Genomic DNA, 57671 nt, shown 5'->3' on the forward strand with positions numbered 1-57671 from the left:
CCCGATAAATGCGATTTTCATGATCGAATCCTCAGCGCAGGTTGATGGTGGTGTTCACGCCGTCGTTGACGCTGTCGTCATCGAACCAGCGCGCCGTGACCGTTTTGGTCTGCGTGTAGAACTGCACCACTTGCTTGCCGTACGGGCCGAGGTCGCCGAGTTTCGAACCGCGTGAACCGGTGAAGCTGAAGAACGGCACCGGCACTGGAATCGGGATGTTGATGCCGACCTGACCGACGTCGATTTCAGTCTGGAATTTACGCGCCGCCGCACCGCTCTGGGTGAACAGGCCGGTGCCGTTACCGAACGGATTGGCGTTGACCAGCGCAATCGCCTGATCAAGCGTGTCGACTTCCAGCACCACCAGCACCGGGCCGAAGATTTCCTGGGTGTAGATCTGCATGTCGGTGGTCACGCCCGAGAACAGGGTCGGGCCGACAAAATTGCCTTGTTCATAACCCGGCACGCTGATGTCACGACCGTCCAGTTCAAGCTTGGCGCCTTCCTTGATGCCGCTTTCGATCAGTTCGAGAATCCGCGCTTTAGCCTTTTTCGAAATCACCGGACCGACATCGGTGCCCGGCTCGCTGCCGGCGTTGACCTTGAGCTTCTGCGCCAGCGCTTTCAGATCCGGCAGCCATTGTTTCGCCGCACCGACCAGCACCACTACCGAAGTGGCCATGCAGCGCTGCCCGGCGGCACCGAAACCGGCACCGACCAAGGCATTCAGCGCTTGCTCGCGATTGGCATCGGGCAGCACCACGGCATGGTTTTTCGCGCCCATCATCGACTGCACGCGTTTGCCATGCTTGCCGGCCAGGTCATACACGTGGGTGCCGACAGCGGTCGAGCCGACGAAAGACACGGCTTTGATGTCCTTGTGCGTGCACAGGCCGTCGACCACATCCTTGCCGCCGTGAACCACGTTGAGCACGCCCGCCGGAACGCCGGCCTCGATCGCCAGCTCCACCAGCAGCATGGTCGACAGCGGATCCTGCTCCGAGGGCTTGAGCACGAAGGTGTTGCCGCAGGCGATTGCCATCGGGAACATCCACAGCGGAATCATCGCCGGGAAGTTGAACGGCGTGATGCCGGCGCAGACGCCGATCGGCTGGCGCAGGGTGTAAGTGTCGACGCCGCCGGCGACGTTCTCGGCGAACTCGCCCATTTGCAGGGTGCCGATCGAGCACGCGTGCTCGACCACTTCCAGACCACGGAAAATATCGCCCTCGGCGTCGGCAATGGTCTTGCCCTGCTCGGCGCTGAGGACCACGGCGATGCGTTTGGAATGCTCACGAATCAGCGCTTGCAGCTTGAGCATGATGCGCATCCGCGCGCCGATCGGGGTCAGTTTCCAGGTCTGGAAAGCACGCTGGGCGGCGCTGACAGCGGCATCGACCTCAGCGGCGGTGGCGAACGGAACCTTGGCCAGCACTTGCTGGGTGGCCGGGTTGACGATGTCGTGCCACTCGGTGGTCTGCGATTCGATCCATTCGCCGTCGATCAGCAGCTTGACCTTTTGCAGGGTGGTGTCGTTGGGCGTAAGCGATGCGTTCATGCTGGTCTCCAGAACTTGTTTTTATCGTAGGAGCCAAGGCGAAAGGTTCGCCTTGAGATGAGGCGTGTGTCCAGAATGGTTGTCGGACTGTTTTTGGAGTATAGATGTGCAAACTTCTAATAAGAACGCACATATAAGCCCGTCCATCATGCAAAAAAACATCACCTCGCTAGGCTCGCTGAACTGGGACGACCTGAAGTTTTTCCTCGAAGTCGCCCGCACCCGCAAGGCCAGCACCGCCGCCAAACGCCTGGCCGTCGACTACACCACGGTGTCGCGGCGGATCAGTTCGCTGGAAGCGGCGCTCGGCACATTGCTGTTCGAAAAATCCCGCACCAGCGGCTTCGTCTTGACCACCGAAGGCCAGCGCTTGCTCGGTTATGCCGAGTCGATCGAAAGCACGCTGCACATGGCCTGCGAGCAAGTCTCAGGCTCTGGCGTTGCCCTGTCCGGGCACGTGCGCATGGGCTGCACCGAAGGCTTCGGCAGTTTCTTCATCACCCCGCAACTGAGCCATTTCGTCGACGCCTACCCGGCAATCTCGGTGGACATCCTGCCGCTGCCGCACTTCATCAGCCTGTCCAAGCGCGAGGCCGACATCGTCATTGCCCTCGAGCGGCCGGAGCACGGGCCGTACGTCTGCTGCAAACTCTGCGACTACCGCTTGCAGCTGTACGCAACCCAGGACTATCTGGACAAACACCCACCGATCCACCGCCCGGCCGACTTGAGCAAGCATCAATTCATCAGTTATGTGGATGACCTGGCGTTCAGCTCGGAGCTGCTCTACCTGGCCAACGTGCTGCCCGGCGCCAGCGCAAACTTGCGCAGCACCAGCGTGATCGCACAATACGTCGCCGCACAGCAGGGGCGCTCGCTGGCGATCCTGCCGTGCTTCCTCGCCGCACAGGACCCGCGATTGCTGCCGGTGCTGCCGGAGGAAATCGACATCACCCGTCAGTTCTGGATGTACTGCCGGGAGGATTTGCGCAAGTTGAAGCGGATTACGTTGTTGTGGGATTACATTCGCGAAGTGACGGAGCGCAATCAGGCGTTGTTGATGGGGGAAACGCGGGAGATGCGCTTTGCCGATTAATCGGCGCTGACCACAATCGACACCCGGCGGTTTTCCGTGCGCCCCGCTGCGGTGTCGTTGGAGGCCACGGGTTCGCTGCTGCCGAGGCCTTGCAGCTGGATGTTCTCCTGCTTCATGCCGACCGTGCCGAGGACGTTGGCGACGCTCTTGGCCCGACGCAGGGACAGTTGCTGATTGTAAGTTTCCTTACCCGACGCATCGGTATGGCCATCCACGCGCACCCGCTCGATACCCACGCCGAGCAGCGCCTTGCCGATGCGTTCGACGATTTCCGTACTGGGTGCGTTCAGGCTTTCGACGTCACTGCCAAACAGCACTTTGCCCGACAGGCCGAATTCCCAGCCGTCGTCGGTCAACTCGAAACCCTGCTGTTTGAGCACGGCGACCTGCGCCGGTGTCAGGCCTTTCTGAGGGGCGCTCTGGCAACCGCTCAGGGTCAGCGCGGCGATCACCAGCAATGCGGAAAACAGTCGAACGGGAAGTGTGAACACGGGCATCAGCTCCTGGTGTGAACGGTATCGACCGGGCGCTCCGACCCGGCCGTGAATTGCGCGCCGCGCGACAGGCGCTTGGCCTGATACATCGCGGCGTCGGCTGCGTTGAGTAAAGTCCCCGGCGTGGCGCCATGATCGGGGTAAACGGCGATGCCGATACTGAGCGACGTCACCACACTGGTATCGCCGGGCAGGGTGATCGGCACGTCCATGCTGGCGAGGATCTTGTCAGCGATGAGCTCTGCGTCTTCCACGGTGTGCAGCGGCGCGAGCAACACAGCGAACTCGTCGCCGCCCAGCCGCGCGACCAGATCATCCTCGCGCAATTGCGCTCGTACTCGATTGGCGATCGCCACCAGCACTGCGTCGCCCGAGGCGTGGCCGAAGTTATCGTTGATACCTTTGAAGCGGTCGCTGTCGAGAAACAGCACGGCGACCCGCTCATCGTGTTTTTTGCCGTTGCGCAAGGCGCGCATCAAGCGGCCTTCGAAAAACGCGCGGTTGGGCAAACCGGTGAGGCTGTCGTGGGTCGCTTGGTGGGCGAGGGTTTGGTTTTCGTTCTGCAGGTGGGTTTGCCACGACTCGAGTTCGCCGAGCAAGGCATTGAAGTCGTTGCCCAGATTATCCAGTTCGGCGATTTGCGCCGGCGGCACGCGCCGATCCAGCGCTCGCTCACTGCGGGCGGCGTGGGCGACGGCGGCGAGGCTGTGCAACGGGCCGATGATCGCGCGCAACTGCCGCCGCGCCAGATAGAGCGCGACCCAGGCGCTGATCGCGGTGCACAGCACAATCCCGGCCAGGCCGCTGAGCAGGAAGCGCATCAGGCTGCCGCCGTGACCGATGAGCAGGACCCGACCGATTTCGCGATCCTGATGTTCGATCGGCAGGCTGACCGGTTTCTCCAGAATGGCGCGGGTGATCTGCATTTCCAGCTCGGAGAACAAGCCGGTCTCGGCGCGCTGCCATTGCGCAATCAATTGGCCTTGCGCATCCAGCACTCGGGCATCCGCCACCTCTTCGGTGGCGGCGATGATCGCCAACGCCTCGGTTGCCGCCGCTTTGTCGTTGAACACCACGGCCGCTTCGACGGTGTAGCTGATCGAACGGGCGATCAAGTGCAGGTTGTGATCGGCATACACCCGCAGCGCCAGCACGCCCAGCAAGGTCAGCGAGACACTGGCCATCGCCACCGCTACCAGCGCGACGATCAAATGCCCACGGCCGATGACCGAGCCCAAGGTCGGGCGAGCCTTCCAGCTGAACAGCTTCATGGCGCCGCCGCTTTGCGACGGGACAACTGCAGCACGCTGGGATGAATGCGTACCCCGCTGCGAGCCACTGAATCGAGATTGACCTCGAACGACACCTGCTCATCGCCGACGCGCAGGCAGAACAGACTGCCGACAGTGCATTGATCGTCCGCTTCGCTGATGCTCAGCACTGGATGCCCGATCAATGATGCGAACAGGCGGCTGCGTTCATCGGCGGTGAGCTTGCCGATGTACACCGCATCGCATTCGCTGACGATGCCCGGGTTGTCCGCCAGCAGACGACGCACCGCCACCGGCCGACCAGTGGCTTGTGTGGTCCCTTTGACCAGGTCATCGGTGTATTCGGTGGGACCGATGATGCACAAGCGCAACTGCGCCGGTTCCACTGGCCAGCGTGCATAACTGAGGATGCCAAGAACCACTTGCGTGACCGCTTTGGCCCGTTGCTCGGCCGGCCCGGTTTGCGCTTGTGCGATGGCGCTGCCCGCCAACAACCAGAGCAAAACGATCAGCAGGGCGCGCTGGCAGGCAACCACACGCTCTGTCGTCCGGACGGCCACCTTCATGCAGGGATTCTCTAGGAGCGTAACGAAATGATGCCGCAACGATAGCACAGCGCCAGAACGCCAGCGAGGCGCCGGCCTCTGACCGGTTGGTCAGTAATCGTTGCCGGTCATTCAGCGCTTCATCCCTGAGGCTCGGTGCCCTCCTCCAGTTCCAGCAACAGCCCGCTCAGACGCTTGACCTTGCGCTGCACCGCTTCCTCAAACACGCCGGCACGCGGCTCGATCAAGGTGAACCAGTGCCGGGCGCGAGTGATGCCGGTGTAGATCAGTTCTTTGGTCAGCACGGGGTTCAACGCATCCGGCAGGATCAGCGCCGTATGGGCGAACTCCGAGCCCTGGGACTTGTGCACCGTCATGGCGTACACGGTTTCGACATCATTGAGTCGACTCGGCAACACGAAGCGCACGCCGCCCTGACCATCGTTACGCGGGAAGGCCACGCGCAGAACGGTTTTGCCGATCTCTGCGCCTTCACGCTCGGGCAGTTTCAGGGCGATGCCGATGTCGCCGTTCATCAGGCCCAGACCATAGTCGTTACGAGTCATCAGCACGGGCCGACCTTCATACCACTGCTGATCGCTCTCGATCAGACGCGCCTTGAGCAACGCAGCGGTGATGCGCTGGTTCAGACCTTCAACGCCCCACGGCCCTTTGCGCACCGCGCACAGCAACTGGAACGTATCGAACGCCTGCAAGACTTCCCGCGCCCAATCGGTCCAGGCCGCATGCTCAAGTGGCCGCGTAGACGGTGGGCGCTGATCGCGCAGTATGCTCAGGTAATGGCGATAGCCTTGCGGGCCGTTGCCGTGACCTTCGAGCAAGAGGCGTTCGAGCTTCTGATCATGTTCGCCTTTGAGCGGCAGCGAATACACGTCGGCGTAACCGCCTGCGGAGAGCAGTTGTCGCGCCTCGTCGGCCAATTGCTGATTGACCCGACGCGCGAGCTGACCGATGCCACTGCCCTCGCCGAAGCGGCGCGAGTGCCGCAGCATCACCACTTGCTGCGCCAGCGGATGGGTACCGTCGCGGTCTTCATGCAGGCCGCTGCCCTGCAACGACTCGCCACTGACTGACTCCAGCCATTGTCGGGTCTGCGGGCTGTACCAACCGCCCTCGGCATCACGACACAGATCGCCCAACACCGCACCGGCCTCGACCGAGGCCAACTGATCCTTGTCGCCCAACAGTACCAGCCGCGCATGGGCCGGCATGGCGTCGAGCAAGTTAGCCATCATTTCCAGGTCGATCATCGAGGCTTCGTCGACCACCAGAACATCCAGCGGTAATCGATTACCGGCATGGTGACGGAAATGCCGGGTACCCGGTCGACTGCCGAGCAAACGGTGCACGGTGGTCACATCGCAGGGGATCGCCGCGCGCACCGCTTCGGCGACTTGCAATGATTGCACTTGCTGACTGATCGACTCGGTCAAGCGCGCGGCGGCCTTGCCGGTCGGTGCCGCCAGACGAATGCGCAGCGGATGACCAGCCTCGACAGCCGGTGCCTGCAGCAACGCGAGCAAGCGCACCACCGTGGTGGTTTTACCGGTACCCGGGCCGCCGGTGATGATGCTGAAGGCGCTGCGCGTGGCGATGGCGCAAGCGAGTTTCTGCCAGTCGATGACAGCTGCAGATTTCGCGCCGCCGAACAATTCATTGAGGCGCTGCGGCAGATCATCTGGCGTCGGCTCCGATTGCATCAAGCGTTGGCGCAACGCTGCATCGATGCGGCGTTCGTAGGTCCAGTAACGTCGCAGGTACAGGCGTTTCGAGGACAGCACCAATGGACGTGTCTGCGCTGTTTCACTCGGGTCAGCAGCCAGGGCCACCAATGGACTGCTTGCCAGCACTTTGCACCAATGGGCTCCGTCGAGCGTTTCGAGCAGTTGCGAGGGCAGCAGCAACACCCCGCCCTGCACGTCGCCTTCAGGGGGCAAGGACAGCGCAAAATCCGGCGCCTTGAGGGTTTCGAACAGATCCAGACACACGTGACCATGGCCGAGCTGGTGGCTGGTCAGCGCAGCCGCCAGCAGCACCAGCGGATCGGTCTCGGGATCGAGCTCATGCAAGAACGCGACAAAGGCGCGGTCCAGCGCCCGCAGCCAGCCGCGCTCGACCCAACGGCTCAGCAACAACAGCAAATCATCGGCGCGGGTCAGCGGCGAGAGTTTCGACAGGCTGTCCGCTTCCAGTGGTGTCGGCAGCAGATCGGCGAATGTGCGGCTCATAGCAGGACTCCCTGTTCCCAGGCGGGTTCGGACTTGGGTTCGGGCTTGCCCTGAAACATCCGGTCGAGGCGTTCGATCAGTTCCCGTGGCGGACGCACGAAGTACACGCCACGACTTTCGGCACGCGTACCGCGCAGAAACAGATACAGCGCCCCGCCGATGTGGCGGTCGTAATCGTAATCCGTCAGCCGCGCCTTCAACTGGCGATGCAGTGCCAACAGATAAAGTACGTATTGCAGGTCGTAACGGTTGTCGAGAATCGACTGTTCCATGGCCTGCACGGTGTAAGCCTGATCATCGACGCCGAGCCAATTGGATTTGTAATCGGCGACGTAATAGCGGCCGTCGTGCTCGAAGGTCAGGTCGATAAAGCCCTTGAACATGCCGTTGAGTTGCACCGGTTCTGCCGCAACTCGGGCGACGCCGTTGTGGGTATGCTGACGCACCTGTTCGTCGAGCTTGAGCACATCGACCTTGTGGCTGGCGAACCAGAACTCCATCTCGACGCGGTATTGCTTCAGCTGCTCAAGAACCACCGGCGGTTGCCCGCCAGCGATCGGCAACGGCGACTTGAGCAAATGCTGCAGCCAGTCAGTCAGGGTGGTGATCCAGCCTTGCCAGCCGCGCAGGTTGCAGCGCCGAGCAAGCGCATCCTCCAGCGCTTCGCGGGTCACCGCAAAACCTTCAGCACCTGCCCATTCCAGCAAGCCGTGCAAAAACGTGCCGGGATTCGGTCCGCGAGGAAAACGGTGGATATCGGCGCCACCGCTGATGATTTCGCGGGGCGCGTCGGGGTCGAGGCGCTCGTCGTCGAAGAGCTTTTGCGCCTGCGGACTGTCCGGTGCTTCATCGCTGCCGATGCTCATTATGTCGCTGATGCGCAGGGCGCTGTACGATGCGATCCACCAGTTTTCACTGGCTTTGCGTTTAGGCCGTAGCGTCGCTCGTAGCACTGCTTCATTGCGCGGCGGCTGGTAATGCTCATCAGTGGGCTGAGGCATTTCGCCGATGCCAATCGCCGCGCAGTCTTGCTGCAGATCCTGCAGCCAGCGATTCAATTCGCTGGACTCGCCCAAAGCGGCGCCGCCACCCAGCAGGTAACCCAGCGCAGAAAGGTGCAGCACAGAGCTGTTGTTATTGCCGCGTTTGAGATCAGTGACGCCCAACCAACAGGCATGTTGCGCACGGGTCAACGCGACATACAGAAGACGCAGATCTTCGGCCAGACGCTCATCGTCAGCCAGCGCGATCAACTCGGCGGTCGGCTTGAGGCTGATCTGCGCCTTGCCCGCAGCGTCGTGGTAATGCAGCGGCAAACGGCTGCCATCCACCGGTTTCGCCGAGCAAATGAATGGCAGGAACACCAGCGGATATTCCAGGCCCTTGGATTTGTGGATGGTCACAACCTTGACCAGTTGTTCGTCGCTTTCCAGACGCAGGATCTGCTCTTCACCGGCCTGACCGGACAGTGCCAGCAACTCGGCCAGATGGCGGATCAACGCTTGTTCACCGTCCAGTTCAGCAGCGGCTTGCTGCATCAGTTCCGAGAGGTGCAAAAGGTTGGTCAGCACGCGCTCGCCGTCACTGCGCTGCATCAGGGTCTGCGGCAAATGGAAATCGTGAAGCAGGCGCCGCAACATCGGCAGCACGCCCTGTTTGCGCCAGAGTTCGCGATAGCCGCGGAACTGCATGACCCGGGCTTCCCAGACCATTTCGTCCTGGTTCAGGCGCTCCAGCTCGATCAGCGGCAGATTCAGAGTAGTGCAGGCCAGGGCAGCCTTCAGCGAACGCTCGACATCAGGCTCGGCACAAGCCTTCAGCCACGCCAGCAGGTCGTGCGCCTCTTGCGCGGCGAACACCGAATCCTTGTCCGACAGATAAACACTGCGCACACCTCTGGCGGCGAGTTCGGCGCGTACGGCTTGGGCTTCCTTACCGTCGCGGACGAGGATCGCGGTGTCCGAAGGACGCAAACCTTTGAAGTCATCTCCCTGAACAAAACCAGCGCTGCCGGTTTGCCCACCATTGAGCAGTGTGGTGATTTGACTGGCGCAGGCGGCGGCCATTTGCTGGCGATACACTGCGCCGGACAGCGGCTGATCGCTAGGCAATAGCCAGACATTCAGTGCCGCGACGTCTTGCCCGGCAATCCGCAGCGTTTCCTTGCGTCCCTGAGATTCAACAGGCAGAAACGGTACCGGGTTTTCGCCGGTTTTCTCGCGAAACAAAAACGCGCCGCGTCCCTGTTCTCGGGACTCGGCGCGTTCGAATACATGATTGACCGCTGTGACCATGCCGTGGCTGGAGCGGAAGTTGGTGCCGAGCGTATGCAAGCGGCCGGTAGTGGCCTGACGTGCGCGCAGGTAGGTGTAGATGTCTGCACCGCGAAAGGCGTAGATCGCCTGCTTGGGGTCGCCGATCAGGAACAGGCCGGTGTCAGGGTGATTGTCTTCGATGCGGTAAATGCTCTCGAAGATGCGGTATTGCACCGGATCGGTATCCTGGAATTCGTCGATCAGTGCCACCGGAAACTGCTCGCGGATCAACGTCGCCAGACGCTCGCCGCCCTCCGATTGCAGCGCTGCATCCAGACGCAGCAGCATGTCGTCGAATCCCATTTCCGCGCGGCGACGCTTCTCTTCTTCGAAGCGTGCACCGACCCACTTGGCAGCGTGTTGCAGAACAGCGGCATCGGGGGTCGGCAAGGCATCAAGACTCGACTTGAGTCCGGACATGGCGTCCAGCCCGGGATGACTCGGGGCCTGGCCTTTCCAGGCTTCGGCCATGCCATCGGGTGTCAGACGGGTGAAGCCGGTGCCAATGTCCAGTTGCTCAAGCGCCTCGTCTTCGGCCCAGGTCTTGAGTTTCTCGAACCAGGGTTCGAAATAACGCGCCTGCATCTTGCGGCCATCGACGGTTTTGCTGGCCACGCCCTCATGGCAGAGAGCAAGCAGCTCGTCTGCCCAGTCACGCCAAGGCATCTTCAGTTCGACCAATGCCGCCCGCCGCTCCAGCAAACATTCGGTGATCAGCTCCGCAGGCACCTTGCCTTCATCGGTGTCACGCTCGCTGGCGAACAAGCCCCGGACCCGAGGCAACAACGCTGCGGGGCCACCCCAATTGCTGCGCACCCAGTTCAGCGCATCGCCCTGCATCGGGTAGCAGAACAGCCGCCAGTAATCGCGCAGCACCTCGCCGAGCAAATCGCTGTGATCGGTTTCCAGCGATTGCGTGAACAGGCTGCCGCTATCGAACGCATGCTCGCGCAGCATGCGCTGACACCAGCTGTGAATGGTCGAAACCGCGGCTTCGTCCATCCACTGCGCGGCGATATCGAGACGGTTGGCGCATCCGGACCATTGCTGCGGATCGAACTGATCGCGCAGCTCGGCGATCAGTCCGTCAGGAGCGGGAATCTCGTCGCGGAAGAAACGCGCCGCCTCGGCCAAGCGGGTTCGAATCCGTTCACGCAGCTCTTTGGTGGCAGCATCGGTGAACGTCACAACGAGGATTTGCGGCGGCAGCAATTCGCGCGCAAAACCCCTGGTCTCGCCGCCATGGCCGAGAATCAGCCGCAGATAAAGAGCCGAAATCGTGAAAGTCTTGCCGGTGCCCGCGCTCGCTTCGATCAGCTGGCTGCCGCGCAACGGAAAAGCCAGAGCCAACGGTGTCTTGGTACTCATGCGCGCGCACCTTCGCTGGACAAGGAACGCCATGACGCTTCGAATAACGGGCGATACAAGGTATCGCACCAGCCAGTGAAGGTTTCGTCTGCCAACAGTGCATCGAAATCGGGATATTGCCGGAGCAGTGCCGGGCTTTCACGCCGTTCGCCCTCGCTGGTCTGGCCGTCACCTTCATAGGCTTTTCGCGCAGCGGCTTCGGCTTTGACCGGGTCAGTTTGCGACAACCAGGCGAATGCGGTTTTTATCGCAATCGGCAAGGGTTGGCGCATTCCGGATTGCCAGGCGAGAAGCAGGTCACCGAGCAAACGCAGCGCGCGGTCTCGCTCCATTGGCTCCAGCAACAGTGTGTCGTCACTGGCGACCAATGCCGTCGTCAACGCGTGCTCGCTGGCGCAGGCGACCAGATGGGTGACCCACGGTTTGGTCAGCCGGTGCCACTTGCGCGTTTTGATCGAGCCGATGCTGTTGGGAATGGTGGTGACTGACAGCAGTCCGCCATCGGCGCGTTGATGCAGGCTTGCGAGCCAGCCCTCCAGCCGCATACCTTGCAAGTCGAGACTGACCGGGATCGCACTGGTCAACGGCGTCGGCCATAACGTCAGCAACTGTTGATAACGCTGCAGAAGATCCGGCAGCGGTTCGATCAGTTCACGCTGTAGGCATTCGCCAAAACCGGCCATAGGCAGCAGGCCACTGTTTTGCAGGCGCAGCGCCCGGGCTTGCAGCGCCTGATTGATATTGTCCGGCTGGCTCAGTGCGGCTTCCAGCAAGCTGTCACTTAGCGTGTAGCGCTGCAATGCGTCCAGCACGAAAGGTTCTTCATCGGCCAACGGCGCTTGAGCGGCTTCGAAGTAGACCTTGAGACGCTGGGTGAAAAAATGCCGAACCGGGTTACGCAGAAAGTCCTGGAGCAATGCCAGCGTCAGCGGTTCCTCTTGAACATATGGCGCGAGTAAGGGTGCTTCACTTTGCTGCGTTTTCTCTTGATGCAACACCTGCCACTCGCTGGCGTAGCTAAACAGTTGCTCGCCTTCGTGGAAATAGCGGGCACTGAAAGGTTGCAGGGGGTGTTCTTCGGTCAGCGCGTCCAACAGATCCTGGCTTGGATCGATTGAACGCCAGCCGCTGGCGAGGTGATCGCGCAACTGGCCGATGAGCACCGAGGCAGGTCGATCGCTATTGTCACGGATGCTGCGACCGACCCAACTGATATAGAGCTGAGAGCGTGCGGACAACAGCGCTTCGAGTAGCAGGTAGCGGTCATCTTCACGCCGTGAGCGGTCGCCAGGTCGGTAATCGCTGCCCATCAGGTCGAAATCCAGAGGCGGTTGGGCACGCGGATAGTCGCCGTCGTTCATGCCCAGCAGACAAACCAGTTTGAAAGGAATGGCACGCATCGGCATCAAGGTGCAGAAATTCACCGCACCGGCGAGGAATCGTTGCGATAAACGCCCTTGATCCAGCCCGGCGAGCCAGGCTTCGCGTACGACAGTCAGCGGCAATTCATCAATCAGACCTACCGTCTCACAGGTCTCCAGCCATGTTTCGCGAAGCTCTTCCAGTTGAGTCAGCAGGTAATCGTCGTGCTCATTGCTGGCCTGGAAAAACACCTGCATCAGTGCCTGCAAGCGCAGCCCCCACTCTTTCGGCTGAGCCGGTTGTGTGAGTTGCTGGTGAGCGATTTCCAAGGCATCCAGCAGAGCAACCAGTGGCCCGATCAGAGCGGCATCAAGCCCACCAATTTCATCATAAGGTTCGATACCTGCACACGCCTCGGCGCTGCCGACGGCGTAACCCAGCAGCATTCTGCGTAGACCGAAATGCCAGCTGTTCTGCTCCAGCTCCTCCGGCAGACCGAGACCGGCCCGTTGCTCGGCACTCATGCCCCAACGCACGCCGGCGCCTTCGATCCAGCGATGCAAAGTTGGCAGGTCGCGCTCCTCTACGCCAAAGCGAGCACGCAGGGCCGGCACATCGAGCAGGTCGAGAATCTCGCTGACCGGGAAACGGCTGTCCGGGAGTTTGAGCAGGTGCTCGACTGCGATTAGTAACGGATCGCGGCCACGCTGGCCCTGATCCGCCAAAGTGAACGGAATGAAGCGCGGGTCAAATCGATCGAGCTGACCGAAAACCGCGCGGATATGCGGCGCATAGCTGTCGATATCCGGGACCATGACGATTACGTCCCGCGGGCGCAAGTCCGGGTCGGCGCTGAAACGCGCCAAGAGTTGATCGTGCAGAATCTCGACTTCACGCTGAGCACTGTGGGCGATGTGAAAACGTATTGAATGATCTTGCGCCAGGTCGACATCAGGCCAGAGTTCGCGTGTCTCGTTGAGTGGACGCAATTCGAGGATGTCGTCCTGAAGCTGGTTAAGCATGTTGTGCGGCTGGGCTTCGCTGAACAGGTCGATGCGGCCGTCACGAAAGGCTGCGCGGTAGCTGTTGGGATCGTCGTAGCTGTCGAGCAGGTTGATATAGTCGCGACCTTGCTTGCCCCACGCTGCCAATAACGGGTGCGCGTGCTGATGCAGCGTCTCGGCATCAAGCACGACAGGCATTCCATTTTTGCGCTGCTGCCGCTTGTATTGATGCCGCAGCAGATCCTTGTCGGCGACGATGTCCGCCCAGTGATGACGGCAAGGATTGTGTACGCAAAGCAGTACCTGGCTGAAACGCGCCAGACCTGCGAGCGCTTCAAGTACCTGCGCGGGCAATGAAGAAATACCAAAAACGATCACACGCGGTGGCAGCGCAGCCGGTGCCTTGTCGAGTATGTTGATGCGCTCCATGAAGCGTTGATGGACGCCTGCACGACTCTGCGCCATGCCTTGTTCGCCGACGTCATCCAGCAGCGCCCGCCACAACTCCGCCTGCCAGCAACTGGTCGGTGGCAGAGGCTTGATTTCACCTCGCACATTGCGCAATGGGTGGCGGCCTTCCGCCCAATCCTCCAGCCAATCAGCCCTGTACACCTGATATTGGTCAAACAGGTCGGCCAGACGCTCTGACAATTGGTAGCGCTTGCGCAGATCGCTGTCGTGGGTGAGGAAGCGTTGCAGCGGCTCGAAATGTGGGCGATCGATTACCTGTGGCAAGAGGCGCATCAGGCGCCAGGTCAACGGAGCTTTATCGAGCAGGGATTTCGCTGGAATTTCATCTCTTCCCAGCACCATGCGATACAGCTGCCACATGAAACTGCCGGGCAGTTGAACGTCGATCGCCGCAGCGATTCCGCAACCGCCAAGGTCGTCGTCTTCGGGATCCTCGGCCAATGCCAGTTTGAGCCACTGGGCGATGCCGTTGCTTTGCACCAAAGCGATTTCGTTCTCCAAGGGTGCCAATGGGTAACGCCGCATGATGCTGACCACAAGGCTGCGCAGCTCGTCGAGACTGTTGCTCTGAACCACCATGAATGCAGCGTTGAGGGACTGGGCGTCCGACATATGGATTCCTTGAAAGATCGCTTAAGCCGAGGCAGAACCTTAGCATTGTCGGCCGGATGTGACAGCCGGACGAGGTCTGCAAAGGCTGTAAGAACTTTCTCGCAGGCAAAACAAAACCCCAACTGCTTTCGCAATTGGGGTTTCGGAATTTAATCTTGACGATGACCTACTCTCACATGGGGAAACCCCACACTACCATCGGCGATGCATCGTTTCACTGCTGAGTTCGGGATGGGATCAGGTGGTTCCAACGCTCTATGGTCGTCAAGAAATTCGGGTACTGAATCGTGACCAGATGGCCTCGTTTCAGCAAATTGGGTATGTGACAGCTAGGTGTTTGTGCGCTTCGAACTTTCGGTTCGTTTCGTCTTCACACACCGCAATCTGGCGCCTTCTCAGGTCAGCAAATTGCTTGGGTGTTATATGGTCAAGCCTCACGGGCAATTAGTATTGGTTAGCTCAACGCCTCACAGCGCTTACACACCCAACCTATCAACGTCGTAGTCTTCGACGGCCCTTCAGGGAACTCAAGGTTCCAGTGAGATCTCATCTTGAGGCAAGTTTCCCGCTTAGATGCTTTCAGCGGTTATCTTTCCCGAACATAGCTACCCGGCAATGCCACTGGCGTGACAACCGGAACACCAGAGGTTCGTCCACTCCGGTCCTCTCGTACTAGGAGCAGCCCCTCTCAAATCTCAAACGTCCACGGCAGATAGGGACCGAACTGTCTCACGACGTTCTAAACCCAGCTCGCGTACCACTTTAAATGGCGAACAGCCATACCCTTGGGACCGGCTTCAGCCCCAGGATGTGATGAGCCGACATCGAGGTGCCAAACACCGCCGTCGATATGAACTCTTGGGCGGTATCAGCCTGTTATCCCCGGAGTACCTTTTATCCGTTGAGCGATGGCCCTTCCATACAGAACCACCGGATCACTAAGACCTACTTTCGTACCTGCTCGACGTGTCTGTCTCGCAGTCAAGCGCGCTTTTGCCTTTATACTCTACGACCGATTTCCGACCGGTCTGAGCGCACCTTCGTACTCCTCCGTTACTCTTTAGGAGGAGACCGCCCCAGTCAAACTACCCACCATACACTGTCCTCGATCCGGATAACGGACCTGAGTTAGAACCTCAAAGTTGCCAGGGTGGTATTTCAAGGATGGCTCCACGCGAACTGGCGTCCACGCTTCAAAGCCTCCCACCTATCCTACACAAGCAAATTCAAAGTCCAGTGCAAAGCTATAGTAAAGGTTCACGGGGTCTTTCCGTCTAGCCGCGGATACACTGCATCTTCACAGCGATTTCAATTTCACTGAGTCTCGGGTGGAGACAGCGCCGCCATCGTTACGCCATTCGTGCAGGTCGGAACTTACCCGACAAGGAATTTCGCTACCTTAGGACCGTTATAGTTACGGCCGCCGTTTACCGGGGCTTCGATCAAGAGCTTCGCGTTAGCTAACCCCATCAATTAACCTTCCGGCACCGGGCAGGCGTCACACCCTATACGTCCACTTTCGTGTTTGCAGAGTGCTGTGTTTTTAATAAACAGTCGCAGCGGCCTGGTATCTTCGACCGGCATGAGCTTACGGAGCAAGTCCTTCACCCTCACCGGCGCACCTTCTCCCGAAGTTACGGTGCCATTTTGCCTAGTTCCTTCACCCGAGTTCTCTCAAGCGCCTTGGTATTCTCTACCCAACCACCTGTGTCGGTTTGGGGTACGGTTCCTGGTTACCTGAAGCTTAGAAGCTTTTCTTGGAAGCATGGCATCAACCACTTCGTCACCCAAAGGGTAACTCGTCATCAGCTCTCGGCCTTAAGATCCCGGATTTACCTAAGATCTCAGCCTACCACCTTAAACTTGGACAACCAACGCCAAGCTGGCCTAGCCTTCTCCGTCCCTCCATCGCAATAACCAGAAGTACAGGAATATTAACCTGTTTTCCATCGACTACGCTTTTCAGCCTCGCCTTAGGGACCGACTAACCCTGCGTCGATTAACGTTGCGCAGGAAACCTTGGTCTTTCGGCGTGGGTGTTTTTCACACCCATTGTCGTTACTCATGTCAGCATTCGCACTTCTGATACCTCCAGCAAGCTTCTCAACTCACCTTCACAGGCTTACAGAACGCTCCTCTACCGCATCATCCGAAGATGATACCCGTAGCTTCGGTGTATGGTTTGAGCCCCGTTACATCTTCCGCGCAGGCCGACTCGACTAGTGAGCTATTACGCTTTCTTTAAAGGGTGGCTGCTTCTAAGCCAACCTCCTAGCTGTCTAAGCCTTCCCACATCGTTTCCCACTTAACCATAACTTTGGGACCTTAGCTGACGGTCTGGGTTGTTTCCCTTTTCACGACGGACGTTAGCACCCGCCGTGTGTCTCCCATGCTCGGCACTTGTAGGTATTCGGAGTTTGCATCGGTTTGGTAAGTCGGGATGACCCCCTAGCCGAAACAGTGCTCTACCCCCTACAGTGATACATGAGGCGCTACCTAAATAGCTTTCGAGGAGAACCAGCTATCTCCGAGCTTGATTAGCCTTTCACTCCGATCCACAGGTCATCCGCTAACTTTTCAACGGTAGTCGGTTCGGTCCTCCAGTCAGTGTTACCTAACCTTCAACCTGCCCATGGATAGATCGCCCGGTTTCGGGTCTATTCCCAGCGACTAGACGCCCTATTAAGACTCGCTTTCGCTACGCCTCCCCTATTCGGTTAAGCTCGCCACTGAAAATAAGTCGCTGACCCATTATACAAAAGGTACGCAGTCACAGAACAAAGTCTGCTCCCACTGCTTGTACGCATACGGTTTCAGGATCTATTTCACTCCCCTCTCCGGGGTTCTTTTCGCCTTTCCCTCACGGTACTAGTTCACTATCGGTCAGTCAGTAGTATTTAGCCTTGGAGGATGGTCCCCCCATATTCAGACAAAGTTTCTCGTGCTCCGTCCTACTCGATTTCATGACTAAGAGATTTTCGCGTACAGGGCTATCACCCACTATGGCCGCACTTTCCAGAGCGTTCCGCTAATCTCAAAGCCACTTAAGGGCTAGTCCCCGTTCGCTCGCCACTACTAAGGGAATCTCGGTTGATTTCTTTTCCTCAGGGTACTTAGATGTTTCAGTTCCCCTGGTTCGCCTCTTGCACCTATGTATTCAGTACAAGATAACCATCTTATGATGGCTGGGTTCCCCCATTCAGACATCTCCGGATCAAAGTCTGTTTGCCGACTCCCCGAAGCTTTTCGCAGGCTACCACGTCTTTCATCGCCTCTGACTGCCAAGGCATCCACCGTATGCGCTTCTTCACTTGACCATATAACCCCAAGCAATCTGGTTATACTGTGAAGACGACATTCGCCGAAAATTCGAATTTCTCAACTAAGAGAACTCACAAATTTTACCTTAGCCTGATCCGTTACCAGTGAAAGTAACGTTCAGTCTATCTTTCTATCACATACCCAAATTTTTAAAGAACGATCTAATCAAAAGACTAGAAATCAATATTCAACGCGAATATTCATTTCTAAACTCTCAAACTTCGAAGCAGTTTATGGTGGAGCCAAGCGGGATCGAACCGCTGACCTCCTGCGTGCAAGGCAGGCGCTCTCCCAGCTGAGCTATGGCCCCATAACAAAATTGGTGGGTCTGGGCAGATTCGAACTGCCGACCTCACCCTTATCAGGGGTGCGCTCTAACCAACTGAGCTACAGACCCAATTTCGAGCTTGTAACTGTTAGCTCAGAGCTATCAGCTTGGAGCTTAAAGCTGCTTCTATCGTCTTCTTCAATGAATCAAGCAATTCGTGTGGGAGCTCATGCAGCAGCTGATGTCGTCGATTAAGGAGGTGATCCAGCCGCAGGTTCCCCTACGGCTACCTTGTTACGACTTCACCCCAGTCATGAATCACACCGTGGTAACCGTCCTCCCGAAGGTTAGACTAGCTACTTCTGGTGCAACCCACTCCCATGGTGTGACGGGCGGTGTGTACAAGGCCCGGGAACGTATTCACCGCGACATTCTGATTCGCGATTACTAGCGATTCCGACTTCACGCAGTCGAGTTGCAGACTGCGATCCGGACTACGATCGGTTTTATGGGATTAGCTCCACCTCGCGGCTTGGCAACCCTTTGTACCGACCATTGTAGCACGTGTGTAGCCCAGGCCGTAAGGGCCATGATGACTTGACGTCATCCCCACCTTCCTCCGGTTTGTCACCGGCAGTCTCCTTAGAGTGCCCACCTTAACGTGCTGGTAACTAAGGACAAGGGTTGCGCTCGTTACGGGACTTAACCCAACATCTCACGACACGAGCTGACGACAGCCATGCAGCACCTGTCTCAATGTTCCCGAAGGCACCAATCCATCTCTGGAAAGTTCATTGGATGTCAAGGCCTGGTAAGGTTCTTCGCGTTGCTTCGAATTAAACCACATGCTCCACCGCTTGTGCGGGCCCCCGTCAATTCATTTGAGTTTTAACCTTGCGGCCGTACTCCCCAGGCGGTCAACTTAATGCGTTAGCTGCGCCACTAAGAGCTCAAGGCTCCCAACGGCTAGTTGACATCGTTTACGGCGTGGACTACCAGGGTATCTAATCCTGTTTGCTCCCCACGCTTTCGCACCTCAGTGTCAGTATCAGTCCAGGTGGTCGCCTTCGCCACTGGTGTTCCTTCCTATATCTACGCATTTCACCGCTACACAGGAAATTCCACCACCCTCTACCATACTCTAGCTTGCCAGTTTTGGATGCAGTTCCCAGGTTGAGCCCGGGGATTTCACATCCAACTTAACAAACCACCTACGCGCGCTTTACGCCCAGTAATTCCGATTAACGCTTGCACCCTCTGTATTACCGCGGCTGCTGGCACAGAGTTAGCCGGTGCTTATTCTGTCGGTAACGTCAAAATTGCAGAGTATTAATCTACAACCCTTCCTCCCAACTTAAAGTGCTTTACAATCCGAAGACCTTCTTCACACACGCGGCATGGCTGGATCAGGCTTTCGCCCATTGTCCAATATTCCCCACTGCTGCCTCCCGTAGGAGTCTGGACCGTGTCTCAGTTCCAGTGTGACTGATCATCCTCTCAGACCAGTTACGGATCGTCGCCTTGGTGAGCCATTACCTCACCAACTAGCTAATCCGACCTAGGCTCATCTGATAGCGCAAGGCCCGAAGGTCCCCTGCTTTCTCCCGTAGGACGTATGCGGTATTAGCGTTCCTTTCGAAACGTTGTCCCCCACTACCAGGCAGATTCCTAGGCATTACTCACCCGTCCGCCGCTGAATCCAGGAGCAAGCTCCTTTCATCCGCTCGACTTGCATGTGTTAGGCCTGCCGCCAGCGTTCAATCTGAGCCATGATCAAACTCTTCAGTTCAAACATCTTTGGGTTTTTAAGAAACCCTAAACTTGGCTCAGCAATCGTTGGTTACATCTTTGATTTCTCGCGGAGTAACTTGTGATGCTGATAATCTTGTTGACTATCAGTCTGACTGCACAAGCACCCACACGAATTGCTTGATTCAGTTGTTAAAGAGCGGTTGGTTAAGATCTTTCGTCTCAACCGAGGCGCGCATTCTACAGCAGCCTCATTTGCTGTCAAGTGATTATTTTCAGAAGTTTTCGAAGAATTCTTCAACAACTTCAACCACTTGCGCTTCCGATCTCTCGTTAGCGGGAGGCGAATTCTACAGCGTTAATCGCTGCTGTCAACACCTCTTTTTCTCCGCTTTCGACCGAGAAGATCGAACCGTTAAAAGAGCTACACATCACTGCTCTTTCAACTCCTTCCAGGCTTCGATGATCTGAAGCAAGCCGCTGTCGAAAACTGCGCAACTCTTTGAATTTCAAGGAGTTTTCCGTTTCGACTGCGCCGGAAGTGGGGCGAATTATAGACCTCTGGAATCTGCCGTCAACACCTATTTTCATATTTCTGTCATATCGGTCAAAAAGCCCCGAAAACGCGAAGGCCGACCTGAAAGGTCGGCCTCCTGCACATCCAGCTACTTATAAGCTAGGGAATGCGAACTGCGAAGCTTCATGGCTCGCACGTTGCGGCCAGCGCTGGGTGATTGCCTTGCGACGAGTATAGAAGCGCACGCCGTCCGGACCATACGCATGCAGGTCGCCAAACAGCGAACGCTTCCAGCCGCCGAAGCTGTGATAAGCCACCGGCACCGGCAGCGGAACGTTGACGCCGACCATACCGACTTCGATCTCGTCACAGAACAGCCGCGCCGCTTCGCCGTCACGGGTGAAGATGCAGGTGCCGTTGCCGTATTCGTGATCATTGATCAGTTGCATCGCCTCTTCCAGGCTGTTCACCCGCACCACGCACAGCACCGGCCCGAAGATCTCTTCTTTATAGATGCGCATCTCAGGGGTGACGTTGTCGAACAGACAGCCACCAAGGAAGAAGCCTTCTTCATGCCCGGCAACGCTCAAACCACGACCATCGACCACCAGGGTCGCGCCCGCCGCCACACCGTCGTCCACATAACCGCTGACCTTGTCACGCGCCTGACCGGTAACCAACGGCCCCATGTCCAGACCGCACGAGGTACCCGCGCCGATTTTCAGCGCTTTGATCTGTGGAACCAGTTTCGCCACCAGCGCGTCCGCGACCTGGTCGCCAACACACACGGCCACCGAGATGGCCATGCAGCGTTCGCCGCAGGAACCGTAGGCCGCGCCCATCAGTGCACTGACCGCATTGTCCAGATCGGCATCCGGCATCAACACCGCGTGGTTCTTCGCGCCGCCCAGTGCCTGAACGCGTTTGCCGCGCTTGGTGCCTTCGGCGTAGATGTATTCGGCAATCGGTGTCGAACCGACGAAGCTCAGCGCTTTGACTTCCGGCGCTTCGATCAACGCGTCCACCGCCGTCTTGTCACCATGAACCACACTCATCACGCCTTTCGGCAATCCTGCTTCCAGCAGCAACTGAGCGATCAGCAGCGTCGAGCTTGGATCGCGCTCGGATGGCTTGAGGATGAAGCAGTTGCCGCAGACGATCGCCAGCGGGTACATCCACAGCGGGACCATGGCCGGGAAGTTGAACGGAGTGATACCGGCAACAATCCCCAACGGCTGGAAGTCTGACCAGGCATCGATGTTCGGGCCGACGTTACGGCTGTATTCGCCCTTGAGGATTTCCGGGGCGGCGCAGGCGAACTCGACGTTCTCGATACCGCGCTTCAATTCACCGGCGGCGTCTTCCAGGGTCTTGCCGTGCTCTTCGCTGATCAGTTGCGAGATGCGCGCCTCGTTCTGCTCAAGCAGTTGCTTGAAACGGAACATCACTTGGGCGCGTTTTGCCGGCGGCGTGTTGCGCCAGGCCGGGAACGCGGCCTTGGCGGCATCGATGGCTTTCTGAATGGTGGCCTGGCTGGCCAATGGCAGTTTATGGATCGCCTGGCCGGTAGACGGGTTGAACACATCCACCGCGCGACCGTTCTCGGTCACCAGTTCGCCATTGATCAAATGCGGGATAACGCTCATCGAACACTCCTGAATTCTGGTCAGCAGGCGCCGCAAGAGGCGCCTGTTGTTTCGTACATATATAGAAGGAAAAATCAGTCGAGCTTGTTCAGCACTTCGCCGACCGCGTCGAACAGACGATCGAGGTCTTGCGGCTTGCTGTTGAAGGTTGGGCCAAACTGCAGGGTGTCGCCGCCGAAGCGCACGTAGAACCCGGCTTTCCACAGGGCCATGCCCGCTTCGAACGGACGCACGATGGCGTCGCCGTCACGCCCGGCAATCTGGATCGCGCCGGCCAGGCCGTAGTTACGGATGTCGATGACGTTCTTCGAGCCTTTCAGGCCGTGCAACGCGTTCTCGAAATGCGGCGCAATTTCGGCGACGCTCTGCACCAGGTTTTCCTTTTGCAGCAGATCGAGTGCCGCAAGACCGGCGGCGCAGGCCACCGGGTGCGCCGAATAGGTGTAGCCGTGGGGGAATTCCACGGCATATTCCGGCGTCGGCTGGTTCATGAAGGTCTGGTAGATCTCGGAGCTGGCAATCACCGCGCCCATCGGAATCGCGCCGTTGGTGACTTGCTTGGCGATGCACATCAGGTCCGGTGTTACGCCGAAGCTCTCGGCGCCGAACATCGAACCGGTGCGACCGAATCCGGTGATCACTTCGTCAAACACCAGCAGGATGTTGTGCTGATCGCAGATCTCGCGCAGACGCTTGAGGTAACCCTGCGGCGGAACCAATACCCCGGCAGAGCCGGCCATCGGCTCAACGAACACCGCAGCGATGTTGGAAGCGTCGTGCAGTTCGATCAACTTCAGCAGTTCATCGGCCAAAGCAATACCGCCCTGCTCCGGCATGCCACGGGAAAACGCGTTGCTCGCCAGCAGTGTGTGCGGCAGGTGATCGACATCCATCATCGCCTGACCAAACAGTTTGCGGTTGCCGTTGACGCCACCGAGGCTGGTGCCGGCGATGTTCACACCGTGGTAACCACGGGCGCGGCCGATCATCTTGGTCTTGGTCGCCTGGCCTTTTAGGCGCCAGTAGGCACGGACCATTTTCACCGCGGTATCGGCGCATTCGGAACCGGAGTCGGTGAAGAACACGTGGTTCAGGTTGCCCGGGGTCAGTTCGGTGATTTTCTCTGCCAGCTGGAACGACAATGGATGGCCGTACTGGAAGCCCGGCGAGTAATCGAGGGTGCCCAGTTGTTTCGAAACGGCTTCCTGAATTTCCTTGCGGGTGTGCCCGGCGCCGCAGGTCCACAGACCGGACAGCGAGTCGTAGATCTTGCGGCCCTTGTCGTCGAACAGCCAGCTGCCTTCAGCGCCGACGATCAGACGCGGGTCGCGCTGAAAGTTGCGGTTGGCGGTGTACGGCATCCAGTGCGCGTCCAGCTTCAGTTGGCTGGCCAGTGGCGACGGCGCGTTTTCAGGCATGTTCATCGGGCAAAACCTCGCAGGGCATAAGCGTCAGGGAGATGGAAAGCGTTGTTGCAGCTAAATTGCCACGGCGATAAAGTCGGTGAAATCCAACTCTTCTAACCTTCAGTTAGATCATTGCTAAACAAAGAGAACAAGAAATGAGCAGCCGCCGCGCCGATCCATTGGCCCAGGTCAGTGATTTTGATATTCGCCTGCTGCGGATTTTTCGCAGCGTCGTGGAGTGTGGCGGCTTCTCCGCAGCGGAAACCGTGCTCGGCATCGGGCGCTCGGCGATTAGCCAGCAGATGAGCGATCTGGAACAGCGCCTCGGCTTGCGCTTGTGTCAGCGTGGCCGGGCCGGGTTTTCGCTGACCGAGGAAGGTCGTGAGGTGTATCAGTCGGCACTACAGCTGTTGAGTGCATTGGAGAGTTTTCGCACCGAGGTCAACGGTCTGCACCAACACCTGCGCGGCGAGTTGATCATCGGCCTCACCGACAACCTCGTCACCCTGCCGCACATGCGCATCACCCACGCCCTCGCGCAGTTAAAAGAACGCGGGCCGGATGTGCAGATCCAGATTCGCATGATTGCACCAAACGAAGTTGAACAAGGTGTGCTCGACGGGCGCCTGCACGTTGGCGTGGTGCCGCAGGCCAGCGCTTTGTCGGGACTGGAATATCAGCCGTTGTACAGCGAGCGTTCGCTGCTGTATTGCGCGGTGGGTCATCCGCTGTTTTATGTCGACGACAAGCAACTCGATGATCAACGCCTCGACAGTCAGGACGCGATTGCGCCGACCTTCCGTTTGCCGGCAGAGATTCAGGCGCACTACCAGGCGCTCAACTGCACCGCCAGTGCCTCTGACCGTGAGGGCATGGCATTTCTGATTCTGACCGGACGCTACATCGGTTACCTGCCGGATCACTACGCCAATCTTTGGGTACAGCAGGGGCGCTTGCGTGCGCTCAAGGCCGGCACGCGTTTTTACGATTTGAGTCTGGCATCGGTCACGCGCAAGGGGCGGCGCCCTCATTTGGTGCTGGAAAGTTTCCTGGAGAGTCTGGCCGCGACGCGATAGATAAGCGCGCAGAGCCCAGCCCGGCTGGGCCTCATCGACAGAATCGAGGAATAACCTGAGCAAGTGGACAGGTTTTTGCAGAGAAGGGGTAACTCTCCTTCAAGAAGCCAAAGCGATGCAGCCAGATTCCGATTCATCCAGTGAACTGATCTACGGCCTCAACGACCGCCCCAAACCACTCGCCGCCATTCTCGCCGCGCTGCAACACGTGCTCGCGAGTTTCGTCGGCATCATCACCCCGCCACTGGTGATCGGTTCCGCGCTCGGGCTGACCGCGCATCTACCGTACCTGATCAGCATGGCGCTGATGGTCTCGGGCGTCGGCACCTTTATCCAGGCGCGGCGACCGTTCGGCATTGGCGCGGGGATGATCTGTCTGCAAGGCACCAGTTTCGCGTTTCTCGGTGCGGTGCTGTCGGCCGGGTTTCTGGTCAAGCAGCGCGGCGGCAGCCCGGAAGATATTCTGGCGATGATTTTCGGCGTGTGCTTTTTCGGCGCAATCGTGCAGATCGTGCTCAGCCGTTTCATCGGTCAGTTGCGCCGAGTGGTGACACCGCTGGTGACCGGCATCGTCATCACGCTGATCGGCATCAGCCTGATCAAGGTCGGCATCACAGATCTGGGTGGCGGCTTCAACGCGCCGGACTTCGGCGCGCCGGGTAATCTGGCCTTGGGCGTGTTCGTGCTGCTGACAATCATTCTGCTCAACCGCTCGAATACGCCGTGGGTGCGGCTGTCGGCGATCATCATCGGACTTGTGCTCGGCAGCCTCGCGGCGTGGTTCAGCGGGAAACTGGTGCCACAGCCGTTGCCTGACTTGCCGCTGGTGAGTTTTCCTACGCCGTTCAAGTTCGGATTCACCTTCGACTGGACCGCTTTCCTGCCGGTCGCGTTGATTTATCTGATCAGCACCATCGAAACCGTCGGCGACCTCACCGCCAATTGCATGCTTGCCCGCCAACCGATCAGCGGCCCTTCTTATATAAGCCGCTTGCGCGGTGGCGTGCTCGGTGACGGCGTGAGTTGCATGATCGCGGCGACTTTCAGCGCTTTCCCCAACACAACGTTCGCGCAGAACAACGGCGTGATCCAATTGACCGGCGTTGCCAGCCGCTACGTCGGCCTGTACATCGGCGCGATCCTGTTCTGCCTCGGCCTGTTCCCGATGATCGGCGCGGTGCTGCAACAGATCCCCAAACCAGTGCTCGGCGGTGCAACGCTGGTGATGTTCGGCGCGGTGGCGGCGGCGGGCGTGCGCATTCTCGCGCAGTCGCCGCTGGACCGACGCAGCATGTTGATCATCGCCACTTCGTTCGGCGTCGGCCTCGGCATCGCCGCGCAACCGAACCTGCTGCACCTGCTGCCGAAACTGGTGCAGAACCTGTTCGACTCGGCGATCACCAGCGGCGGGCTGACGGCAATCTTCCTGTGTCTGTTGTTGCCGGAAGGCAAAACCACAGCGGCAAAAAGTCCCGCGTCGTTGAACAAGATCGAACAGGCGTAACTGTTTTTCCGCGCAAGGACTTGTCGGATGCCTGTGGGTGCGCTATCAACGCAACTGGTTGCACCCACAGACAATCCCGGAAGTGCCTATGACCTTTGAAGTCCCAGCCCACGGCGGCAAACCCGCCAGCCGCATTCGTCAGAAGAACGAAGAGACCATTCTCAAAGCCGCCGAAGACGAGTTCGCCCGTCACGGGTTCAAAGGCACCAGCATGAACACCATCGCGCAGAATGCCGGGCTGCCCAAGGCCAATCTGCATTACTACTTCACCAACAAGCTCGGTTTGTATGTGGCGGTGCTGAGCAACATCATCGAGTTGTGGGACAGCACCTTCAACACCCTCACTGCCGAGGATGACCCGGCCGAAGCGCTGACCCGCTACATCCGCGCGAAGATGGAATTCTCCCGGCGCCAGCCACAGGCCTCGCGGATCTTCGCCATGGAAGTGATCAGCGGCGGCGAATGCCTGAGCGAATATTTCAATCAGGACTACCGCGCCTGGTTCACCGGGCGCGCGGCGGTGTTTCAGGCGTGGATCGATGCAGGCAAAATGGACCCGGTCGATCCGGTGCATCTGATTTTCCTGCTGTGGGGCAGCACCCAGCATTATGCCGACTTCGCCACGCAGATATGCCGCGTCACCGGGCGCAGCAAGTTGACCAAGCAGGACATGGAAGACGCCGGCAACAACCTGATCCGCATCATTCTCAAAGGCTGCGGCCTCACTCCTTCTCTATAAGACGTTTATGCCTTTCACCCTCAGCGGTTTTTGCGAGTACCGCGAAGAGATTCGCAAAAGCCGCTTTATCACTCTGGCGACACCGATCAGCAGCCCTACCGACGCGCAGGCGTTTTTCGAGCAGCACAGCGACTTGAATGCCACGCACAACTGTTGGGCGTGGAAACTCGGCGCGCAATACCGCAGCACTGACGATGGCGAACCCGGCGGCACCGCCGGACGCCCTATTCTGGCGGCGATCGAGGCGCAGGACTGCGATCAGGTCGCGGTGCTGGTGATCCGCTGGTACGGCGGCATTCAACTGGGCACCGGCGGTTTGGCCCGGGCCTACGGCGGTGGCGCCAACAAGTGCCTGCAAGCGGCGGAAAAAATCGAGCTGATCAGCCGTGTGTCGCTGAGTTGCGCCTGTGGATTTGCCGAGTTGGCGCTGGTGAAGTTGCGCGTGGCCGATCTCGGTGGATTGGTGGTGGAGGAAAACTTCACGGCCAATGGGGTGGAGTTGAAGTTAGCGGTGGGGCAAGCGCAGATCGATATCTTGCAAACGCAACTTGCTGACTTGAGCCGTGGGCGGATTTTGTTGCAGCGATAAATTCAAGATCAAAAGATCGCAGCCTTCGGCAGCTCCTACAGTTGAAATGCGTTCCCCTGTAGTAGCTGCCGAAGGCTGCGATCTTTTAGGGCATCCCCGAGTTGGCAAGTTGCCCACACCTGTTGTGCACCCGCTTGTGGATAACCTGAGCACACACCGCTGTAACCCTTCTGTCATGCGGCTTTGCGCGATTTGTTCACTTTTCGTTCAATTGATCCGACGAAACGGGAATTCAGCCTAAAAACAAACAGTTAACTGCGTTTATCACCATTAGAACAAAGCAATGCAGTGCTTATGCCCAGGTCCCAGGCTTGCGCACAATTACTGTGGAGCAACCTGTGGATAAGCCGTTCATGACCACCGCTGTCGCTGGATCTGTCTAGGCCGCAAGCGTTTGCTCACTTTTTAACCAACTACTCGCGGGCAAAACTGGAGCCTGATCAACGGCTTTGCGCTGAAATGGTGCTCGACCACGAACCAGGTCGAGCGCCGATGCGCTGCAATCGGCGTTTGCCAACGGGTTGCGCAAGCGTTCCTGACTCAATGGCCAGGAAATTGCTTTATCCACAGGCACAATTCCAAGTCAGTCGAGCCTGTCATGTCCATCGCCCCTTCCCCGCCGCGCCTGCAACTGCGCCAGATCAGCAAACGCTACCCCGGTTGTCTGGCCAACGACGCCATCGACCTGAGCATCGCGCCGGGTGAGATCCATGCCCTGCTCGGTGAAAACGGCGCGGGCAAAAGTACGTTGATGAAGATCATTTACGGGGTCACCCAGTGCGACAGCGGTGAAATGCTCTGGGAGGGGCAGCGCGTGCAAATGCGCAATCCGGCGCAGGCGCGGCAGTTGGGCATTGGCATGGTGTTCCAGCATTTCTCGCTGTTCGAAACCCTCAGCGTGGCGCAGAACATTGCCCTGGCGATGGGCGCGGCGGCCGGCACGCCGAAGCAACTGGAGCCGAAGATTCGCGAAGTATCGCGGCGTTACGGCATGGCGCTGGAGCCGGAGCGACGTGTCCACAGCCTGTCGATCGGCGAGCGCCAGCGGGTGGAAATCATCCGTTGCCTGATGCAGGACATCCGCCTGCTGATTCTCGATGAGCCGACCTCAGTACTGACGCCGCAAGAGGCGGACGAATTGTTCATCACCCTGCGGCGCCTTGCCGACGAGGGCTGCAGCATTCTGTTTATCAGCCACAAGCTCGGTGAAGTGCGCGCCTTGTGCCACAGCGCCACGGTGCTGCGCGGCGGTCGGGTAGCCGGGCATTGCCTGCCGGCGCAATGTACGGATCAGCAACTGGCACAACTGATGGTCGGCGAAGCGGCGGCTTTGATTGGCGAGTATCCGAAGGTCAGCGGTGGCGCGGCATTTTTGCAGGTGCAGGGTTTGAGCTGGCACAACCCGGATCCGTTTGGTTGCTCGCTGACAGACATCGACCTGCAAGTGCGCAGCGGTGAAATCGTCGGCATCGCCGGGGTCGCGGGCAATGGTCAGGATGAATTGCTCGCCCTGCTCAGCGGCGAGCAGCCCTTGCCTCGTGCGCAAGCGGCGACCCTGCGCTTCGCAGATAGAAACGTCGCTGACCTGCGCCCGGATGCGCGGCGCAAACTCGGTCTGGCCTTCGTGCCGGCCGAACGCCTCGGCCACGGCGCGGTGCCGGAGTTGAGCCTGGCCGATAACGCCCTGCTCAGTGCTTTCCAGCAAGGACTGGTGAGCCACGGGTTGATCCAACGCGGCAAAGTCCAAGCCCTCGCGCAGCAGATCATCCAGCGTTTCGGCGTGAAAACCCCGGACACGCAAACGGCTGCGCGCAGCCTGTCCGGCGGCAACTTGCAGAAATTCATCCTCGGCCGGGAAATTCTTCAGCAACCGCAACTGCTGATCGCCGCGCACCCGACCTGGGGCGTCGACGTCGGCGCCGCCGCGACCATTCACCGTGCGCTGATTGCCCTGCGCGATGCCGGCGCGGCAATTCTGGTGATTTCCGAAGACCTCGATGAGCTGTTCCAGATCAGCGATCGCCTCGGCGCGCTGTGCGGCGGGCGTCTGTCGGCGCTGCAAGACACCGGCGCTACACAACTGAGCGATGTCGGCGCGTGGATGGCCGGCCAGTTCGATCATTCACCTCTCGCCGCTTCGGTTTAACGGAGTTTCAACATGCTGCTTTCTCTCGAACCCCGTGGCCAGCAATCGCGTCTGATGCTGTGGTGCTCGCCGTTATTGGCGGCGGCGCTGACCCTCGGCTGCGGCTCGCTGTTGTTCATCGCGCTCGGCCACGACCCGCTGCAAACCTTGCACACACTGCTGATCGCACCGGTCAGCGATTTGTATGGCGTGTCTGAATTGCTGGTCAAGGCGCTGCCAATTTTGCTCTGTGCACTGGGCTTGGCCGTGGCCTACCAGGCGCGGATCTGGAACATCGGCGCCGAAGGCCAGTTGCTCCTCGGCGCCTTGGCCGGCAGTGCTTTGGCAGTGAACATTATCGACATGCAAAGTCGCTGGGCGCTGGTGCTGATTCTGCTGACCGGCACGCTGGCGGGCGCCGCATGGGCCGGGCTCACCGCATGGCTGCGCACGCGCTTCAATGCCAATGAAATCCTTACCAGCATCATGCTCAACTACATCGCGCTGAACTTGCTGCTGTTTTGCGTGCACGGGCCGTTGAAGGATCCAGCGGGCTTCAATTTTCCCGAGTCGGCGATGTTCGGCGACGCCAGTCGTTTGCCGCTGCTGCTGGAGGACGGCCGCGTGCACGCCGGGGTGTATTTCGCCCTGCTCGCGCTGGTCGCGGTGTGGGTGCTGTTGCAGAAAAGCTTTATCGGCTTCCAGATCAAAGTACTCGGGCTGGACAAGCGTGCGGCAGGTTTTGTCGGCTTTCGCGAGAAGCGCCTGATCTGGCTGGCGCTGTTGATCAGCGGTGGTCTGGCCGGGCTCGCCGGGGTCTGCGAAGTGACCGGGCCGATCGGCCAATTGGTGCCGCAGGTGTCACCGGGCTATGGCTACGCGGCAATCACCGTGGCGTTTCTCGGACGGCTGAATCCGCTTGGCATTTTGTTCTCCAGTCTGCTCATGGCGCTGCTGTACATCGGCGGCGAGAGCGCGCAGATGTCGCTCAATCTGCCGCAAGCGATCACCCAATTGTTCCAGGGCATGATGCTGTTTTTCCTGCTCGCCTGTGACGTGCTGATTCTCTATCGGCCACGTCTGAAACTGCGCTGGACCCGGCGCGCCTCGACCCCTGCCGTAAACGCCGGAGCGCTGTGATGGATATCGATCTGTTGAGCAATATTTTCTATGCCATGGTTCGCTGCGGCACGCCGCTGTTGCTGGTGGCATTGGGTGAGTTGATCTGCGAGAAAAGCGGCGTCCTCAACCTCGGCCAGGAAGGCATGATGCTGTTCGGTGCGGTGATCGGTTTTATCGTCGCGCTGAACAGCGGCAACCTGTGGCTGGGTGTGCTGCTGGCGATGTTGGCCGGGATGTTGTTGTCGTCACTGTTTGCCCTGGTCGCACTGGTGTTCAACGCCAATCAGGTCGCCACCGGTTTGGCCCTGACGATCTTCGGCGTGGGCCTGTCGACATTTGTCGGCGCGGCCTGGGTGGGTAAGCCGCTGGCGGGTTTCGAGCCTCTGGCGATTCCGTATCTGAGTGAGATCCCGCTGATCGGGCGGATGCTGTTTGCCCAGGATCTGCTGGTGTATCTGTCGTTCGCGCTGTTTGCGCTGGTGGCGTGGGTGATCATCAAAAGTCGTGTCGGCCTGATCATCCAAGCGGTCGGTGAAAACCCGGATGCGGCCAGCGCCATGGGCTTGCCAGTGCTGACCGTGCGCACCCTGGCGGTGCTGTTTGGCGGAGCGATGGCCGGGTTGGCCGGGGCGTATCTGTCGCTGGCCTACACGCCGATGTGGGCGGAAAACATGACCGCTGGCCGCGGCTGGATCGCCCTGGCGCTGGTGGTGTTCGCCAGTTGGCGGGTGTGGCGGTTGTTGCTTGGGGCGTACCTGTTCGGCCTCGCCAGCATCCTGCACTTGGTGGCACAGGGATTGGGACTGGCGATTCCTTCGAGCCTGCTGGCGATGCTGCCGTATGTCGCGACGATCCTGGTGCTGGTGATGCTGTCCCGCGATGCCGTGCGCACTCGGTTGTATGCGCCGGTTTCGTTGGGGCAGCCGTGGCAATCGGGACACTGATCGTTGTCAGAGCGGGCCTCTTCGCGAGCAGGCTCGCTCCCACAGGGGATCTGAGTGAACGCGGGCAAATGTGGGAGCGAGCCTGCTCGCGAAAGCGTCCGCACAGGCAACACTTGAATCACGCCCCACAACTGTTTCTGATCAAACACCCTCGAGAAACTCAAGAAGCCTGGAGTATGCTCCGGGGTCAAAGCCTGTTTCGCCAAGCGCTGCAACTGTGGCGCGGTCAGGCGTGTCCATTGAATCCTGAATGCTGACTTTCAAGGAAACCCATCATGTCTCAGGCAAAAAACGCACTGATCATCGGCGCCTCCCGCGGCTTGGGCCTCGGTCTGGTGAAGACCCTGCTGGGCGATGGCTGGCAAGTGACCGCGACGGTGCGCAATCCGCAGAAGGCCGAGGCGCTGCAAGCGCTGGGTGACGTGCGCATCGAGAAGCTCGATATGGACGATCAGCAAGCAGTGATCGCCCTCAGCCAGAAGCTCAAGGGCGAAACCTTCGACCTGTTGTTCGTCAACGCTGGGGTCAAAGGACCGGACGTGCAGACCCCGGGCGGCGCGACATTGGCCGAGGTCGGGCAGCTGTTTTTCACCAACGCGGTGGCGCCGATCAATCTGGCCCAGCGTTTCGTCGGGCAGATCCGCGACGGCAGCGGCGTGCTGGCGTTCATGAGTTCGGTGCTCGGCAGCGTGACCATGCCCGACGCGCCGGAGCTGGCGTTGTACAAGGCGAGCAAAGCGGCGCTGAATTCGATGACCAACAGTTTTGTCACGCAACTGGGTGAACAGAAACTCACCGTACTGTCCTTGCACCCGGGCTGGGTGAAGACCGACATGGGCGGCGAAGGTGCTGACCTGGATGTAGAAACCAGCACTCGCGGGCTGATTGATCAGGTCAATGCGTTCACCGGCAAGGGCGGGCATCACTTCGTCAATTACAAAGGGGAAACGATTGCCTGGTAAGCACTGAAAATCCCGATGTGGGAGCGAGCCTGCGCGCGAATACGATCTGTCAGTTAAATCTGTATCGACTGACATGACGCCTTCGCGAGCAGGCTCGCTCCCACAGGGAGTGATGGCGAATGGTCGGGTGGCGCTTGCCCGGCGCTGCGATTTGTTTGAAACTGCGCGCCTCGTCCTTCGCGGCGACCCTGGATCAGCAGACAGGGCAACACTGAGCTGGCAACCCTGAACCCAACTTTCAGAGGAGCCGGCCACAATGCCTGCGACCCGTACCTGGTTAAAAAACCCCCTCGCCATTTTCACCTCCAACGAGCTTGATGCCCGTGGCGGCCTTGTCGTGCAAGACGGTGTGATCGTCGAAGTGCTCGCTGCCGGTCAGCAGCCGTCGTCGCCGTGCAATGCAGTGTTCGATGCCCGCGAGCACGTGATCCTGCCGGGCCTGATCAACACCCACCATCACTTCTATCAAACCCTGACCCGCGCCTGGGCGCCGGTGGTCAATCAGCCGCTGTTTCCGTGGCTGAAAACCCTGTACCCGGTATGGGCACGGCTGACCCCGGAAAAACTCGCCCTCGCGACCAAAGTGGCGCTGGCCGAATTGCTGCTCTCGGGTTGCACTACGGCTGCCGACCATCACTATCTGTTCCCGGACGGTCTGGAAAACGCCATCGACGTGCAGGTCGAAACGGTGCGTGAACTGGGCATGCGCGCCATGCTTACGCGCGGCTCGATGAGCCTCGGCGAGAAGGACGGCGGCCTGCCTCCGCAACAAACGGTGCAAGAAGGTCAGGTGATTCTCGATGACAGCCAGCGGCTGATTCACGAGTACCACGAGCGTGGCGACGGCGCGCAGATCCAGATCGCTCTGGCGCCATGTTCGCCGTTTTCGGTGACTCCGGAAATAATGTCCGCCAGCGCTGATCTGGCGAACAAGCTCGATGTGCGTCTGCACACCCACCTCGCTGAAACCCTTGATGAAGAAGACTTCTGCCTGCAACGTTTCGGTCTGCGCACCGTCGATTATCTGGACAGCGTCGGCTGGCTCGGCCCGCGAACCTGGCTGGCGCACGGCATCCATTTCAACCCCGACGAAATCGCCCGCCTCGGCCAGGCCGGCACCGGCATCTGCCACTGCCCAAGCTCGAACATGCGCCTGGCGTCCGGCATCTGCCCGAGCATCGAGCTGACCGACGCCGGCGCGCTGTTCGGTCTTGGCGTCGACGGTTCGGCGTCCAACGATGCCTCGAACATGATCCTCGAAGCGCGTCAGGCCCTGTACATCCAGCGCCTGCGTTACGGCGCCGAAAAGATCACCCCGGAACGCGTGCTGGGCTGGGCGACCAAGGGTTCGGCGAGCCTGCTCGGTCGCAGCGACATCGGCGAAATCGCCGTGGGCAAGCAGGCGGATCTGGCGTTGTTCAAGCTTGATGAACTGCGCTTCTCCGGCAGCCATGATCCGATTTCGGCATTGCTGCTGTGCGGCGCTGATCGGGCAGATCGGGTGATGATCGGTGGCAAGTGGCGTGTGGTTGATGGGCAGGTCGAGGGGTTGGACCTGAAAGGTCTGATTGCCGATCACAGCCAGGCGGCTCGGCAGTTGATCGCCGGTACCTGATCCCCGCATATGATCGTTCCCACGCTCTGCGTGGGAATGCATCTCGGGACGCAGAGCGTCCCAAAAGCGGACGCAGAGCGTCCATGGCGGCATTCCCACGCGGAGCGTGGGAACGATCACAGTCCTAAGAGGGACAGCATGATGAATGTGGCAAACAGCACAAAGTGCGTCATGCCCTCAATGGCGTTCGTCTCGCCGTCATTGAGGTTGATCGCGCTGACGATCAGGGTGATGAAGATCATCACCGTTTGCACCGGGGTCATCGCCATTTGAAACGGCTGGCCGGTGTACAGCGCCATCGCTTCCATCACCGGCACGGTCAGAATCACCGTCGACAGTGACGCGCCCATCGCAATGTTGACCACCGACTGCATGCGATTGGCCAGTGCCGCACGCAACGCAGTCAGAATCTCCGGCGCTGCAGAAATCGCCGCCACCAGAATCGCCGTGATCACCGGCGGCGCGCCCGTGCCTTCCAGGCCCAGATCGAGGGTCTTGGACATTACCTCGGCGAGTGCGCCGATAATCACCACCCCCGACACCAGAATGCCAACCGACAGCGCCAGGCTGACCGGTTTCGGCTCCTGCTCGACCGGCTCCTTCTTGCGACGTTTGTCCGGGTAGCTGTAGCTGAAAAAGTAACTGTGCGGGCCGACCTGCATGCGCAGGAACAGCGCGTAAAGCACCATCATCGCGCCGATGGTGAACGCCGAATACATCTTCCAGTTGGCCTCGGGAATGAACTCCGGAACCACCATCGACACGCCCATCGCGGTAAGGATCATCACGCTATAGCTGCGCGCCGAATCGTCGTTGTAGGACTGCTCGCCGTGCTTGATCCCGCCCATCAGTGCGGCGAGGCCGAGGATGCCGTTAATGTCGAGCATCACCGCTGAATAAATCGTGTCGCGCACCAGTGTTGCCGAGGCTTCGTTGCTCATCATGATCGCCAGGATCACCACTTCGACCAGCACCGCCGAGAGCGTGAGGATCATCGTGCCGTAGGGATCGCCGACCTTTTCCGCCAGCAGTTCGGCGTGATGAGCGACGCGCATCGAAGCGGCGACGATAAAGGCAATCAGCAGCAGACCGCCGCCCAGCGCGACGATCTGGCCGCTGTGCAGCAGCCAATGTTCCAATGGATAAGCGACGCACGCGGCAAGGACTGCCAGCAGCAGGAAGCTTTCTTGTTTGAGGATCGAGAGCATGACGGGCCTTTTGCCGAAAAGAGCTGATGAAGCTACTGACTGCCGCGCGGCGCTAACGTTTCGTTACATCTTTGCGCACCAAACCATGGCGGCTGATTTCAGGCATGCACATTTATTAGCCATACCGGCCTCTTCGCGAGCAGGCTCGCTCCCACATTGAATTGCGATCCCCCTGTGGGAGCGAGCCTGCTCGCGAAGGCCGCACTGCGGTTGTGGATTATTTATTGTCCTGTTGGTCAGCAATTTGCATTGGCCCTGAGCACACACAACAAAATGGAGTTCGGGTTCATGCCAATACGTCCGCTGCACAAACTGCTGTACGCCGCCATCGGTCTGGGAATCAGCCTGAGCGCCAGCGCTGCCGATCCGCTGAAGGTCGGTTTCGTCTACATCGGCCCGATCGGTGACCACGGCTGGACGTATCAGCACGAAAAGGGGCGCAAGGCCCTGGCGGAAAAACTCGGCACGCAGATCACCACCAACTACGTGGAAAACGTCGCCGAGGGCGCCGACGCCGAGCGGGTGATCCGCAACATGGCCAAGGACAAATACGACCTGATCTTCACCACCTCTTTCGGCTACATGAACCCGACAGTGAAAGTCGCCAAGCAATTTCCCAAAGTAACGTTCGAACACGCCACCGGCTACAAGCAGGACAAGAACCTTGGCACCTACCTGGCACGCACTTACGAGGGCCGTTACGTCAGCGGCTTCCTCGCAGCGAAAATGACCAAGACCAAGAAGATCGGCTACGTCGCCTCGTTCCCGATTCCGGAAGTGATCCGCGACATCAACGCCATCCAGTTGGCCCTGAACAAGTACAACCCTGGCACCGAAATCAAGGTGGTGTGGGTCAACTCCTGGTTCGATCCGGGCAAGGAAGCCGACGCCGCCAATGCGCTGATCGATCAGGGTGTTGATGTAGTGTTCCAGCACACCGACAGCCCGGCGCCGATCCAGGCTGCCGAACGGCGCGGCGTGTATGCCGTGGGCTACGCCTCGGACATGGCTCACTTCGGCCCGAAAGCGGTGCTGACCTCGATCGTCAATGACTGGGCGCCGCACTACATTCAGGCGACGCAGAGCGTGATCGACCACACCTGGAAATCCCAGGATTACTGGGGCGGGTTGAAGGAAGGCACGGTCGAACTACCGATCAGCGATCTGGTGCCAGCGCCGGTGAAAGCCGAGGCCGAGCAGTTGATCGCCGATATCAAGAGCGGCGCGTTGCAGCCGTTTACCGGGCCGATCAAGGATCAGGCCGGTGTAGAAAAAATCCCGGCGGGCGTGAGCGCGACCAATGTGGAACTGGCTTCGATGAATTACTACGTTGAGGGCATGAAGGCCGAGATGCCGAAGTAGTCCCTCGATTCACCACACAAAACCCTGTGGGAGCGAGCCTGCTCGCGAAAGCGGTGTGTCATTAAACAAAAATGTTGTCTGACACTCCCTCTTCGCGAGCAGGCTCACTCCCACATTGGAAACACAGCGTATTCAAGGATTGTGTATGGATCAGCTTCCGATCATTGATATCAGCCCGCTCTATGGCGACGACAAAAACGCCTGGCCTGCGGTGGCCGAACAAATCGACCAAGCCTGTCGCGAGTGGGGCTTTTTCTACATCAAGGGCCATCCGATCTCGGCGCAGCGCATCGACGCCCTGCTCGATCACGCCCAGCGTTTCTTCGCCCTGCCCGCTGCGGAAAAGCTCAAGATCGACATTACCCAGACCCGCCATCATCGCGGCTACGGCGCGATTGCCACAGAGCAACTGGACCCGGACAAACCCAGTGACCTCAAAGAAACCTTCGACATGGGCCTGCACCTGCCGAACGAACATCCCGAGGTGCTCGCGGAAAAACCCTTGCGCGGCCCCAATCGGCATCCGGCGCAGCCCGGCTGGGAAACGCTGATGGAGCAGCATTACCTCGACATGCAGGCACTGGCGCAAACCCTGCTGCGAGCGATGACCATTGCGCTGGGCATCGAGCGCGACTTCTTCGATACGCGCTTCGTCGAGCCGGTCAGCGTGCTGCGCATGATCCATTACCCGCCGCGCCACACCGCCAGCTCCGCCGAGCAACAAGGTGCCGGCGCCCATACCGATTACGGCTGCATCACCCTGCTCTATCAGGACAGCGCCGGTGGTTTGCAGGTGAAGAACGTCAAAGGTGAATGGATTGACGCCCCACCGATTGATGGCACGTTCGTGGTCAACCTCGGCGACATGATGGCGCGCTGGAGCAACGACCGTTATCGCTCGACCCCGCACCGGGTGATCAGCCCGCTAGGCGTGGATCGCTATTCGATGCCGTTTTTCGCCGAACCGCACCCGGACACGCGCATCGAATGCCTGCCCGGTTGTCAGGACGCACAGCACCCGGCGAAATATCCGACCACCACCTGCGCGCAATTCCTGCTGTCGCGCTTCGCCGATACCTACGCCTATCGCCGCGAGCAAGAGGCGGTTTGATCGATCACCTGGTCAGGTTTTGCCAATTGTTGCAGCCAGCCTCTGTAGAATGCCGGCATTGCACCTGATGAGAAAAGACTATGTACGACTGGCTCAACGCCCTGCCCAAAGCCGAACTGCACCTGCATCTGGAAGGTTCGCTGGAGCCTGAACTGCTGTTCGCCCTGGCTGAGCGCAACAAGATCGCCCTGCCGTGGAGCGACGTCGAAACCCTGCGCAAGGCGTACGCCTTCAACAATCTGCAGGAATTTCTCGACCTGTATTACCAGGGCGCCGATGTGTTGCGCACCTCGCAGGACTTCTATGACCTGACCTGGGCCTACCTGCTGCGCTGCAAGGCACAGAACGTGATTCACACCGAACCGTTCTTCGATCCGCAGACCCACACCGACCGGGGCATCCCGTTCGAAGTGGTGCTCAACGGCATCGCCGCCGCGCTCAAGGATGGCGAGACGCAACTGGGCATCAGCAGCGGTTTGATCCTCAGCTTCCTGCGCCACCTCAGCGAAGACGAAGCGCAGAAAACCCTCGATCAGGCGCTGCCGTTTCGTGATGCGTTTGTCGCGGTCGGGCTCGACAGTTCCGAGATGGGCCACCCACCGAGCAAATTCAAACGCGTCTTCGATCGTGCCCGCGACGAAGGCTTCCTCACCGTCGCTCACGCCGGTGAAGAAGGCCCGCCGGAGTACATCTGGGAAGCCATCGACCTGCTGAAAATCCAGCGCATCGACCATGGCGTGCGCGCCATCGAAGACGAGCGCCTGATGCAGCGGATCATCGACGAGCAGATCCCGCTGACCGTGTGCCCGCTGTCCAACACCAAGCTCTGCGTGTTCGATCACATGTCGCAGCACAACATCCTCGACATGCTCGAGCGCGGCGTGAAGGTCACGGTGAACTCCGATGACCCGGCGTATTTCGGCGGGTACGTGACCGAGAACTTCCATGCGCTGCACGAGCATCTGGGCATGACCCAGGATCAGGCCAAACGCCTGGCGCAGAACAGCCTGGATGCGCGGTTGGTAAAACCGTAAGCAACTGCAAAATCACATCAATACCTGTGGGAGCGGGCTTGCCCGCGATAGCGGATTGTCAGTCAACATAGATGTTGAATTTGCTGGCCCCATCGCGGGCAAGCCCGCTCCCACAGGGTACTGCGTTTATTTGAATAGCTGCGCTTCGGTCAGCTCTTCCAGGGTCTTGCCCCGCGTCTCCATCCCGAACAGCCACACCACGCCCGCCGCAATCGCAAAGCACGCCGCGCCCAGCGCGAACACGCCGCCCTGCCCGGTAATCGGGAACACCAGCCCGGTCACCAATGGCCCGAGCAGCGAGCCGACGCGGCCGATCGCCGAGGCGAATCCCGAGCCGGTTGCCCGTGCCGAAGTCGGGTACAGCTCCGGCGTGTAGGTGTAGAGCACCGCCCACATGCCGAACAGAAAGAACTGCATCAACAATCCGGTGCCGATCAGCAGCGCCACGTTGCCGCCGAATACTGCGCTCTGCCCGTAGAGAAACGCCATCACCCCGCCGCCGAGCAGGGTGACGATGCACACCGGTTTGCGTCCCCAACGCTCGACCAGCCACGCCGCCATGAGGAATCCGGGAATCCCGCCGAGCGAGATCAGCACCGTGTAGTACACCGACTGCGTCACGGCGAAACCGGACTGCTGCAGCAATGCGCTGAGCCATGAAGTCAGCCCATAGAAACCCAGCAATGCAAAGAACCACAGACTCCAGATCATCGTCGTGCGCTGGCGATATTGCGGCGACCAGATCTGCTTGAGTGCAGAGAAGAAATTGCCCGGTGGCGTCACCGTGCGCGGCAACCGAACCGGTTCCGGCAACGCCGCACCGCCCAGCGAAGCACGCACCCGCGCTTCGATGCCGTTCAACACCTTGTCCGCGTCGGCGTCGCGCCCGGCCTGTTCCAGCCAGCGCGGTGACTCGGGAATGAAAAAGCGGATCGCCAGGACAAATACCGCCGGCACTGCCAGCACCAGGAAAATATCGCGCCAGCCAATAAGCGGCAGCAGGAAGTACGAGAGCACACCCGCCGCGACAAACCCCAGCGGCCAGAAGCCATCCATCAGGGCGATGTAGCGCCCGCGTCGTTGCGCCGGAATCAGCTCCGACAGCATCGACTGCGCGATGGGAAATTCCATGCCCATGCCGATTCCCAACAGGATGCGAAACAGCGTCAGCGTCTCCACCGTCTGCGCCGTCGAGCACAGGTAACTGGCCAAGCCCCACAGTACGATGCTCCACTGAAACACCGGTTTGCGCCCGAAGCGGTCGGCGAGCATTCCCGACAGCGACGCCCCGAGCACCATGCCGAAAAAGCTCGAACTGGCCAGCAGCCCTGCCTGTGCGCTGCTCAGGCCGAACTCGGCTTTGATCGAGCCGAGCAAGAAAGTCATCATCGCCAGATCCATGGAATCGAAGAAAAACGCCAAGGCGATGATGATGAAAATGACGCGGTGATAACCGCTGAGCGGCAGCCGTTCGAGGCGCTCGGCCGCGCCAAAGCGTTGTGTATTCATGTTGCGCTCCCCATCTGGAAAATCCCCGGATCGAGTGTGCGCGATGGTCATTCAGAGGTCGTACTGGATGCGACCTGTTCACAGCCGTAGGCGACGTCGATCGTCAGCTCACCGCAGGCAGATGCTCTAGAACGCTGTTTCCAGCTCGGTCTCGGCGGCGAAGCGATGGATTTCCCGCTGACCGGTGGCGGTCAGCTGCAAGGCGCGGGAATCGTTGGGCAAAGTCAGCCAGCCGGACTGCATGAACAACTGCAACAGCGCCGCGCCCAGTGAGCCGCCCATGTGCGGGCGGCGCTCGCTCCAGTCCGGGCAGGCGCAGGCGACCTGCACGTTGCGGTGGGCCAGGGCCTGAATGAATACGCCGCGCTGGGCCAGTTGGGTGGAGCCCTTGTGCGTAACCACCACCCGTTGCTCAAGCTGTTCGATCCAGCCGGCATCGAGCAGGCGCTGGTACAGGTCGGCTGCCAGGGTGCCGCCCAGATGATCGTCGCAGAACCGCGCGCGCAACAGCGAAGATGGTGCCGCCTGCGGCCTGACCATCGGCGTGGTGCGTTTCAGCGCAGCGGGAATTTGCCGTGGCGCACTGGCAATGGTGGCGCTGGCCAGTGCCTCGATCGCCGCGCCCACCTCCGGCGCCGCGAGGCGGAAGAAGCGTTTGCGCCCACGCATTTCGACGTTCAACAGACCACCTGCGGACAATCGCCCCAAATGCGCACTGGCCGACGACGGCGAGAGCCCGGCCAGCAGCGCCAGCTCTTCGGCTTGCCGCGCCGAGCCATCCATCAACGCCCACATCATCGCGCTGCGCTTGGGGTCGGCCAGCAATGTCGCGATCTGGCTGATGCACGGTGCATGTTCCATATGTTCACTCCCTGTCGAATCGTATCGTCTACCGCTCGGAGACATCTTGGCCGCTGATCGCTCATCGGCCAACACGCGAAAATCGCCCTGGATCGGGGCAAGACATGCCGCCGACACCAGCTGCTCCGGCACACAACCTTGCGGCAGAAGTTGCAACCGCCACCAAAAGCCGGCAACGCGTTACGGGGTCTGCGCGCCGGGTTTCAGTGCAGGCATGAGGCGGGCGCTAGTATAAGCGGGTTAAGCCAGACGTCCTGCGCCGGGGCCTGCGCAGGTGGCGATTGTTCCTGACAGAAATTTCTCTATTTGCCTGCGACTAATGATCAACTTTGAGAAAAGCGGGAAATTGACTACCCAATTCGGCGCAACGGCTGGCGAGCATCTCCCTCAGAAGGTTCACTGGCTTACTCAATTGTGCGCGATGGGCGCACAACAGATTCAGCGGTGCGCGCTCACACAGCAGTTCCGGCATCAGCACTTTCAGGCGTCCGGCCAGCACATCGGTAGCGACGTCGAGCCATGACTTATAGGCGATCCCCGCGCCAGCCAGGGCCCATAGCCGCACCACGTCGGCGTCATCGCTGAAACGATCGCCGCTGACGGTCAGGCCGACTTCGCGCTTGCCATCGTGAAAATTCCAGTGGTCGTGAACGCGGCTGCCAAGCATGTATAAAAGACAGTTGTGCTGGGCCAGTTGCTCGAGCTGGCGCGGCTCGCCATGCCGGGCCAGATAATCTGGAGAGGCGCACAAAACGCGGCGATTGTGCGGGGCAATGGGCAAGGCGATCAGGCTGGAATCTTCCGGCTCGCCATAGCGCAGGGCGATGTCCACCGGTTGCCGGAAGAGGTCGGCGATGCGATCGCCGAGCAACAGCCGCACGGTCAGTTTCGGATGTTCACGCTGGAACGCATCAAGCCACGGCAGCAGCAGATTGCGCCCGAAATCCGAAGGCGCCGACAGCTGCAGAATCCCGCTGACCTGGTCCTGACCGCTGGCGAGCAAGCGACGCCCTTCGTCGAGATTGCTCAGGGCGGCGCGGGCATACTCAAGGAAGCCTTCGCCTTCGGCGGTCAGGCGCAGGCTGCGGGTCGAACGCGCCAGCAGCCGCGCACCGAGCTGCTGCTCGATGCGCTTGAGTGCCGCGCTGGCCACGGCGGCGGACATGTCCATCACCCGTGCGGCCGCCGACAGGCTGCCCAGATCGGCAGCGCGGACGAACAACTGCAGGTCATCAAAACGCAGCATGCGCAGCCTCGATTATCAAAAAAATATTGAAAGAGACTGCTCTTTTAGCCGGTTTTATCGCGCAGAGAAATAGCCAATGATGACTCCATCGAATTCATCCTGATTTCTTCTTCTATCAACCGCACGGAGCCATCCATGAAAGCCATCGCCTATTACGCCTCTCTGCCGATCAGCGACGCCAAGTCTCTGCAGGACATCGAACTGCCGGAGCCGGTCGCCGGCCCACGCGACCTGTTGGTGGAAGTCAAAGCCATCTCGGTCAATCCGGTCGATACCAAAGTGCGGCAGAACGCGGCACCGGAAAACGGCGCGGCAAAAGTGCTGGGCTGGGATGTTGCCGGTGTGGTCAAGGCGGTCGGCAGCGACGTCACCCTGTTCAAGGCGGGCGACAAAGTGTTCTACGCCGGTTCGATCGCCCGGGCCGGTGGTAACAGCGAGTTGCACGTGGTTGATGAGCGCATTGTCGGCCACATGCCCAAGTCCCTCGGTTTTGCCGAAGCCGCCGCACTGCCGCTGACCGCGATCACCGCTTGGGAATTGCTCTTCGAGCGCCTGCAGATCAGCGAAGGCAGCACCGATCAGGGTCAGAGCCTGCTGATCGTCGGCGCGGCGGGCGGAGTGGGTTCGATCCTCACTCAATTGGCCAATCAATTGACCGGCCTGAAAGTCATCGGCACCGCGTCCCGTGCGCAAACCCGTGACTGGGTCAGCGACCTGGGTGCCGATCTGGTCATCGATCACAGCCAGCCGCTGAGCGAAGAATTGAAACGCGCAGGCATCACCAGCGTGACGCATGTCGCCAGCCTGACCCAGACCGATCAGCATCTTGCGCAACTGGTCGAAGCCCTCGCGCCGCAAGGCAAACTGGCGCTGATCGACGATCCGAAGTCCCTCGATATCAGCCTGCTCAAGCGCAAGAGCCTGTCACTGCACTGGGAGTTCATGTACACCCGCTCGCTGTTCGAAACGCCGGACATGATCGAACAGCACAAGCTGCTCAACCGCGTCGCCGAGCTGATTGACGCCGGCACCTTGAAGACCACCCTGGGCGAGCACTTCGGCGTGATCAATGCCGCCAATCTGCGCCGCGCCCATGAATTGCTGGAAAGCGGCAAGGCCAAGGGGAAAATTGTTTTAGAAGGTTTCTAAACAATAAAGCCTCGCAATCGCTGGTGATGCCAGAGCGGTTGCGGGGCTTTTTGCCGTCAGTCGGTTGCCTGACCCTTGTCACAATTACGCGGGTATCGAGGTCTACAATCGAAGCCTCTGCGATACATCTTTTACGCAAGGGAGGTCAGCAATGAAGATCCTGATAAAAGAAGTGGCAAAGTCCCAATGGCAGGTGCGCCTGGACCAGCATGTCGTGACCTTTCGCAGTGAAGCCGAGGCCCTGGCTTTCACTCGCACCCTCGAAGCGCGACTCTGCGCGCCCCACCGGATCCCCGAACCCAGCCAGCAGCGCGCCGCTGGCTGAGCTCCAAAGTCGAGCGCTCAGACCTGGGCCAGCGCCAGCGCCAGCGCCCGGGCATTCTGCAAGCGCCGGGTGAGCAGCGCGACGCTCACCACCAGCAGACCGCACAGGCTGATTACCATCGCCATCGGCACGGCGCTGCCATCGTGCAACACCCCCACCAACGCGGCGGCACCGGCGGCGATGCTGAATTGCAGACAACCGAGCATCGCCGACGCACTGCCGGCGCGTGCGCCCTGACCGTTCATCGCGCAAGCCGAGGCGTTAGGAATGATGCAGCCGAGGCTGGCGATGCAAATGAACAGCGGAATCAGCAACGGCCACAGCGCATCCGGACGCATTGAGCTGACCGCCAGCAATGTCAGTCCGGCGAGGAAATACACACACACCGCTCGCACCAGCAAAAACGCCGGGCCGCGCTTGGCGAGCAGGCGCGCATTGACCTGCGCCACCAGAATGAAGCCCGCCGCGTTGGTGCCGAACAGCCAGCCGAAATGCTCGGCCGGTACGCCGTAGAGCTTGATGAACACAAACGGTGAACCGGCGATGTAGGCAAACATCCCGGCGATGGCGATGCCGCCGGTCAGGGCATGGCCGAGATAGACCGAGTCCTTTACCAGTCGCGCGTACTGGCGCAATGCACCGGACAACGGCTGGCGCGGGACGTGGGCCGGCATGCTTTCCGGCAGCCCCAATGCCACCGCCAGACCTGCCGCCGCACTGAACCCGGTGAGCACCAGAAAGATCGACTGCCAACCCGTGGTGTTGACCAGCAGACCGCCGAGCATCGGCGCCAGAATCGGCGCCAGGCCCATCACCAGCATCAGTTGCGAAAACACCTTCGCCGAGCCGACCGCGTCGCACTTGTCGGCAACCACCGCACGGGAAATCACCATCCCCGCGCAACCGCCCAATGCCTGGACGAAACGCGCGCCGATCAGCCATTCCAGGCTCGGCGCGTAGGCGCAGGCCAAGGACGCCAGGGTGAACAGGGCAACGCCGCTGAGCAGCGGCAGCCGTCGACCGAAACGATCGGAAATCGGCCCGTACGCCAGTTGGCCCAGCGACAGACCGAGGAAGTACGCCGCCAGCGTCAGCTGGACATGCTGCTCATCGGTGCCGAACGCCAACGCCATGGCCGGGAAGGCAGGTAAATAGAAGTCGATCGCCAAAGGACCGAAGGCGCTCAAGGCGCCGAGTATCAAAATCGTGCGGAAGTTCATCAGGCATCCAGGTGGGCAAGTCGCAGCCCGACAGTCTAGCCGCGCCCGGACGCCTTGAACATTCCGATAGCTCGCTAACGATCAATTTCAGACGAGCTTCACGTCATATCCTTCTTCACGAATCGCCGCGATGACCTGATCTTCATTCAGCGCGCTTTCGACGCCGACTTCCTTTGCAGCCAGATCGACGCGCACGCTGGCCGCCGGATCCAGCGCCTGCACCGCAGTGGTAATGGCTTTGACGCAATGACCGCAGGACATGCCTTGAACGTTGAACACTTGCATGGGAAGACTCCTTTGAGTGAGGTTGCCGGCAGTCTCGAGCTTGCCACGATGGCAAGGTCAAGTTCTGCGCAAAACTGCCGGGCTGGCATTCGGCGCCGCGCTCGGCCAAGCTGCGTGCATCAATGACTGAAATTCAGGAGATTCAGCCATGCGCTGGTCAGCTTTGGGCCTGTTTGGCTTGCTCAGCCTTTTCGCCGCCGTCCCGCAGGTGCAAGCCGCCGGTGAGGACTACGCGGTACTGATCATTTCCCGCGAGCGCCTCGAAGTGGCGACCTCGTGCGAGATCGGCGTGTACATCCAGGACCAGCTCTCGGCGCGCCTGTTCCAGGAGCAGAGCACTTCGTTCAACCTGCCGCCGGGCGAGGTTTCGCTGCGCTTGAAACTGCTGCCGGGCCAGGCACCGGGTTGTAATCCCGGCATGCTGGCGCCGGGTTCGCAGGAAATTAAACTGCAAGCGGGTGAGATACAGAAGTACCGGATAGCGATGACGCAGGAAGGTATGTATCTGAAGCGCGCCGATCTCGGTTATTGAGCAAATTCCTGACCTGTGGGAGCGAGCTTGCTCGCGAATGCGGTGCATCATCGCCGATCGTTCCCACGCTCTGCGTGGGAATGCAGCCATGGACGCTCTGCGTCCCGAAGCGTGACGCGGAGCGTCACAGTAGGCATTCCCACGCGGAGCGTGGGAACGATCAACATCTTGCGGAATGGTGCTTGACCTTGCCCGCATGGCAAGGTTGATCCTGTAGACATCCACTACAGGGAGCGCGACCGATGTCCGAATCCACCACTTTCGATCTGCCGATTGCTGGCATGACCTGCGCCAGTTGCGCCGGGCGTGTCGAGCGGGCCTTGCGCAAGGTCAGCGGCACCAGTGCCGTCAGCGTCAACCTCGCCACCGAACAGGCCCGGGTGCAGGCACCCGGCGACAGCCTGCCGGCGCTGATGCAAGCCGTGGAGCGCGCCGGTTACAGCGTGCCCCGGCAAACCGTCGAATTGAACATCGACGGCATGACTTGCGCGTCCTGCGTCGGTCGCGTCGAACGTGCCCTGAACAAAGTCCCCGGCGTGAGCAGCGTCAGTGTCAATCTGGCCAACGAACGTGCGCACATCGAATTGCTCGGCCAGGTCGATACGCAAACCCTGCTCGACGCGGTGAGAAAGGCCGGTTACGCGGCCAGCGTCTGGCAAGCCGAACGGCCACAATCCGATGACCAGCAACAACGCCTGCAGCGCGAGCGTTGGGCATTGATCTGTGCGATCGCCCTCGCCCTGCCGCTGGTGTTGCCGATGTTGCTGCAACCGTTCGGCATTCACTGGATGCTCCCGGCCTGGGCGCAATTCGCCCTCGCCACCCCCGTGCAATTCATCTTCGGCGCACGCTTTTATGTTGCGGCGTGGAAAGCCGTGCGCGCCGGCGCCGGCAACATGGACCTGCTCGTCGCCCTCGGCACCAGCGCCGGTTATGGCTTGAGTGTCTATGAATGGGCCAGCGCTGCCGGACGCATGCCGCATCTGTATTTCGAGGCCTCGGCGGTGGTCATCGCTTTGGTATTGCTCGGCAAATATCTCGAAAGCCGCGCCAAACGTCAGACCGCCAGCGCCATTCGCGCTCTCGAAGCGTTGCGGCCGGAGCGCGCGATTCAAGTCATCGACGGGCGTGAGCAGGACGTTGCGATCAGCGCCCTGCGCCTCGAAGATCTGGTGCTGGTCAAACCCGGCGAACGCTTCCCGGTGGATGGCGAAGTCGTCGAAGGCCAGAGCCACGCCGACGAAGCGCTGATCAGCGGCGAAAGCCTGCCAGTGCCGAAACAACCGGGCGACAAGGTCACCGGCGGCGCGATCAACGGCGAAGGACGTTTGCTGGTGCGCACCCAGGCGCTCGGCGCGGAAACCGTGCTGGCCCGGATCATTCGTCTGGTCGAAGACGCGCAAGCGGCGAAAGCGCCGATTCAGAAACTGGTGGACAAGGTCAGCCAGATCTTCGTGCCGACCGTGTTGCTGATCGCCCTGGCCACGCTGATCGGCTGGTGGCTGTATGGCGCGCCGCTGGAAACTGCGGTGATCAATGCCGTCGCCGTGCTGGTGATCGCCTGCCCGTGCGCCCTCGGCCTCGCCACCCCGACGGCAATCATGGCCGGCACCGGCGTCGCCGCGCGTCATGGGATTCTGATCAAGGACGCCGAAGCGCTGGAGCGCGCCCATGAAGTCAGCAGTGTGGTGTTCGACAAGACCGGCACGCTGACCTCGGGTTCGCCGCGTATCGCGCACTTCAGCGCGGTCGATGGTGACGAAAATAATCTGCTGACACTGGCCGGAGCCTTGCAGCGCGGCAGCGAGCATCCTTTGGCCAAAGCCGTGCTGGATGCAGCCGCCGAACGCGGCTTGAACGTGCCCGATGTCAGCGACAGCCAGGCGCTGACCGGACGCGGGATTGCCGGCACGCTGGATGGCCGGCGCCTGGCGCTGGGCAATCGGCGGATGCTCGACGAAAGCGCTTTGAGTGCCGGTGAATTGAGCGCATCCGCCGAAGCCTGGGAACGCGAAGGTCGCACACTGTCGTGGCTGATTGAACAAAGTCCTCAGCCGCATGTGCTGGGTCTGTTCGCCTTCGGTGACACGCTGAAACCCGGCGCTCTGCAAGCGGTGCAACAACTCGCCGCGCGGGATATCCACAGCCACCTGCTGACCGGCGACAATCGCGGCAGCGCACGGGCGGTGGCCGAGGCTCTGGGCATCCGCAATGTTCACGCCGAAGTGCTGCCCGCCGACAAAGCCGCGACCGTCGCCGAGCTGAAGAAAACCGGGGTGGTCGCCATGGTCGGCGACGGCATCAACGACGCCCCGGCCCTCGCCGCCGCCGACATCGGCATCGCCATGGGCGGCGGCACCGACGTCGCCATGCACGCCGCCGGCATCACCTTGATGCGCGGCGATCCGCGCCTGGTGCCGGCGGCGCTGGAGATCAGCCGCAAGACCTACGCAAAGATTCGCCAGAACCTGTTCTGGGCCTTTGTCTACAACCTGATCGGCATTCCGCTGGCGGTGTTCGGCTACCTCAATCCGGTGCTGGCCGGTGCGGCGATGGCGCTGTCGAGCGTCAGCGTGGTGAGCAATGCGCTACTGTTGAAAACCTGGAAACCCAAGGACCTGGAGGAACACCGATGAACATCGGCCAAGCGGCCCGGCAGAGTGGCCTGAGTGCAAAAATGATCCGCTATTACGAATCGATCGGCCTGCTCAAAGCGGCCAATCGCACCGAAAGCGGCTACCGCGTGTACGGCAGCGATGACCTGCACACGCTGGCGTTTATCAAGCGCTCGCGGGATCTGGGCTTTTCTCTGGAGGAGGTCGGCAAGCTGCTGACCCTCTGGCAGGATCGCCAGCGTGCCAGCGCTGATGTGAAAGCACTGGCGCGCCAGCACATCGACGAGCTGAACCAGAAGATCCGCGAGCTCGGCGAGTTGCGTGACACCCTGCAGGATCTGGTCGAACATTGCAGCGGCGACCATCGCCCGGACTGCCCGATCCTCAAGGAACTGGCGTCGGGCTGCTGCGCGCAACCCGCTCGCGCCTGATCCGCAACAGCGTCACCACGCCCAAGGTGCCGAGGGGAATGCCGTGGAACAGCATGACCACGGCCCCCGGCGTCCACCACGCATAGAACGGCGCAGCGACCAGCATGCCGATGCCGAAACCGCTCATCTGCAGCAAGGTCAGCACGCTGAAAATCGGCAGGCGCAACGCCGCAGGTTCCCGTTGCAAACGTGACATCAGGCTGACTTCGGAGACTCCATCACCAAGCCCGGCCGGCAATGCAAACAGCAGCAGCCCCGCGAGGCTGTGCTGCTGGAACATCAGAATGAAACCGCAGGACATCAGCGCCACGCCGCAGAAAAATCTTCTTTCGAGGTGGCTGTTCTCCGAGCCCTTGAGGTGACTCGCGATGCGTGCGCCGAGCAGTTTGCCGCTGGCCCATACCGCAAGCGCCAGGCCCAAGGTCGTACTCGCCGCCTCGGGCGTGAGCAGTTTCGAAATGATCGGGAAGCCGACGTTGTGCGCGGCACTGCCCAAGGTGTCGGCCATGGTCACCGCGAGCATGGCCGCGACCACTGGCACCGAACGCAGGCCTTGCCGCAGCGCAAACCATTCACCGCGTTGCGGCTGTTCGCTGATGTCCGCTTTTTTGAAACGCAGCGGCACGATCAGCAGCGCCGCGAGCAAATAGGTCAGCGCGTTAAGGGCGAAGACCGTTTCGAAACCAAAAGCAGCCACCAGCAACCCCGACACCAGACTGCCGCCGACCATCGCCGCAGAAGAAGCTGAAGTGATCCAGGCGTTGGCCTTGAGCAATTGCGCCGGCTCGATCAAGTGCGGCAACTGGCTGTTGAGACCAATGGCGAACATCGAATTGCCCAGGCCAAGGCCGAAGGCAATGAACGCCAACAGCCATGTCTGCTGATTCGCCGGTGTGACCAACAGTAGCCCCAGCAGCGCGGCGCGCAACAGATCGAAAGCAATCAGCGGTGCGCGGCCCTGCCAGCGCCGGTAGAAGCGCGTGCCGATCATGCTGGCGAAAATCCCGCCACCGACACGGCTCGCGAGGAAGATGCCGACGCTCATGGCGCTGTTGCTCAGCAGGTAGACGTATGTGGCGAGCGCGACCATGTTGAGGAAGGCGCCGAAATCCGAGATCAACCGGGCGATCACGATCAGGTGGGTGTTGCGTGGGGTGGTCACATTCAGTCCTTGAGTGTGCGAAGGCAAGCCAGATTCCCATACAACTTTCAGCAACACCAATATCTCTTGTGGGAGCGAGCCTGCTCGCGAAAGGCATTTGAACCACCGTTATCGGTGACTGACATACCGCCTTCGCGAGCAGGCTCGCTCCCACAGGTGTTTCGCTGGTTCTGGAATGCGCAGGCGCAAAAAACCCGGCCGAAGCCGGGTTTCTCATCACGCGATCATTGCATCCACGGCGGTGGAGGCGGTTCTTCGGGTTTGCCTTTCGGCGCGTCGTCCGCCGCGCGAATGGCTTGCTTGCGTTCCTCGTCGAGGCGCGCCGCTTCGATTTCGCGCAACACCCCGCCGACATCGGCCAGGTCTTCCGGATCGTCGAACTCGCCGGTCAGCACACTGTTCGGGTGCAAGGTGCCGGCTTCGTACAACGCCCACATTTCCTTGGCGTACTTGGTCTTCTTCAATTCCGGCGCGAAACGGCCGAAGTACGAAGCCATGTTGCCAACGTCACGCTCGAGCATGCTGAACGCGTGGTTGTTACCCGCAGCGTCGACTGCCTGGGGCAGGTCGATGATGACTGGGCCGGTCGGGGTCAGCAGCACGTTGAACTCGGAGAGGTCACCGTGCACCAGACCGGTACACAACATCAGCACGATCTGCGAAATCAGGAACGCGTGATACTCGCGCGCCTGATCCGCCTCCAGCACCACATCGTTCAGACGCGGCGCGGCGTCGCCGAATTCGTCGGCCACCAGTTCCATCAACAGCACGCCGTCGAGGAAGTCATAGGGTTTGGGCACTCGCACACCGGCGCCGGCCAGACGGAACAGCGCCGCCACTTCGGCGTTCTGCCAGGCGTCTTCGGTCTCTTTGCGACCGAACTTGGACCCTTTCGCCATGGCCCGCGCCTGCCGGCTGTTACGTACCTTGCGGCCTTCCTGATACTCGGCCGCCTGGCGGAAACTGCGTTTATTCGCCTCCTTGTAGACCTTGGCGCAACGTAACTGATTGCCGCAGCGCACTACATAAACAGCTGCCTCTTTGCCACTCATGAGTGGGCGCAGCACTTCGTCGACCAGACCGTCCTCGATCAGGGGTTCAATGCGTTTTGGAGTCTTCATCAGCTTTTATTGTGGGTCCTTTATTACCAAACACGCGAATGTCACTCGTTATACGGCAATCCTCGCCCGACGGGGAGGGGTTGCCGACCTGTGAACCTTGAGGATGCACACACTGTGCCGGATCAATCGCAGCGACCCGGGCGAATCATAGCCGAGACCGTGGCATTGATTGGTATCGGCCGGCAAGGGCATTTGCGACAGAATCTGACATGCACATGCACCGAAGCCCCTGTGGGAGCCTGCTCGCGAAAGCGGTCTGTCAGCAGAAAATGATGGCGACTGACACGCCCCCTTCGCGAGCAGGCTCGCTCCCACATTGGAATACTGCTTAGCGTTCAATGATCGCGGTGACACCCTGCCCGCCCGCTGCACAGATCGAGATCAACCCTCGGCCCTTGCCTGCCGCATCCAGCAGTTTTGCCAGATTCGCGACAATGCGCCCGCCCGTCGCAGCAAACGGGTGCCCCGCCGCCAGCGAACTGCCCTTCACGTTAAGCCGACTGCGATCAATCGACCCCAACGGTGCGTCGAGACCCAAGCGGGTTTCGCAATATTCGGGATCTTCCCAGGCCTTGAGCGTGCACAAGACCTGCGCGGCGAAGGCTTCGTGAATTTCGTAGTAATCAAAATCCTGCAAGGTCAGGCCGTTGCGCGCCAGCAAGCGTGGCACGGCGTACACCGGCGCCATCAGCAGGCCCTCGGCACCGTTGACGAAATCCACCGCCGCCGCCTCGCCGTCGCGCAGATAAGCGAGGATCGGCAAGCCGCGCTCTTTGGCCCATTCCTCACTTCCCAGCAACACCACCGAAGCGCCATCGGTGAGCGGCGTAGAATTGCCCGCCGTCAGCGTGCCCTTGGAGCTTTTCTCGAACGCCGGTTTCAGCGTGGCGAGTTTTTCCAGGGTCAGGTCCGGGCGCAGATTGTTGTCGCGGGTCAGGCCAAGAAACGGTGTCATCAGATCGTTGTGCCAGCCTTCGCTGTAGGAAGCGGCGAGTTTGTGGTGGCTTTCAAAGGCGAGTTGATCCTGTTCTTCGCGAGGAATATTCCAGGTCTGCGCCATCAGCTCACAGTGCTCGCCCATCGACAGGCCAGTGCGTGGCTCGCCGTTGCGCGGGAATTCGGGAATCAGATGCTGGGGCCGCAACTGCAAAAGGGTTTTCAGTTTGTCGCCGGTGCTCTTGGCGCGGTTGGCCTGCAGAAGAATCCTGCGCAGGCCTTCGCTGACGCTGATCGGCGCATCGGAAGTGGTGTCGACGCCGCTGGCAATGCCGCAGTCGATCTGGCCAAGGGCGATCTTGTTGGCCACCAGCAGCGCCGCTTCCAGACCGGTGCCGCAGGCTTGCTGGATGTCATAGGCCGGTGTCATCGGAGACAAGCGCGAGCCGAGCACGCATTCGCGGGTCAGGTTCATATCCCGTGACAATTTAAGCACCGCGCCCGCCACCACTTCGCCGATGCGCTGGCCGTGCAGATTGTAGCGTTCGATCAGGCCTTCCAGCGCGGCGGTGAGCATCGCCTGATTGCTTGCGGTGGCGTACGGCCCGTTGGAGCGGGCGAAAGGGATGCGGTTACCGCCGATGATCGCGACGCGGCGCAGCTGGGTCATGGATAACTCCTGTGGAATTTGCGGATTCACATGGAAACCTGTGGGAGCTGGCTTGCCAGCGATGGGGGCGGCATTTCCAACCCTTCAGCGGCTGACACTCCGCTATCGCGGGCAAGCCCGCTCCCACAGGGTCAGTGGTCTACTCTGCTAAACCAGCGTAGGCCTTATTGCGGCGATCGAACGATTGATTGCCGTAGGCAGTCCACACTTTGAACCCCAACTTCTGGAGAGCGTTCCATGTCTGACCGCTATATCGACTTCGCCAACTCATCCTTCGGCCATCGTCTGGTCGGGGCCTTGGGCCTGCCGTCGCCGGTGCGGCTGGAACGCTGGGAGGCGGGGCGTCTGCGGCCGATCGAAGGCGCCCTGTTGATCGGTGGCGGGCCGCTGGCCGAACGGATCAGCGGGTTTGCCAATCGCTTGACCGATGCAATCTACAGCTACGGCGCCGAGCCCTCGCTGGCCACCGCGTGGATCCCCGGCCACGGGCCGAAAATCAAAGCGGTGGTGTTCGACGCCAGCGACCTGCAGCACACCGACCAGCTCAAGCAACTGCGCGAATTCTTCCAGCCATTGATAAAGAACCTCGACCACAGCGCGCATCTGGTGATCCTCGGTAGCGCGCCGGAAACCCTGATCGATCCGTTCGCTTCCAGTGCTCAACGGGCACTTGAAGGCTTCTCGCGCTCACTGGCCAAGGAACTGCGCGGCGGGGGCACCTTGCAGCTGATCTACGTCGGCGAAGGTGCCGAAGATCAACTGGAAGGCCCGCTGCGATTTTTCCTTTCGCCGAAAAGCGCATTCGTTTCCGGTCAGGTGATTCGCCTGACCGCGTGCTCCACGCCAGTGACTGACTGGACGCGCCCACTTGCCGGACGCAAAGCGCTGGTCACCGGTGCCGCGCGCGGCATCGGCGCGTCGATTGCCGAAACCCTCGCCCGCGATGGCGCCGAGGTGATTCTGCTCGACGTACCGCCGGCCAAGACCGACCTCGAGGCTCTCGCCGCCCGCTTGGGCGGACGTGCGATCACCCTCGATATCTGCGCCGATGACGCCGCCGTGCAATTGATCGAACAGCTGCCCGACGGCCTCGACATCCTCGTGCACAACGCCGGCATCACCCGCGATAAAACCCTGGCCAACATGACCCCGGAATTCTGGGACGCGGTGCTGGCCGTCAACCTCAATGCGCCGCAAGTGCTGACCAAGGCGCTGCTCGACAGCGGCACCCTGCGCGACAACGCACGGGTGGTCCTGCTCGCCTCGATCAGCGGCATCGCCGGCAATCGCGGGCAGACCAACTACGCGGCGAGCAAGGCCGGCCTGATCGGTCTGGCCCAGGCATGGGCGCCAACGCTGCTGGAGCGCGGCATCAGCATCAACGCCGTCGCACCGGGTTTCATCGAGACGCAAATGACTGCGCACATTCCGTTCGGCCTGCGCGAGGCCGGGCGGCGCATGAGTTCGCTGGGCCAGGGCGGCTTGCCGCAAGACGTCGCCGAAGCCGTGGCGTGGCTGGCGCAACCGGGCACGGGCGCGTTCACCGGGCAGGCGTTGCGGGTCTGTGGGCAAAGCGTTCTGGGGGCTTGAGCATGAGCATCGAATGGCACACGCTGGATCGCGAACCGAGCCTGCCCGCGCTGTACTCGCGGGCGGCGACGCGACGCAAAATCACCGGCACGCAACTGTCCGACAGCGGCCTGCGCTGCTGGGTCGATATCGACGGCAAACGGCTGTCGGCCTATCGCAAAGTCTGCGGTTTCGTCGATGACGGCCTGCTGCCGCCGACCTATCCACACATCCTTGCCTTCGCCTTGCAGATGCAATTGCTCACGGCCAAGGATTTTCCGTTCCCGCTGCTGGGGCTGATTCACCTGAGCAACCGCATCCGCGTGCTGCGGCCGATGGGCGCGATCAGCCGCGCGCAAGTCAGCGTGCGTGTGCACAACCTGCAACCACATGCCAAGGGCGCGACGTTCGATCTGCTCACTACCCTGGACGATCAACTCGGGCCACTGTGGGAAGCCGAAAGCCGGATGCTCTGTCGCGGGGTAAAACTCGAGGGCGAGGCGCTGGCACAGGACTGGCAGCCGTCGCAGGATTTGCTTGAGGTGACGCGCTGGACTGCACCGGCCGATATCGGTCGCCAGTATGCGAAAGTCTCCGGCGACTACAACCCGATTCACCTCAGTGCGGCGAGCGCCAAACTGTTCGGTTTTCCCACCGCGATTGCCCATGGACTGTGGAACAAGGCGCGGACACTGGCGGCACTCTCCGATCACCTGCCCAAAGCCAACCTGGAAATCGCCGTGCACTTTCGCAAACCGGTGCGCCTGCCCAGTGAAGTGACATTGCTGGCCAGTGCCGCGGGCTCCAGCGGTGAGTTGCGCCTGGTCGGTGCCGGCGACTTGGAACATATGGTCGGTCAGTGGCAACCGATCGCCTGATCTGGCGGGGCGGAAAAACCCGTTAATTGTGTGTATATCACTTAAGTTTTTCCGCGCCCTGCCCGCCGCTTTGGAAAAAACCGAGCCTTGAATATCAAGGCTTTTTTTTGCCCGTTTATTACCTGGGTATTAGTCCTTCGGCATTGCGCCGGGCCCTCTATATAAAGGGGTTAATACCAACTTGAGAATGGTGAAAAACCTGCCATCGACTGAGATTACAGCCACGGACGAGGCATCGCCGACGACAGATCGGCGGGCCATCGAAGGCAACGTAAGGTTGTGAAAGGTGCAGGAATCTCAATCATGAAAACTCAAGACGTGTGGTGCAAATCGGCAATCGCGCTGGCATTGATTTTCTCCCTTGGCCTTGGCGGCTGCAGCAGCGGCGGTGGCGGTCATCGCAGCAGTTCGGGCAGCTCGACGGCGGACGGCACGGCGGGCACCGATGGCAGCGGTGGAGCGGGCGGCGGAACCGGCGGCGATACTGCCGGCACTGGTGGCACCGGCGGCGGAACCGGTGGCGGAACCGGTGGCACTGGCGGCACCGGCGGCGGCAACGATCCGACCAACCCAACCAATCCGACAGACCCGACCGATCCCACCAACCCGACCAATCCCGCTGCACCTTCGCTGGTGACCACAACACTTGTTCAGGATGTCGGCAAAACCGTCAGCGGTGTCGGCGATGGCGTCGGCCAGATCGGCGATTCGCTGAGCACGGTTCCAGTCGCTGGCGGTATCGTGCAAAGCCTGGCCAACACCACCGGCAACGTCGTCAGTACCTTGGGCGATGGTGTCAGCAATGGCATCGGCAAACTGGCCACTGATCCCAATGGCCTGACCACCACAGCGGCCTCGGTTGGCGGTGTGGTTTCCGATGTTGGCGACGGCGTGTCGGACCTCAGCGTCAAACTCAACACAGCGACCCGTAGCGTTCCCGTGGTTGGTGGCGTCGTCACCAAAGTAGTGCCGCTGGTCGATGGCATCGGTGAAAAAGTCACCATGCTTGGCGACACCCTCAACACCTCACTGACCAGCGGCCCGACCAGCCAGTTGACCAACAAGCTCGGCAGCGGTCTGGTGCCGGTGATCGCCATGGTCGAAAGCACCACCGACAAACTCGGTGATGCCACCGGCCTGGGTGATCCGCTCAAAGGGACGATTGCGAAAGTCGGCGCAACGGTAAACAGCCTCGGCGGCAAAGTTACCGACGCAGGCAGCGGCAATGCCCTGACCAACACCCTCGGCGGCGCCCTGAGCAACACCGGCACGGCGGTCGGCAAAGCGGGCGGTCTGGTGTCCAATGGCACTGGCTCGGGTACTGGCGGAATCGGCGGCATCGGTGGTGGCCTCGGCGGTACCGGCCTGCTGCAAACCGTCGGGGGTGCGGTGGTCAACGTCGGCAGCGGTCTGAATGCCGGCAGCACCAGCGGTGTAGTCAGTGCCGGCGGCGTCACTGCTGGCGGGCTGGGCAACACGATTGCTTCGATCAACACCGTACTCGGTGGCTCGGGCACTCCGATCACTGCAACCACCTCGCCGCTGGCCAGCGTCGGCGCCGCCGTCGGTGCGGGTCTCAATCCGGTCACCAGCGCAGTCACCACTGTGACTCAACAGGTCGGCGCCGCTACCGGTCTCGGCACGCCGGTCGCGGGTATCACAAGTCAGGTGGGCGCCGCAGTCGGCAATATCGGCGGGGCGATTGCCGCCACCAACAATCCGGTCACCACTGCCGTCGGCGGTCTGGTCACCAACGTTGGCGGCACCGTGGCAGCGGTCGGTGGTCTGGTCAACAGCGGCACTGCCACTGGCGGCACAACTGGCGGTCTGGGCGGGGTACTCGGCGGCCTGACCGGCGCGCTGGGCGGCAACAAACGCTGAATTGCACCTGGCCGATTCGACGGCCTTACCTACAGCGCCTACGCTTGGTTGAGGGCGGAAGATTCCCACGAGTCTTCCGCCTTTTTTCTAAGGAAAAACCTGCCCTGTGCTGTGTTCTGACCATGGAGTGTCCTATGCGCGTACTGGCATCCCTGCTGTGCCTGAGCCTCAGTTCCGCTGCCCTCGCCGACACCTTGCCCAGTTTTCTCAACAGCAACGAAACCATCCGCAACCTGCCCGTACCCAACCTGCCCGCCGACGCCTATCGGCCGAGCGCGGCGCCGCTGCAAGTGCCCGACCCGGGTGCGACCGCCGCGCAGCCATTGCTGATGGAAACCAAGGTCAACCTGAAGACCGTGCAGATCGAAGGCGGCACGATCTACCCGCTCAACGAACTCGCGGAAATCTACAAGCCCCTGATCGGCCGCCAGGCCAGCCTGGCCGAACTGATCGAAGCCACGCGCAACATCACCCGTCGCTATCAGCAGGACGGCTACCTGTTGTCCTACGCGTTCCTGCCGCAACAGAACTTCGATGACGGCGTGGCGCGGGTGGTGCTGGTCGAGGGCTACGTGCGCGATATCCAGATGCAGGGCGACATCGGCCGGGTCAAAGGCCTGCTCGACAAACTCGCCGCC

The 57671-nt window shown here is 60.4% G+C and carries 42 protein-coding genes, 2 tRNA genes and 3 rRNA genes (2 of these 47 running past the window's edge); 22 read left to right on the forward strand and 25 right to left on the reverse strand.

Annotation, left to right across the window (positions count from 1 at the left end; translation table 11 throughout):
• Both mmsB and ACMYUN_RS11060 read right to left on the reverse strand, forming a co-directional pair.
• On the reverse strand, nt 1–21 hold the beginning of the coding sequence (gene mmsB, locus ACMYUN_RS11055; protein ID WP_016770578.1) for a 3-hydroxyisobutyrate dehydrogenase. It extends 867 nt beyond the left edge of the window; the window shows 21 of its 888 coding nt (coding positions 1–21); it begins with the start codon at nt 19–21; the stop codon falls past the left edge of the window.
• Nucleotides 22–31: 10 nt separating this feature from the next.
• Nucleotides 32–1558, reverse strand: a complete 1527-nt coding sequence (locus tag ACMYUN_RS11060; RefSeq protein WP_415763702.1) for a CoA-acylating methylmalonate-semialdehyde dehydrogenase — start codon at nt 1556–1558, stop codon at nt 32–34.
• A 148-nt stretch (nt 1559–1706) separates the two neighbouring features.
• Here ACMYUN_RS11060 and ACMYUN_RS11065 point away from each other — a divergent pair, with 148 nt between their 5' ends.
• Nucleotides 1707–2654 carry a LysR family transcriptional regulator gene (locus tag ACMYUN_RS11065; protein WP_415763704.1) on the forward strand — a complete coding sequence of 316 codons (948 nt, stop codon included), beginning with the start codon at nt 1707–1709 and terminating at the stop codon, nt 2652–2654.
• Here the strand turns inward: ACMYUN_RS11065 and ACMYUN_RS11070 are convergent.
• The 14 genes from ACMYUN_RS11070 to ACMYUN_RS11135 form a co-directional block, all read right to left on the reverse strand.
• Nucleotides 2651–3151 carry an OmpA family protein gene (locus ACMYUN_RS11070; protein WP_415763705.1) on the reverse strand — a complete coding sequence of 167 codons (501 nt, stop codon included), beginning with the start codon at nt 3149–3151 and terminating at the stop codon, nt 2651–2653. The genes ACMYUN_RS11065 and ACMYUN_RS11070 overlap by 4 nt on opposite strands.
• Nucleotides 3151–4419, reverse strand: a complete 1269-nt coding sequence (locus ACMYUN_RS11075) for a diguanylate cyclase domain-containing protein (protein ID WP_415763706.1) — start codon at nt 4417–4419, stop codon at nt 3151–3153. Before ACMYUN_RS11075 ends, ACMYUN_RS11070 begins: the two co-directional genes overlap by 1 nt.
• Nucleotides 4416–4985: a YfiR family protein gene (locus tag ACMYUN_RS11080; protein WP_130000073.1), complete on the reverse strand. Its 570-nt coding sequence runs from the start codon at nt 4983–4985 to the stop codon at nt 4416–4418. Before ACMYUN_RS11080 ends, ACMYUN_RS11075 begins: the two co-directional genes overlap by 4 nt.
• Nucleotides 4986–5104: 119 nt before the next feature.
• Entirely contained in the window at nt 5105–7213 is a 2109-nt protein-coding gene (gene recD / locus ACMYUN_RS11085) for an exodeoxyribonuclease V subunit alpha (RefSeq protein WP_415763707.1), read from the reverse strand.
• The gene (gene recB, locus ACMYUN_RS11090) at nt 7210–10896 is read right to left on the reverse strand and encodes an exodeoxyribonuclease V subunit beta (RefSeq protein WP_415763708.1); all 3687 of its coding nucleotides are present in this window, start codon (nt 10894–10896) and stop codon (nt 7210–7212) included. The genes recD and recB overlap by 4 nt, the downstream gene beginning before the upstream one ends.
• Entirely contained in the window at nt 10893–14345 is a 3453-nt protein-coding gene (gene recC, locus ACMYUN_RS11095; protein ID WP_415763709.1) for an exodeoxyribonuclease V subunit gamma, read from the reverse strand. The genes recB and recC overlap by 4 nt, the downstream gene beginning before the upstream one ends.
• Before the next feature lie 153 nt (nt 14346–14498).
• Nucleotides 14499–14614 (reverse strand): 5S ribosomal RNA (gene rrf / locus ACMYUN_RS11100).
• Between the two features lie 154 nt (nt 14615–14768).
• Nucleotides 14769–17662 (reverse strand): 23S ribosomal RNA (locus ACMYUN_RS11105).
• A gap of 238 nt (nt 17663–17900) precedes the next feature.
• Nucleotides 17901–17976, reverse strand: a tRNA-Ala gene (locus ACMYUN_RS11110).
• Between the two features lie 10 nt (nt 17977–17986).
• Nucleotides 17987–18063: transfer RNA gene (locus tag ACMYUN_RS11115), tRNA-Ile, on the reverse strand.
• Between the two features lie 123 nt (nt 18064–18186).
• A 16S ribosomal RNA gene (locus ACMYUN_RS11120) occupies nt 18187–19723 on the reverse strand.
• The 16S, 23S and 5S rRNA genes sit together here with 2 tRNA genes alongside, the layout of an rRNA operon.
• Nucleotides 19724–20016: 293 nt before the next feature.
• On the reverse strand, nt 20017–20196 hold the full coding sequence (locus ACMYUN_RS11125; RefSeq protein ID WP_217878588.1) for a hypothetical protein: 180 nt from the start codon (nt 20194–20196) through the stop codon (nt 20017–20019).
• A gap of 156 nt (nt 20197–20352) precedes the next feature.
• On the reverse strand, nt 20353–21846 hold the full coding sequence (locus ACMYUN_RS11130; RefSeq protein WP_103306253.1) for a CoA-acylating methylmalonate-semialdehyde dehydrogenase: 1494 nt from the start codon (nt 21844–21846) through the stop codon (nt 20353–20355).
• 74 nt (nt 21847–21920) lie between these two features.
• Complete coding sequence (locus ACMYUN_RS11135) at nt 21921–23270, reverse strand: aspartate aminotransferase family protein (RefSeq protein ID WP_415763710.1); 1350 nt, start codon at nt 23268–23270, stop codon at nt 21921–21923.
• 137 nt (nt 23271–23407) lie between these two features.
• Here ACMYUN_RS11135 and ACMYUN_RS11140 point away from each other — a divergent pair, with 137 nt between their 5' ends.
• From ACMYUN_RS11140 to ACMYUN_RS11180, 9 genes are all read left to right on the forward strand, one after another.
• Nucleotides 23408–24328 (forward strand): LysR family transcriptional regulator, encoded by a 921-nt coding sequence (locus tag ACMYUN_RS11140; RefSeq protein WP_016771807.1) that lies wholly within the window; start codon nt 23408–23410, stop codon nt 24326–24328.
• A 115-nt stretch (nt 24329–24443) separates the two neighbouring features.
• Nucleotides 24444–25832, forward strand: a complete 1389-nt coding sequence (locus tag ACMYUN_RS11145) for a uracil-xanthine permease family protein (protein WP_415763711.1) — start codon at nt 24444–24446, stop codon at nt 25830–25832.
• 88 nt (nt 25833–25920) lie between these two features.
• A complete protein-coding gene (locus tag ACMYUN_RS11150; protein ID WP_024011475.1) occupies nt 25921–26571 on the forward strand; it encodes a TetR/AcrR family transcriptional regulator in 651 nt (216 codons plus the stop codon).
• 7 nt (nt 26572–26578) lie between these two features.
• Nucleotides 26579–27160: an IMPACT family protein gene (locus tag ACMYUN_RS11155; RefSeq protein ID WP_415763712.1), complete on the forward strand. Its 582-nt coding sequence runs from the start codon at nt 26579–26581 to the stop codon at nt 27158–27160.
• A 598-nt stretch (nt 27161–27758) separates the two neighbouring features.
• The gene (locus tag ACMYUN_RS11160) at nt 27759–29306 is read left to right on the forward strand and encodes an ABC transporter ATP-binding protein (RefSeq protein ID WP_415763713.1); all 1548 of its coding nucleotides are present in this window, start codon (nt 27759–27761) and stop codon (nt 29304–29306) included.
• A gap of 12 nt (nt 29307–29318) precedes the next feature.
• Complete coding sequence (locus ACMYUN_RS11165; RefSeq protein ID WP_415763714.1) at nt 29319–30425, forward strand: ABC transporter permease; 1107 nt, start codon at nt 29319–29321, stop codon at nt 30423–30425.
• Nucleotides 30425–31351 carry an ABC transporter permease gene (locus tag ACMYUN_RS11170; protein WP_039764088.1) on the forward strand — a complete coding sequence of 309 codons (927 nt, stop codon included), beginning with the start codon at nt 30425–30427 and terminating at the stop codon, nt 31349–31351. Before ACMYUN_RS11165 ends, ACMYUN_RS11170 begins: the two co-directional genes overlap by 1 nt.
• A 275-nt stretch (nt 31352–31626) precedes the next feature.
• The gene (locus ACMYUN_RS11175) at nt 31627–32313 is read left to right on the forward strand and encodes an SDR family oxidoreductase (RefSeq protein ID WP_039764086.1); all 687 of its coding nucleotides are present in this window, start codon (nt 31627–31629) and stop codon (nt 32311–32313) included.
• Nucleotides 32314–32569: 256 nt separating this feature from the next.
• A complete protein-coding gene (locus ACMYUN_RS11180) occupies nt 32570–33928 on the forward strand; it encodes an 8-oxoguanine deaminase (protein WP_415763715.1) in 1359 nt (452 codons plus the stop codon).
• Nucleotides 33929–34044: 116 nt separating this feature from the next.
• Here the strand turns inward: ACMYUN_RS11180 and ACMYUN_RS11185 are convergent, their stop codons facing one another.
• Nucleotides 34045–35136: a calcium:proton antiporter gene (locus tag ACMYUN_RS11185; RefSeq protein WP_041479650.1), complete on the reverse strand. Its 1092-nt coding sequence runs from the start codon at nt 35134–35136 to the stop codon at nt 34045–34047.
• A 288-nt stretch (nt 35137–35424) separates the two neighbouring features.
• On the opposite strand from ACMYUN_RS11185, the gene ACMYUN_RS11190 reads away from it, so the two are divergent.
• The 3 genes from ACMYUN_RS11190 (at nt 35425) to ACMYUN_RS11200 (ending at nt 38643) form a co-directional block, all read left to right on the forward strand.
• A complete protein-coding gene (locus ACMYUN_RS11190) occupies nt 35425–36498 on the forward strand; it encodes a BMP family ABC transporter substrate-binding protein (RefSeq protein WP_415763717.1) in 1074 nt (357 codons plus the stop codon).
• Nucleotides 36499–36643: 145 nt separating this feature from the next.
• A complete protein-coding gene (locus ACMYUN_RS11195) occupies nt 36644–37609 on the forward strand; it encodes a 2-oxoglutarate and iron-dependent oxygenase domain-containing protein (protein WP_415763718.1) in 966 nt (321 codons plus the stop codon).
• 80 nt (nt 37610–37689) lie between these two features.
• On the forward strand, nt 37690–38643 hold the full coding sequence (locus tag ACMYUN_RS11200; protein ID WP_024011466.1) for an adenosine deaminase: 954 nt from the start codon (nt 37690–37692) through the stop codon (nt 38641–38643).
• A 126-nt stretch (nt 38644–38769) separates the two neighbouring features.
• Here ACMYUN_RS11200 and ACMYUN_RS11205 read toward each other — a convergent pair whose 3' ends face one another.
• From ACMYUN_RS11205 to ACMYUN_RS11215, 3 genes are all read right to left on the reverse strand, one after another.
• A complete protein-coding gene (locus ACMYUN_RS11205) occupies nt 38770–40152 on the reverse strand; it encodes an MFS transporter (RefSeq protein ID WP_415763719.1) in 1383 nt (460 codons plus the stop codon).
• A gap of 126 nt (nt 40153–40278) precedes the next feature.
• On the reverse strand, nt 40279–41013 hold the full coding sequence (locus ACMYUN_RS11210; RefSeq protein WP_415763720.1) for an ArsR/SmtB family transcription factor: 735 nt from the start codon (nt 41011–41013) through the stop codon (nt 40279–40281).
• Between the two features lie 316 nt (nt 41014–41329).
• Nucleotides 41330–42259 carry a LysR family transcriptional regulator gene (locus ACMYUN_RS11215; protein WP_415763721.1) on the reverse strand — a complete coding sequence of 310 codons (930 nt, stop codon included), beginning with the start codon at nt 42257–42259 and terminating at the stop codon, nt 41330–41332.
• Nucleotides 42260–42394: 135 nt separating this feature from the next.
• Here ACMYUN_RS11215 and ACMYUN_RS11220 point away from each other — a divergent pair, with 135 nt between their 5' ends.
• On the forward strand, nt 42395–43408 hold the full coding sequence (locus tag ACMYUN_RS11220) for a zinc-binding alcohol dehydrogenase family protein (protein ID WP_039764073.1): 1014 nt from the start codon (nt 42395–42397) through the stop codon (nt 43406–43408).
• Between the two features lie 151 nt (nt 43409–43559).
• Nucleotides 43560–43733, forward strand: coding sequence for a hypothetical protein (locus tag ACMYUN_RS11225; protein ID WP_016771823.1), 174 nt, complete (start codon nt 43560–43562; stop codon nt 43731–43733).
• Between the two features lie 17 nt (nt 43734–43750).
• Here the strand turns inward: ACMYUN_RS11225 and ACMYUN_RS11230 are convergent, their stop codons facing one another.
• Together ACMYUN_RS11230 and ACMYUN_RS11235 are read right to left on the reverse strand one after the other, a co-directional pair.
• On the reverse strand, nt 43751–44953 hold the full coding sequence (locus tag ACMYUN_RS11230) for a multidrug effflux MFS transporter (protein ID WP_415763722.1): 1203 nt from the start codon (nt 44951–44953) through the stop codon (nt 43751–43753).
• 87 nt (nt 44954–45040) lie between these two features.
• Nucleotides 45041–45238, reverse strand: coding sequence for a cation transporter (locus ACMYUN_RS11235; protein ID WP_133337001.1), 198 nt, complete (start codon nt 45236–45238; stop codon nt 45041–45043).
• Between the two features lie 148 nt (nt 45239–45386).
• Between ACMYUN_RS11235 and ACMYUN_RS11240 the strand changes: the two genes are divergently transcribed.
• The 3 genes from ACMYUN_RS11240 (at nt 45387) to cueR (ending at nt 48816) form a co-directional block, all read left to right on the forward strand.
• The gene (locus tag ACMYUN_RS11240) at nt 45387–45770 is read left to right on the forward strand and encodes a hypothetical protein (RefSeq protein ID WP_415763723.1); all 384 of its coding nucleotides are present in this window, start codon (nt 45387–45389) and stop codon (nt 45768–45770) included.
• Nucleotides 45771–46012: 242 nt separating this feature from the next.
• Nucleotides 46013–48406 (forward strand): copper resistance metal-translocating P1-type ATPase CueA, encoded by a 2394-nt coding sequence (gene cueA, locus ACMYUN_RS11245; RefSeq protein WP_415763724.1) that lies wholly within the window; start codon nt 46013–46015, stop codon nt 48404–48406.
• Nucleotides 48403–48816, forward strand: coding sequence for a Cu(I)-responsive transcriptional regulator (gene cueR / locus ACMYUN_RS11250; RefSeq protein ID WP_122748096.1), 414 nt, complete (start codon nt 48403–48405; stop codon nt 48814–48816). Before cueA ends, cueR begins: the two co-directional genes overlap by 4 nt.
• Here the strand turns inward: cueR and ACMYUN_RS11255 are convergent.
• The 3 genes from ACMYUN_RS11255 to ACMYUN_RS11265 all read right to left on the reverse strand — a co-directional run bounded on the left by ACMYUN_RS11255 (nt 48770) and on the right by ACMYUN_RS11265 (nt 52705).
• On the reverse strand, nt 48770–49978 hold the full coding sequence (locus tag ACMYUN_RS11255; RefSeq protein WP_415763725.1) for an MFS transporter: 1209 nt from the start codon (nt 49976–49978) through the stop codon (nt 48770–48772). The genes cueR and ACMYUN_RS11255 overlap by 47 nt on opposite strands.
• Before the next feature lie 224 nt (nt 49979–50202).
• Nucleotides 50203–51099, reverse strand: a complete 897-nt coding sequence (locus ACMYUN_RS11260; RefSeq protein ID WP_039764064.1) for a PA4780 family RIO1-like protein kinase — start codon at nt 51097–51099, stop codon at nt 50203–50205.
• 328 nt (nt 51100–51427) lie between these two features.
• Nucleotides 51428–52705, reverse strand: a complete 1278-nt coding sequence (locus ACMYUN_RS11265) for an acetyl-CoA C-acetyltransferase (RefSeq protein ID WP_415763726.1) — start codon at nt 52703–52705, stop codon at nt 51428–51430.
• 237 nt (nt 52706–52942) lie between these two features.
• Between ACMYUN_RS11265 and ACMYUN_RS11270 the strand changes: the two genes are divergently transcribed.
• From ACMYUN_RS11270 to ACMYUN_RS11285, 4 genes are all read left to right on the forward strand, one after another.
• On the forward strand, nt 52943–54295 hold the full coding sequence (locus tag ACMYUN_RS11270) for a 3-oxoacyl-ACP reductase (RefSeq protein ID WP_415763727.1): 1353 nt from the start codon (nt 52943–52945) through the stop codon (nt 54293–54295).
• 2 nt (nt 54296–54297) lie between these two features.
• Nucleotides 54298–55152: a MaoC family dehydratase gene (locus tag ACMYUN_RS11275; RefSeq protein ID WP_415763728.1), complete on the forward strand. Its 855-nt coding sequence runs from the start codon at nt 54298–54300 to the stop codon at nt 55150–55152.
• A gap of 303 nt (nt 55153–55455) precedes the next feature.
• Nucleotides 55456–57033, forward strand: a complete 1578-nt coding sequence (locus ACMYUN_RS11280) for a collagen-like triple helix repeat-containing protein (RefSeq protein WP_415763729.1) — start codon at nt 55456–55458, stop codon at nt 57031–57033.
• Between the two features lie 134 nt (nt 57034–57167).
• Nucleotides 57168–57671: the beginning of a POTRA domain-containing protein gene (locus ACMYUN_RS11285; protein ID WP_122699971.1), read on the forward strand. The gene runs 1167 nt beyond the window's last position; the window shows 504 of its 1671 coding nt (coding positions 1–504); its start codon is at nt 57168–57170; its stop codon lies off the right edge, out of view.

Origin of the sequence: Pseudomonas sp. CP4 (genome assembly GCF_047758505.1) — a bacterium.
GTDB lineage: Bacteria > Pseudomonadota > Gammaproteobacteria > Pseudomonadales > Pseudomonadaceae > Aquipseudomonas > Aquipseudomonas fluorescens_AO.

Excerpts from the sequence above, each read along its gene's own strand:
- ACMYUN_RS11280 (WP_415763729.1), top strand. The coding sequence starts at position 55,456 with ATGAAAACTCAAGACGTGTGGTGCAAATCGGCAATCGCGCTGGCATTG.
- ACMYUN_RS11180 (WP_415763715.1), top strand. The coding sequence starts at position 32,570 with ATGCCTGCGACCCGTACCTGGTTAAAAAACCCCCTCGCCATTTTCACC.
- ACMYUN_RS11210 (WP_415763720.1), bottom strand. The coding sequence starts at position 41,013 with ATGGAACATGCACCGTGCATCAGCCAGATCGCGACATTGCTGGCCGAC.
- ACMYUN_RS11240 (WP_415763723.1), top strand. The coding sequence starts at position 45,387 with ATGCGCTGGTCAGCTTTGGGCCTGTTTGGCTTGCTCAGCCTTTTCGCC.
- ACMYUN_RS11225 (WP_016771823.1), top strand. The coding sequence starts at position 43,560 with ATGAAGATCCTGATAAAAGAAGTGGCAAAGTCCCAATGGCAGGTGCGC.
- ACMYUN_RS11060 (WP_415763702.1), bottom strand. The coding sequence starts at position 1,558 with ATGAACGCATCGCTTACGCCCAACGACACCACCCTGCAAAAGGTCAAG.
- ACMYUN_RS11205 (WP_415763719.1), bottom strand. The coding sequence starts at position 40,152 with ATGAATACACAACGCTTTGGCGCGGCCGAGCGCCTCGAACGGCTGCCG.
- ACMYUN_RS11265 (WP_415763726.1), bottom strand. The coding sequence starts at position 52,705 with ATGACCCAGCTGCGCCGCGTCGCGATCATCGGCGGTAACCGCATCCCT.
- ACMYUN_RS11185 (WP_041479650.1), bottom strand. The coding sequence starts at position 35,136 with ATGCTCTCGATCCTCAAACAAGAAAGCTTCCTGCTGCTGGCAGTCCTT.
- ACMYUN_RS11130 (WP_103306253.1), bottom strand. The coding sequence starts at position 21,846 with ATGAGCGTTATCCCGCATTTGATCAATGGCGAACTGGTGACCGAGAAC.
- ACMYUN_RS11155 (WP_415763712.1), top strand. The coding sequence starts at position 26,579 with ATGCCTTTCACCCTCAGCGGTTTTTGCGAGTACCGCGAAGAGATTCGC.
- ACMYUN_RS11215 (WP_415763721.1), bottom strand. The coding sequence starts at position 42,259 with ATGCTGCGTTTTGATGACCTGCAGTTGTTCGTCCGCGCTGCCGATCTG.
- ACMYUN_RS11275 (WP_415763728.1), top strand. The coding sequence starts at position 54,298 with ATGAGCATCGAATGGCACACGCTGGATCGCGAACCGAGCCTGCCCGCG.
- ACMYUN_RS11165 (WP_415763714.1), top strand. The coding sequence starts at position 29,319 with ATGCTGCTTTCTCTCGAACCCCGTGGCCAGCAATCGCGTCTGATGCTG.
- ACMYUN_RS11160 (WP_415763713.1), top strand. The coding sequence starts at position 27,759 with ATGTCCATCGCCCCTTCCCCGCCGCGCCTGCAACTGCGCCAGATCAGC.
- ACMYUN_RS11170 (WP_039764088.1), top strand. The coding sequence starts at position 30,425 with ATGGATATCGATCTGTTGAGCAATATTTTCTATGCCATGGTTCGCTGC.
- ACMYUN_RS11135 (WP_415763710.1), bottom strand. The coding sequence starts at position 23,270 with ATGAACATGCCTGAAAACGCGCCGTCGCCACTGGCCAGCCAACTGAAG.
- ACMYUN_RS11190 (WP_415763717.1), top strand. The coding sequence starts at position 35,425 with ATGCCAATACGTCCGCTGCACAAACTGCTGTACGCCGCCATCGGTCTG.
- ACMYUN_RS11270 (WP_415763727.1), top strand. The coding sequence starts at position 52,943 with ATGTCTGACCGCTATATCGACTTCGCCAACTCATCCTTCGGCCATCGT.
- ACMYUN_RS11200 (WP_024011466.1), top strand. The coding sequence starts at position 37,690 with ATGTACGACTGGCTCAACGCCCTGCCCAAAGCCGAACTGCACCTGCAT.
- ACMYUN_RS11145 (WP_415763711.1), top strand. The coding sequence starts at position 24,444 with ATGCAGCCAGATTCCGATTCATCCAGTGAACTGATCTACGGCCTCAAC.
- ACMYUN_RS11195 (WP_415763718.1), top strand. The coding sequence starts at position 36,644 with ATGGATCAGCTTCCGATCATTGATATCAGCCCGCTCTATGGCGACGAC.
- ACMYUN_RS11065 (WP_415763704.1), top strand. The coding sequence starts at position 1,707 with ATGCAAAAAAACATCACCTCGCTAGGCTCGCTGAACTGGGACGACCTG.
- ACMYUN_RS11175 (WP_039764086.1), top strand. The coding sequence starts at position 31,627 with ATGTCTCAGGCAAAAAACGCACTGATCATCGGCGCCTCCCGCGGCTTG.
- ACMYUN_RS11080 (WP_130000073.1), bottom strand. The coding sequence starts at position 4,985 with ATGAAGGTGGCCGTCCGGACGACAGAGCGTGTGGTTGCCTGCCAGCGC.
- cueR (WP_122748096.1), top strand. The coding sequence starts at position 48,403 with ATGAACATCGGCCAAGCGGCCCGGCAGAGTGGCCTGAGTGCAAAAATG.
- recC (WP_415763709.1), bottom strand. The coding sequence starts at position 14,345 with ATGTCGGACGCCCAGTCCCTCAACGCTGCATTCATGGTGGTTCAGAGC.
- ACMYUN_RS11230 (WP_415763722.1), bottom strand. The coding sequence starts at position 44,953 with ATGAACTTCCGCACGATTTTGATACTCGGCGCCTTGAGCGCCTTCGGT.
- recB (WP_415763708.1), bottom strand. The coding sequence starts at position 10,896 with ATGAGTACCAAGACACCGTTGGCTCTGGCTTTTCCGTTGCGCGGCAGC.
- ACMYUN_RS11070 (WP_415763705.1), bottom strand. The coding sequence starts at position 3,151 with ATGCCCGTGTTCACACTTCCCGTTCGACTGTTTTCCGCATTGCTGGTG.
- ACMYUN_RS11150 (WP_024011475.1), top strand. The coding sequence starts at position 25,921 with ATGACCTTTGAAGTCCCAGCCCACGGCGGCAAACCCGCCAGCCGCATT.
- ACMYUN_RS11075 (WP_415763706.1), bottom strand. The coding sequence starts at position 4,419 with ATGAAGCTGTTCAGCTGGAAGGCTCGCCCGACCTTGGGCTCGGTCATC.
- ACMYUN_RS11260 (WP_039764064.1), bottom strand. The coding sequence starts at position 51,099 with ATGAAGACTCCAAAACGCATTGAACCCCTGATCGAGGACGGTCTGGTC.
- ACMYUN_RS11220 (WP_039764073.1), top strand. The coding sequence starts at position 42,395 with ATGAAAGCCATCGCCTATTACGCCTCTCTGCCGATCAGCGACGCCAAG.
- ACMYUN_RS11140 (WP_016771807.1), top strand. The coding sequence starts at position 23,408 with ATGAGCAGCCGCCGCGCCGATCCATTGGCCCAGGTCAGTGATTTTGAT.
- cueA (WP_415763724.1), top strand. The coding sequence starts at position 46,013 with ATGTCCGAATCCACCACTTTCGATCTGCCGATTGCTGGCATGACCTGC.
- ACMYUN_RS11235 (WP_133337001.1), bottom strand. The coding sequence starts at position 45,238 with ATGCAAGTGTTCAACGTTCAAGGCATGTCCTGCGGTCATTGCGTCAAA.
- recD (WP_415763707.1), bottom strand. The coding sequence starts at position 7,213 with ATGAGCCGCACATTCGCCGATCTGCTGCCGACACCACTGGAAGCGGAC.